48 protein-coding genes, 8 tRNA genes, 2 pseudogenes and 1 riboswitch (1 of these 59 cut by a window edge) are annotated in these 57271 nt (G+C 62.3%); of the genes and pseudogenes, 51 read left to right on the forward strand and 7 right to left on the reverse strand.

Features of this window, described 5'->3' with window-relative positions; genetic code table 11:
• Positions 1 to 249: 249 nt before the first annotated feature.
• The 41 genes and pseudogenes from accD to ACVOLR_RS10245 all read left to right on the forward strand — a co-directional run bounded on the left by accD (position 250) and on the right by ACVOLR_RS10245 (position 41886).
• Positions 250 to 1131, forward strand: a complete 882-nt coding sequence (accD, locus tag ACVOLR_RS10045) for an acetyl-CoA carboxylase, carboxyltransferase subunit beta (protein ID WP_481536302.1) — start codon at positions 250 to 252, stop codon at positions 1129 to 1131.
• On the forward strand, positions 1131 to 2489 hold the full coding sequence (gene glmM, locus ACVOLR_RS10050; RefSeq protein WP_481536303.1) for a phosphoglucosamine mutase: 1359 nt from the start codon (positions 1131 to 1133) through the stop codon (positions 2487 to 2489). Before accD ends, glmM begins: the two co-directional genes overlap by 1 nt.
• Before the next feature lie 73 nt (positions 2490 to 2562).
• Positions 2563 to 3501, forward strand: coding sequence for an isopenicillin N synthase family dioxygenase (locus ACVOLR_RS10055; protein ID WP_481536304.1), 939 nt, complete (start codon positions 2563 to 2565; stop codon positions 3499 to 3501).
• A gap of 158 nt (positions 3502 to 3659) precedes the next feature.
• Entirely contained in the window at positions 3660 to 4415 is a 756-nt protein-coding gene (gene tpiA, locus ACVOLR_RS10060; protein WP_481536305.1) for a triose-phosphate isomerase, read from the forward strand.
• A 29-nt stretch (positions 4416 to 4444) separates the two neighbouring features.
• On the forward strand, positions 4445 to 4891 hold the full coding sequence (secG, locus tag ACVOLR_RS10065; protein WP_481536306.1) for a preprotein translocase subunit SecG: 447 nt from the start codon (positions 4445 to 4447) through the stop codon (positions 4889 to 4891).
• 48 nt (positions 4892 to 4939) lie between these two features.
• Positions 4940 to 5024: transfer RNA gene (locus ACVOLR_RS10070), tRNA-Leu, on the forward strand.
• 112 nt (positions 5025 to 5136) lie between these two features.
• On the forward strand, positions 5137 to 5493 hold the full coding sequence (locus ACVOLR_RS10075) for an NADH-quinone oxidoreductase subunit A (RefSeq protein WP_057626704.1): 357 nt from the start codon (positions 5137 to 5139) through the stop codon (positions 5491 to 5493).
• Entirely contained in the window at positions 5484 to 6038 is a 555-nt protein-coding gene (locus ACVOLR_RS10080; protein WP_017354657.1) for a NuoB/complex I 20 kDa subunit family protein, read from the forward strand. Before ACVOLR_RS10075 ends, ACVOLR_RS10080 begins: the two co-directional genes overlap by 10 nt.
• 32 nt (positions 6039 to 6070) lie before the next feature.
• Positions 6071 to 6823, forward strand: coding sequence for an NADH-quinone oxidoreductase subunit C (locus ACVOLR_RS10085; protein WP_481532217.1), 753 nt, complete (start codon positions 6071 to 6073; stop codon positions 6821 to 6823).
• An 89-nt stretch (positions 6824 to 6912) separates the two neighbouring features.
• Complete coding sequence (locus tag ACVOLR_RS10090) at positions 6913 to 8142, forward strand: NADH-quinone oxidoreductase subunit D (RefSeq protein ID WP_481536345.1); 1230 nt, start codon at positions 6913 to 6915, stop codon at positions 8140 to 8142.
• A 91-nt stretch (positions 8143 to 8233) separates the two neighbouring features.
• Entirely contained in the window at positions 8234 to 8761 is a 528-nt protein-coding gene (nuoE, locus tag ACVOLR_RS10095) for an NADH-quinone oxidoreductase subunit NuoE (RefSeq protein ID WP_282268404.1), read from the forward strand.
• A 3-nt stretch (positions 8762 to 8764) separates the two neighbouring features.
• Positions 8765 to 10102, forward strand: coding sequence for an NADH-quinone oxidoreductase subunit NuoF (gene nuoF, locus ACVOLR_RS10100; RefSeq protein ID WP_481513023.1), 1338 nt, complete (start codon positions 8765 to 8767; stop codon positions 10100 to 10102).
• The gene (gene nuoG, locus ACVOLR_RS10105; RefSeq protein ID WP_481536307.1) at positions 10099 to 12333 is read left to right on the forward strand and encodes an NADH-quinone oxidoreductase subunit NuoG; all 2235 of its coding nucleotides are present in this window, start codon (positions 10099 to 10101) and stop codon (positions 12331 to 12333) included. Before nuoF ends, nuoG begins: the two co-directional genes overlap by 4 nt.
• On the forward strand, positions 12330 to 13424 hold the full coding sequence (nuoH, locus tag ACVOLR_RS10110) for an NADH-quinone oxidoreductase subunit NuoH (protein ID WP_282268407.1): 1095 nt from the start codon (positions 12330 to 12332) through the stop codon (positions 13422 to 13424). Before nuoG ends, nuoH begins: the two co-directional genes overlap by 4 nt.
• Before the next feature lie 3 nt (positions 13425 to 13427).
• Positions 13428 to 13916 carry an NADH-quinone oxidoreductase subunit NuoI gene (gene nuoI / locus ACVOLR_RS10115; protein WP_481513021.1) on the forward strand — a complete coding sequence of 163 codons (489 nt, stop codon included), beginning with the start codon at positions 13428 to 13430 and terminating at the stop codon, positions 13914 to 13916.
• 9 nt (positions 13917 to 13925) lie between these two features.
• The gene (locus ACVOLR_RS10120) at positions 13926 to 14579 is read left to right on the forward strand and encodes an NADH-quinone oxidoreductase subunit J (RefSeq protein WP_481536308.1); all 654 of its coding nucleotides are present in this window, start codon (positions 13926 to 13928) and stop codon (positions 14577 to 14579) included.
• A complete protein-coding gene (gene nuoK, locus ACVOLR_RS10125) occupies positions 14576 to 14881 on the forward strand; it encodes an NADH-quinone oxidoreductase subunit NuoK (protein ID WP_054656949.1) in 306 nt (101 codons plus the stop codon). Before ACVOLR_RS10120 ends, nuoK begins: the two co-directional genes overlap by 4 nt.
• Positions 14882 to 14888: 7 nt before the next feature.
• The gene (gene nuoL, locus ACVOLR_RS10130; protein WP_481536309.1) at positions 14889 to 17003 is read left to right on the forward strand and encodes an NADH-quinone oxidoreductase subunit L; all 2115 of its coding nucleotides are present in this window, start codon (positions 14889 to 14891) and stop codon (positions 17001 to 17003) included.
• Positions 17004 to 17022: 19 nt separating this feature from the next.
• Positions 17023 to 18534 (forward strand): NADH-quinone oxidoreductase subunit M, encoded by a 1512-nt coding sequence (locus tag ACVOLR_RS10135; protein ID WP_481532210.1) that lies wholly within the window; start codon positions 17023 to 17025, stop codon positions 18532 to 18534.
• A 36-nt stretch (positions 18535 to 18570) separates the two neighbouring features.
• Positions 18571 to 20028: an NADH-quinone oxidoreductase subunit NuoN gene (gene nuoN, locus ACVOLR_RS10140; protein WP_481536310.1), complete on the forward strand. Its 1458-nt coding sequence runs from the start codon at positions 18571 to 18573 to the stop codon at positions 20026 to 20028.
• Positions 20029 to 20230: 202 nt separating this feature from the next.
• Positions 20231 to 20307, forward strand: a tRNA-Met gene (locus ACVOLR_RS10145).
• 197 nt (positions 20308 to 20504) lie between these two features.
• Complete coding sequence (rimP, locus tag ACVOLR_RS10150) at positions 20505 to 21092, forward strand: ribosome maturation factor RimP (RefSeq protein ID WP_296246084.1); 588 nt, start codon at positions 20505 to 20507, stop codon at positions 21090 to 21092.
• 4 nt (positions 21093 to 21096) lie between these two features.
• The gene (nusA, locus tag ACVOLR_RS10155; RefSeq protein ID WP_481536311.1) at positions 21097 to 22608 is read left to right on the forward strand and encodes a transcription termination factor NusA; all 1512 of its coding nucleotides are present in this window, start codon (positions 21097 to 21099) and stop codon (positions 22606 to 22608) included.
• Between the two features lie 95 nt (positions 22609 to 22703).
• A complete protein-coding gene (gene infB / locus ACVOLR_RS10160; protein ID WP_481536312.1) occupies positions 22704 to 25346 on the forward strand; it encodes a translation initiation factor IF-2 in 2643 nt (880 codons plus the stop codon).
• Positions 25347 to 25516: 170 nt separating this feature from the next.
• Positions 25517 to 25906 carry a 30S ribosome-binding factor RbfA gene (rbfA, locus tag ACVOLR_RS10165; protein WP_481515250.1) on the forward strand — a complete coding sequence of 130 codons (390 nt, stop codon included), beginning with the start codon at positions 25517 to 25519 and terminating at the stop codon, positions 25904 to 25906.
• Between the two features lie 112 nt (positions 25907 to 26018).
• Positions 26019 to 26930: a tRNA pseudouridine(55) synthase TruB gene (gene truB, locus ACVOLR_RS10170; protein ID WP_481536313.1), complete on the forward strand. Its 912-nt coding sequence runs from the start codon at positions 26019 to 26021 to the stop codon at positions 26928 to 26930.
• 182 nt (positions 26931 to 27112) lie between these two features.
• Complete coding sequence (gene rpsO / locus ACVOLR_RS10175; RefSeq protein WP_481536314.1) at positions 27113 to 27373, forward strand: 30S ribosomal protein S15; 261 nt, start codon at positions 27113 to 27115, stop codon at positions 27371 to 27373.
• A 146-nt stretch (positions 27374 to 27519) separates the two neighbouring features.
• Positions 27520 to 29628, forward strand: coding sequence for a polyribonucleotide nucleotidyltransferase (pnp, locus tag ACVOLR_RS10180; RefSeq protein WP_481536315.1), 2109 nt, complete (start codon positions 27520 to 27522; stop codon positions 29626 to 29628).
• A 417-nt stretch (positions 29629 to 30045) separates the two neighbouring features.
• Positions 30046 to 32570, forward strand: a pseudogene (locus ACVOLR_RS10185) (DNA internalization-related competence protein ComEC/Rec2).
• Positions 32464 to 33126 carry a MotA/TolQ/ExbB proton channel family protein gene (locus ACVOLR_RS10190; RefSeq protein WP_282270584.1) on the forward strand — a complete coding sequence of 221 codons (663 nt, stop codon included), beginning with the start codon at positions 32464 to 32466 and terminating at the stop codon, positions 33124 to 33126. The pseudogene ACVOLR_RS10185 and the gene ACVOLR_RS10190 overlap by 107 nt, the downstream one beginning before the upstream one ends.
• 4 nt (positions 33127 to 33130) lie before the next feature.
• Positions 33131 to 33553 carry an ExbD/TolR family protein gene (locus ACVOLR_RS10195; RefSeq protein WP_481536316.1) on the forward strand — a complete coding sequence of 141 codons (423 nt, stop codon included), beginning with the start codon at positions 33131 to 33133 and terminating at the stop codon, positions 33551 to 33553.
• The gene (msbA, locus tag ACVOLR_RS10200) at positions 33550 to 35295 is read left to right on the forward strand and encodes a lipid A export permease/ATP-binding protein MsbA (protein ID WP_481536317.1); all 1746 of its coding nucleotides are present in this window, start codon (positions 33550 to 33552) and stop codon (positions 35293 to 35295) included. Before ACVOLR_RS10195 ends, msbA begins: the two co-directional genes overlap by 4 nt.
• Positions 35295 to 36317 carry a tetraacyldisaccharide 4'-kinase gene (gene lpxK / locus ACVOLR_RS10205; protein WP_481536318.1) on the forward strand — a complete coding sequence of 341 codons (1023 nt, stop codon included), beginning with the start codon at positions 35295 to 35297 and terminating at the stop codon, positions 36315 to 36317. Before msbA ends, lpxK begins: the two co-directional genes overlap by 1 nt.
• A 36-nt stretch (positions 36318 to 36353) precedes the next feature.
• The gene (kdsB, locus tag ACVOLR_RS10210) at positions 36354 to 37127 is read left to right on the forward strand and encodes a 3-deoxy-manno-octulosonate cytidylyltransferase (RefSeq protein WP_481536319.1); all 774 of its coding nucleotides are present in this window, start codon (positions 36354 to 36356) and stop codon (positions 37125 to 37127) included.
• The gene (locus tag ACVOLR_RS10215; protein WP_481536320.1) at positions 37124 to 37615 is read left to right on the forward strand and encodes a low molecular weight protein-tyrosine-phosphatase; all 492 of its coding nucleotides are present in this window, start codon (positions 37124 to 37126) and stop codon (positions 37613 to 37615) included. The genes kdsB and ACVOLR_RS10215 overlap by 4 nt, the downstream gene beginning before the upstream one ends.
• Positions 37612 to 39027: a hypothetical protein gene (locus ACVOLR_RS10220; protein ID WP_481536321.1), complete on the forward strand. Its 1416-nt coding sequence runs from the start codon at positions 37612 to 37614 to the stop codon at positions 39025 to 39027. The genes ACVOLR_RS10215 and ACVOLR_RS10220 overlap by 4 nt, the downstream gene beginning before the upstream one ends.
• Complete coding sequence (uvrC, locus tag ACVOLR_RS10225; protein ID WP_481536322.1) at positions 39024 to 40871, forward strand: excinuclease ABC subunit UvrC; 1848 nt, start codon at positions 39024 to 39026, stop codon at positions 40869 to 40871. The genes ACVOLR_RS10220 and uvrC overlap by 4 nt, the downstream gene beginning before the upstream one ends.
• A 7-nt stretch (positions 40872 to 40878) precedes the next feature.
• The gene (gene pgsA / locus ACVOLR_RS10230; RefSeq protein ID WP_481532043.1) at positions 40879 to 41493 is read left to right on the forward strand and encodes a CDP-diacylglycerol--glycerol-3-phosphate 3-phosphatidyltransferase; all 615 of its coding nucleotides are present in this window, start codon (positions 40879 to 40881) and stop codon (positions 41491 to 41493) included.
• A gap of 48 nt (positions 41494 to 41541) precedes the next feature.
• Positions 41542 to 41617: transfer RNA gene (locus ACVOLR_RS10235), tRNA-Gly, on the forward strand.
• A gap of 59 nt (positions 41618 to 41676) precedes the next feature.
• A tRNA-Gly gene (locus ACVOLR_RS10240) sits at positions 41677 to 41752 on the forward strand.
• 58 nt (positions 41753 to 41810) lie between these two features.
• A tRNA-Gly gene (locus ACVOLR_RS10245) sits at positions 41811 to 41886 on the forward strand.
• Between the two features lie 133 nt (positions 41887 to 42019).
• Here ACVOLR_RS10245 and pnuC read toward each other — a convergent pair.
• The 3 genes from pnuC to ACVOLR_RS10260 all read right to left on the reverse strand — a co-directional run bounded on the left by pnuC (position 42020) and on the right by ACVOLR_RS10260 (position 46132).
• A complete protein-coding gene (gene pnuC / locus ACVOLR_RS10250) occupies positions 42020 to 42616 on the reverse strand; it encodes a nicotinamide riboside transporter PnuC (protein WP_481536323.1) in 597 nt (198 codons plus the stop codon).
• A complete protein-coding gene (locus ACVOLR_RS10255) occupies positions 42613 to 44787 on the reverse strand; it encodes a TonB-dependent siderophore receptor (protein WP_481536324.1) in 2175 nt (724 codons plus the stop codon). Before ACVOLR_RS10255 ends, pnuC begins: the two co-directional genes overlap by 4 nt.
• A 69-nt stretch (positions 44788 to 44856) precedes the next feature.
• Positions 44857 to 44952, reverse strand: a riboswitch (TPP riboswitch).
• Between the two features lie 43 nt (positions 44953 to 44995).
• On the reverse strand, positions 44996 to 46132 hold the full coding sequence (locus tag ACVOLR_RS10260; RefSeq protein ID WP_481536325.1) for a phosphotransferase enzyme family protein: 1137 nt from the start codon (positions 46130 to 46132) through the stop codon (positions 44996 to 44998).
• 317 nt (positions 46133 to 46449) lie between these two features.
• Between ACVOLR_RS10260 and ACVOLR_RS10265 the strand changes: the two genes are divergently transcribed.
• From ACVOLR_RS10265 to ACVOLR_RS10285, 5 genes are all read left to right on the forward strand, one after another.
• A tRNA-Gly gene (locus ACVOLR_RS10265) sits at positions 46450 to 46525 on the forward strand.
• A 72-nt stretch (positions 46526 to 46597) separates the two neighbouring features.
• Positions 46598 to 46671: transfer RNA gene (locus tag ACVOLR_RS10270), tRNA-Cys, on the forward strand.
• A 215-nt stretch (positions 46672 to 46886) separates the two neighbouring features.
• Positions 46887 to 47354 (forward strand): hypothetical protein, encoded by a 468-nt coding sequence (locus ACVOLR_RS10275; RefSeq protein WP_481536326.1) that lies wholly within the window; start codon positions 46887 to 46889, stop codon positions 47352 to 47354.
• A gap of 46 nt (positions 47355 to 47400) precedes the next feature.
• The gene (locus tag ACVOLR_RS10280) at positions 47401 to 47814 is read left to right on the forward strand and encodes a hypothetical protein (RefSeq protein WP_481536327.1); all 414 of its coding nucleotides are present in this window, start codon (positions 47401 to 47403) and stop codon (positions 47812 to 47814) included.
• Between the two features lie 364 nt (positions 47815 to 48178).
• Positions 48179 to 48853: a PDZ domain-containing protein gene (locus ACVOLR_RS10285; RefSeq protein WP_481536328.1), complete on the forward strand. Its 675-nt coding sequence runs from the start codon at positions 48179 to 48181 to the stop codon at positions 48851 to 48853.
• Between the two features lie 83 nt (positions 48854 to 48936).
• On the opposite strand, the pseudogene ACVOLR_RS10290 reads toward ACVOLR_RS10285, so the two are convergent.
• The 4 genes and pseudogenes from ACVOLR_RS10290 to ACVOLR_RS10305 all read right to left on the reverse strand — a co-directional run.
• Positions 48937 to 49728, reverse strand: a pseudogene (locus ACVOLR_RS10290) (IS3 family transposase); the annotation flags it as partial.
• Between the two features lie 4 nt (positions 49729 to 49732).
• Positions 49733 to 50932: a leucine-rich repeat-containing protein kinase family protein gene (locus tag ACVOLR_RS10295; RefSeq protein ID WP_481536329.1), complete on the reverse strand. Its 1200-nt coding sequence runs from the start codon at positions 50930 to 50932 to the stop codon at positions 49733 to 49735.
• 146 nt (positions 50933 to 51078) lie between these two features.
• Positions 51079 to 52161, reverse strand: coding sequence for a 4Fe-4S dicluster domain-containing protein (locus ACVOLR_RS10300; protein WP_481536330.1), 1083 nt, complete (start codon positions 52159 to 52161; stop codon positions 51079 to 51081).
• Positions 52158 to 52445, reverse strand: coding sequence for a hypothetical protein (locus ACVOLR_RS10305; protein ID WP_481536331.1), 288 nt, complete (start codon positions 52443 to 52445; stop codon positions 52158 to 52160). The genes ACVOLR_RS10300 and ACVOLR_RS10305 overlap by 4 nt, the downstream gene beginning before the upstream one ends.
• A gap of 182 nt (positions 52446 to 52627) precedes the next feature.
• Here ACVOLR_RS10305 and ACVOLR_RS10310 point away from each other — a divergent pair, with 182 nt between their 5' ends.
• From ACVOLR_RS10310 to ACVOLR_RS10330, 5 genes are all read left to right on the forward strand, one after another.
• Positions 52628 to 53011, forward strand: a complete 384-nt coding sequence (locus ACVOLR_RS10310; protein WP_481536332.1) for a group III truncated hemoglobin — start codon at positions 52628 to 52630, stop codon at positions 53009 to 53011.
• 85 nt (positions 53012 to 53096) lie between these two features.
• The gene (gene hemN, locus ACVOLR_RS10315; protein WP_481536333.1) at positions 53097 to 54509 is read left to right on the forward strand and encodes an oxygen-independent coproporphyrinogen III oxidase; all 1413 of its coding nucleotides are present in this window, start codon (positions 53097 to 53099) and stop codon (positions 54507 to 54509) included.
• An 81-nt stretch (positions 54510 to 54590) separates the two neighbouring features.
• Positions 54591 to 54677, forward strand: a tRNA-Leu gene (locus tag ACVOLR_RS10320).
• Between the two features lie 22 nt (positions 54678 to 54699).
• Positions 54700 to 55989 carry a nucleotide sugar dehydrogenase gene (locus tag ACVOLR_RS10325; RefSeq protein WP_481536334.1) on the forward strand — a complete coding sequence of 430 codons (1290 nt, stop codon included), beginning with the start codon at positions 54700 to 54702 and terminating at the stop codon, positions 55987 to 55989.
• Positions 55990 to 56020: 31 nt separating this feature from the next.
• Positions 56021 to 57271 carry the 5' portion of an FMN-binding glutamate synthase family protein gene (locus ACVOLR_RS10330; RefSeq protein ID WP_481536335.1) on the forward strand. It continues 372 nt past the right edge of the window, so only the first 1251 of its 1623 coding nucleotides appear in the window; it begins with the start codon at positions 56021 to 56023; its stop codon lies beyond the right edge, outside the window.

Genomic DNA, 57271 nt, shown 5'->3' on the forward strand with positions numbered 1-57271 from the left:
CCCGCTGCCCCCCGCCCGCCGCGGCGCCCCGCCGCCCCGTCGCCCCCCGCCCCCGCCCCCCCGCGGGCCCCCCGCCCCCCCCCCCCCCCCCGCCCCCGGCCCGGCACTACAGGACCCAGGGCTGCGGCCAAACATACGTACCAGTAGGGATTGCGCCAGATCCGGTGCTGCAACTTGGTCGCAGTGGTGAGCTAGACTGTGGGCCCTGTCGTGGCCGCAAGGCCACCCTGAACGGAATTGTCATCCCGCATGAGTTGGCTCAGCAAGTTGATGCCGTCCGGCATCCGTACCGACAACACGCCCTCCAAAAAACGCAGCGTCCCCGAGGGGCTGTGGGAAAAATGCAGTAGCTGCGGCGCGGCCCTGTACCGCCCGGAGCTGGAAGAAAACCTTGAGGTCTGCCCGAAGTGTGGGCACCACATGGCCATCCGCGCGCGCGCGCGCCTGGCCTCGTTGTTTGATGCTGACAGCACCAGCGAGATCGCTGCCCGCCTTGGGCCGACCGACGTGCTCAAGTTCAAGGACCAGAAGAAATACGTCGAGCGCATCAAGGCCAGCCAGAAGAACACTGGCGAGTACGACGCGCTGATCGCCATGCGTGGCCTGCTGAAGGGTCGCCCGCTGGTGGCCTCTTCGTTCGACTTCGCCTTCATGGGCGGTTCGATGGGTTCGGTGGTCGGCGAGCGTTTCGCGCTGGCGGCGGAAACTGCGCTGGAGCTTGGCTCTCCGTATGTCTGCTTCTCCGCCTCTGGCGGTGCACGCATGCAGGAAGGCCTGTTCTCGCTGATGCAGATGGCCAAGACCTCGGCCGCGCTGGCCAAGCTGCGCGAAGCCGGTCTGCCCTACATCTCTGTGCTGACCCATCCCACCACCGGTGGCGTGTCGGCCTCGTTCGCGATGCTGGGTGATATCAATATTGCCGAGCCGCAGGCGCTGATCGGCTTTGCCGGCCCGCGCGTGATCGAGCAGACCGTGCGCGAAAAACTGCCGGAAGGCTTCCAGCGCTCGGAGTTCCTGCTTGAGCACGGCGCCATCGATCAGATCTGCGACCGTCGCGAAATGCGTGACCGCCTGGCCGACCTGCTGGCCATGTTGGGGCGTCAGCCGCAGCACGAGGAAGTAGCAGCCTGATGGGTACGCGCAAGTATTTTGGTACCGACGGCATCCGCGGCCGGGTCGGCAAGGGTGTCATTTCCGCTGATTTTGTACTGCGGGTTGGTAACGCATTGGGCCGCGTGCTGGTAGCGCGCAGCGGCGGTGCACAGCCGACCGTGGTGATCGGCAAGGACACGCGCATCTCCGGCTATATGTTTGAGTCGGCGTTGGAGGCAGGTCTGGTCGCTGCAGGTGCCAACGTGCAGCTGATTGGGCCGATGCCAACCCCGGCGGTGGCCTTCCTGGCGCAAACGCTGGGTGCCGATGCTGGCATCGTGATCAGTGCCTCGCACAATCCGCACTACGACAACGGCATCAAGTTCTTCTCGGCCGAAGGCGAGAAGCTGGATGATGCCACCGAGCTGGCGCTGGAAGCGGCGATGGATGAGCCGTTCTCGACGGTGGAGTCCGAGCAGCTCGGCAAGGCGGTCCGTGCGCGCGATGCAGTCGGTCGTTACATCGAGTTCTGCAAGGCCAGCGTGCCGCGTAATTTCTATCTGCGCGGGCTCAAGGTCGTGCTCGATTGCGCCCACGGTGCTACCTATCACGTGGCGCCGCTGCTGTTCCGTGAGCTGGGGGCCGAGGTGACCGCGATCGGTGCCGAGCCAAATGGCGTCAATATCAACGACGGCGTGGGCTCGACCCATATCGACAATCTGGCACGTAAGGTGACCGAGGTTGGTGCCGATATCGGTATTGCCTTCGACGGTGATGGTGACCGTGTGCTGATGGTCGACCACACTGGTGCGGCGGTGGACGGCGACGGCTTGCTGTACGTGCTGGCCAAGGCGTGGCAGGCCAATGGCCGCCTGCGTGGCCCGGCGGTTGGCACGCTGATGACCAACTACGGGTTGGAGCAGGCGCTGGAGCGCTTGGGCATCCCGTTCGTCCGCGCCAATGTCGGCGACCGTTATGTACACAAGGCGTTGGTCGAGGGCAATGGCGTGCTGGGTGGTGAAGCCTCCGGTCATATCCTGTGCCTGGATCGGGCCACCACCGGTGATGCCATCGTCAGTGCATTGCAGGTGCTGGAAGTGCTCGGCGATGCTGGCGTGAATCTGCACCAGGCCCTGCAGGGTCTGGTGATGGTGCCGCAGAAGACGATCAATGTGCGTCTGGAAAGTGGTGCGCGCGAAGTCGTGGCCAGTGCGCCGGTACAGGCTGCGCTGGCAACCGCGCAGGCAGCAGTTGCCGGGCGGGGCAGGGCATTCCTGCGGCCGTCGGGTACCGAGCCTGTGGTGCGGGTCACGGTCGAGGCCGATGAGGCCGGGCTGATGACCGCCACCCTTGAGGCGCTGGCCGACGCGGTTCGTTCGGCTACCGCACAGGTTTGAGCTGGATCATGGTGGTGTCGCCGGGACGTCGGTTTCAATGGCCGGCGTCCCGTTCCCTTCTTTGGAGTTTTGTATGAGTTCCCGTATTCCCACCCTCGATATCACCCGTTTCGATACTGACCGTGACGCCTTCGTGGCCGAACTTGGCGCGGCGTATCGTGAGTGGGGTTTTGCGGGTATTCGCAATCACGGCATTCCGCAGGCGGACATCGACGCCGCGTATGACGTGTTCAAGGCGTTCTTCGCGTTGCCGGAAGATGTGAAGAAGCAGTACCACATCGCCGGTAGCGGTGGTGCGCGCGGCTATACCCAGTTCGGTGTGGAAACCGCCAAGGGCTCCTCGCACTTCGATCTGAAGGAGTTCTGGCATATTGGTCGCGAGATCACCGATGACTCCAAGTATCGCGAGGTGATGCAGCCGAACCTGTGGCCGAGCGAAGTGCCGGGCTTCAAGGAGTACGGTTACGGTCTGTACCAGAAGCTTGACCAGTTGGGTTCGCGGGTGCTGTCGGCACTGGCCCTGCATATCGGTCTGCCGGAGAACTACTTCGCCGACAAGACCAATAACGGCAACTCGATCCTGCGCCCGATCCATTACCCGCCGATCACCACCGACGATATCCCCAATGTGCGCGCCGGTGCCCATGGCGACATCAATTTCATCACCTTGCTGGTCGGTGCCAGTGCGGCAGGTCTGGAAGTGCAATCGCATGAGGGTGAGTGGGTTCCGTTCACCTCCGACGCCGACACCATCGTGGTCAATATCGGCGACATGCTGCAGCGCCTGACCAATCATGTGTACCCGTCCACCATTCACCGCGTGGTCAATCCCCCGGGTGAACTGGCGCGCAAGCCGCGTTATTCGGTGCCGTTCTTCCTGCACCCGAACCCGGATTTCCTGATCGACGTGCTGCCTTCGTGCATCACTGCGGAGAATCCGAGCCGCTACCCGGAGGCGATCACCGCCCACGGCTTCCTTGAGCAGCGCCTGCGTGAGATCAAACTGAAGTAAGCCGGCGCTGGTTTCATAGGGTGTCGCATCGACGCCGCCGTGGCCCTTGGCTCGGCGGCGTTTTTGCGTCTTGTCTTCCGTTGTCTGCAGTTTGTCCTGCCAATGTCCGCATATCGGCTATCCTTTGCCGATACTTTTTACCGGGGAGTTATGCCTGAATGCGCCAAAAAATCGTTGCTGGTAACTGGAAGCTGCATGGCAGCCGTCAATTCGCCACCGATCTGGTCGGGCAGGTGGCTGCTGGCCTGCCGCTGGCTGGTGTGAGCCTGGTGATCCTGCCGCCGCTGCCGTATCTGGGTGATCTGGTCGAGGATTTCGAGGGTACGGAGCTGCTGTTCGGCTCGCAGGACGTGAGCAGCAACGAAAAGGGCGCCTACACCGGCGAGGTTTCGGCCAGCATGCTGGTGGACGTTGGCGCCACTCATGGCCTGGTCGGTCACTCCGAGCGCCGCCAGTACCACAACGAAAGCAGTGAGCTGGTGGCGCGCAAGTTTGTTGCCGCGATCCATGCGGGCCTCGTCCCGGTCTTATGTGTTGGTGAGACGCTGGAGCAGCGTGAGGCTGCGCAGACCGAGGCGGTGATTGCCTCGCAGCTGGCGCCGGTGTTGGATCTGGCCGGGGTCCAGGCCTTCGCCAAGGCGGTGGTGGCGTATGAGCCGATCTGGGCAATCGGCACCGGCCGTACTGCCTCGCCGGAGCAGGCGCAGGCTGTGCATGCGTTCATTCGTGGCGTAGTCGCCGAGCGCGATGCTAGAATTGCCGATTCGTTGTCGATCCTTTATGGCGGCAGCGTCAAGCCCGACAACGCAGCAGAGCTGTTTTCACAGCCTGACGTCGATGGCGGGCTGGTAGGTGGCGCTTCGCTGGTGGCGGCTGATTTTCTGGCCATCGCGAGGGCGGCCGCCAGTCGCTAACGGGTAATTGTCCGGGACGGATTTCTAAAATGCTGATGTTGATCCTCAATGTGGTCTATGTGCTGGTGGCGCTCGCGATGATCGCGCTGATCCTGATGCAGCGTGGCTCTGGTGCTGCCGCTGGTTCGGGTTTTGGTGCCGGTGCGTCGGGTACGGTGTTCGGCGCGCGTGGCGCGTCCAACTTCCTGTCCAAGAGCACCAAATGGCTGGCCGTGGTGTTTTTCGGCATCAGCTTGTTCATGGCGTGGTACGCCAGCCACGGCTCGCGTCCGACGGACCAGGGCGTGGGCCTGATGAGTGCGGTTGAAACGGCGGCTCCGGCTGCTGCGCCGGCGGCTCCGGCAGGTGAGTTGCAGGCCGTTCCGGCAGCTCCGGCTGCCGCGGCGGTGGGTGAAGTGCCGCAGGCAACGGCTCCGGCGGAAAATATTCCGGCCAAGAGCGAAGAAAAGCCCGCTGAACCCGCACAGAAAGACTGAAGACGGTTACAATACGCGGCGCACTGCGAAGCAGCTGCGCTGACGTAAGCCCAGGTGGCGGAATTGGTAGACGCACTACCTTGAGGTGGTAGCGACTTAGGTCGTAGGGGTTCGAGTCCCCTCTTGGGCACCATTGTTTTATGCGGGTACACGGGTTGCAGCAGCTTCCCGTCGTGGCAAGTCCCGTTCATCCCCCATGCCTTGGCACCTGCAGGTGTCCCGGGCAGAGGCAAGAGAGAATCGCTGTGCTGGCCGAATATTTGCCGTCTCTGCTGTTTCTGATCGTCGCCACCGGCATCGGCGTCACGCTGATGTTGATCGGTCGGTTCCTCGCTCCGCGTTCGCCGGACACCGAGAAACTCTCCGCCTACGAGTGTGGCTTCGAGGCGTTCGAGAACGCGCGCATGAAGTTCGACGTGCGTTACTACTTGATCGCCATCCAGTTCATCGTCTTTGACCTGGAAATCATCTTTATTGTGCCCTGGACCCAGGTGTTCATGGAGCTCGGCGCGCGTTCGCTGGTCACCATGGGCTTGTTCGTGGGCATGCTGTTCCTCGGCTTTATCTACGTGTGGAAGAAGGGAGCGCTGGAATGGGAGTGATCCAAACTCTCGACGGCCTGATGAACAACCCCGTCCCGGAAGGGCGGGTTGATGACATTCTGCGGCCTGAAGGCGATAACCCCCTGCTCGAGAAGGGCTATGTGACCACCAGCGTTGATGCGCTGTTGAACTGGGCACGTACCGGCTCGATGTGGCCCATGACCTTCGGTCTGGCCTGCTGCGCGGTGGAAATGATGCACGCCGGTGCGGCGCGTCTGGATCTTGATCGCTACGGTGTGGTGTTCCGTCCCTCGCCGCGACAGTCCGACGTGATGATCGTGGCCGGTACGCTGGTCAACAAGATGGCCCCGGCGCTGCGCAAGGTCTACGACCAGATGCCGGACCCGAAGTGGGTCATCTCGATGGGTAGCTGCGCCAACGGCGGCGGTTATTACCATTATTCCTATGCAGTGGTGCGCGGTTGCGATCGTGTGGTGCCGGTGGACGTTTACGTCCCGGGTTGCCCGCCGACCGCCGAAGCGCTGGTGTACGGCATTTTGCAGCTGCAGAAGAAGATCTGGCGAACCCAGACCATCGCACGCTGACCCCTTTTCAAATCAAGAGCACGCCAGCCCCCATGGCCCAGCAAGCACCTTCTCTCATCGATAAACTTCGCGCCCGTTTTGCCGGTGCGCAGGTTGTGGTGGTCGAACCGCGCGGCGAAGTAACGCTGGAAGTGGCTGTTGCCGATTGGCACGCAACCGCTCTGGCGCTGCGTGACGAGTTCGGCTTCGAGCACGCCACTGATCTGTGCGGCGTCGACTACCTTGGCTACGGCAGCGACGAGTGGGACACCTCGGACGTTTCCTCGCACGGCTTCAGCCGCGGCGTGGAAGGCAGTGGCGCAGGCCGTTTCGCCTGGGGTGAATTCCCCAGCCACGAAACCGCCGAAGGTGCCCAGCCGGACGCAATGCCCAAGCAGCGTTTCGCTGTTGTCTGCCAGCTGCGTTCCTACCAGCACAACCAGCTGCTGCGCATCCGTTGCTACGCGCCGAGCGAGTCGCTGCCGGTGGTGGCATCGCTGACCGACATCCATCCGGGCCTGAACTGGTTCGAGCGCGAAGCGTTCGACCTGTACGGCGTGATCTTCGAAGGTCACCCGGACCTGCGTCGCATCTTGACCGACTACGGTTTCGTGGGCCATCCGTTCCGCAAGGATTTCCCGCTGATCGGCAACGTCGAAGTGCGTTACGACGAAGAAAAGAAGCGTGTGGTCTACGAGCCGGTGACTTCGGTCGAGCCGCGCGTAGGCGTGCCGCGTGTTATCCGCGACGATGCTCGTTTCCAGACCGCTGAAGGCGAGCGCGCGCAGACGGAGGCAAGCAAGTGAGTGCGGACGTAAAGAAGGAATTCCACCAGGCCTCGCAGGCCTTTGCGAGCAATCCTGCTGAAGCCAAGCAGGAGATCCGCAACTACACCATGAACTTCGGCCCGCAGCATCCGGCCGCGCATGGTGTGCTGCGCCTGATCCTGGAGATGGACGGCGAGACCATCATGCGCGCCGACCCGCATATCGGTCTGCTGCACCGCGCGACCGAGAAGCTGGCCGAGTCCAAGCCGTTCAACCAGTCGATCGGTTACATGGATCGCCTGGATTACTGCTCGATGATGTGCAACGAGCACGCCTATGTCCGCGCCATCGAAACCCTGGTGGGTATCGAAGTGCCGGAGCGTGCGCAGTACATCCGCACCATGTTCGATGAAGTCACCCGCGTCCTGAACCACTTGATGTGGCTGGGCTCCAACGCGCTCGATCTGGGCGCGATGGCGGTGATGCTGTACGCCTTCCGTGAGCGCGAAGAGCTGATGGACTGCTACGAAGCAGTCTCCGGCGCGCGCATGCACGCGGCGTACTACCGTCCGGGCGGCGTGTACCGCGATCTGCCGGACACCATGCCCAAGTACAAGGAATCGCGTTGGCACAAGGGCAATGCGCTGAAGCGTCTGAACGCTTCGCGCGAGGGCTCGCTGCTCGACTTCCTGGAGAACTTCACCAAGGAGTTCCCGGGTCGCGTTGACGAATACGAAACCCTGCTGACCGACAACCGTATCTGGAAGCAGCGTACCGTTGGCATCGGCGTGATCACCCCGGAGCATGCAATGGCCTGGGGCATGACCGGCGTGATGCTGCGCGGTTCGGGTATTGCCTGGGATCTGCGCAAGAAGCAGCCGTATGCCAAGTACGACGCGGTCGATTTCGACCTGCCGTTGGGCACCAAGGGCGACTGCTACGACCGTTACCTGGTGCGTATCGCCGAGATGCGCGAATCCAATCGCATCATCAAGCAGTGCGTGGCTTGGCTGAAGGCCAACCCGGGCCCGGTGATGGTCAAGAACTTCAAGGTCGCCCCGCCGGCTCGCGCCGAGATGAAGGACGACATGGAAGCGTTGATCCATCACTTCAAGCTGTTCAGTGAAGGCTACTGCGTGCCGGCCGGCGAAACCTATGCGGCGGTTGAAGCGCCCAAGGGCGAGTTCGGCTGCTACCTGGTTTCCGACGGTGCCAACAAGCCGTTCCGCGCCCATCTGCGCGCGCCGGGCTTCGCTCATCTGTCCTCGATCGACTCGGTCGTGCGCGGCCACATGCTGGCCGACGTGGTGGCGATGATCGGCACCTACGACCTCGTGTTCGGCGAGGTTGACCGGTAATGCCGGCGGATCACACATCGTCCGTTGCCTGCGCGGTTCTGCCGCCGCAGGCATCGGTTTTTCAGCTTTTGGTATTCGTTGAGGTCGGCCGATGAAGGCGACGGGTAATTTCGAGGCGGCGCGTAACGTCGACCCGATGGTGGTGCTGAGCGACAAGACGCGCGCTCACATCGATCACTGGCTGTCCAAGTTCCCGCCCGATCGCAAGCGTTCGGCGGTGCTGCAGGGCCTGCATGCCGCACAGGAACAGAACCAGGGCTGGCTGAGCGACGAGCTGATCGCCGGCGTGGCCAAGTACCTGGACCTGCCGTTCGTGTGGGCGTACGAAGTTGCAACCTTCTACTCGATGTTCGAGACCGAGAAGGTTGGCCGCAACAACGTCGCCATCTGCACCAACGTCAGCTGCTGGCTCAATGGCGCCGACGACATCGTCCGCCATTGCGAGAAGAAGCTGGGCATCAAGCACGGTGAATCGACCGCCGACGGCCGCGTCTACCTCAAGAAAGAGGAAGAGTGCCTGGCTGGCTGTGCCGGTGCGCCGATGATGGTCATCAACGGCCATTACCACGAGCGCCTGACGCTGGACCAGGTCGACGCGCTGCTGGACGGGCTGGAGTAAGGCATGGCACACCACGAATCCAAGGGCCCGGTCGGACCGGCGCCGCTTCCGCACAACGTGGTCTACACCACGCTGCATTACGACACCCCGTGGTCGTACGAAAGCTATCTGAAGACCGGTGGTTACGCCGCGCTGCGCAAGATCCTCGAAGAGAAGATCCCGCCGGCCGACGTCATCGAAATGGTCAAGCAGTCCGGCCTGCGTGGCCGCGGCGGTGCGGGCTTCCCGACCGGTTTGAAGTGGTCCTTCATGCCCAAGGGTGATGTGCAGAAGTACATCCTCTGCAACTCGGATGAATCCGAGCCGGGCACCTGCAAGGACCGCGACATCCTGCGTTACAACCCGCATTCGGTCGTGGAAGGCATGGCGATCGCCTGCTACGCCACCGGCTCGACCGCGGCGTACAACTACCTGCGTGGCGAGTTCCACCACGAGCCGTTCGAGCACTTCGAGCAGGCCCTGGCCGATGCGTACAAGCACGGCTGGCTGGGCAAGAATGTGCTGGGCAGTGGTTGCGACATCGATATCTATGGCGCGCTGGGCGCCGGCGCCTACATCTGCGGTGAAGAAACCGCGCTGATGGAATCGCTGGAAGGCAAGAAGGGCCAGCCGCGTTACAAGCCGCCGTTCCCGGCCAACTTCGGCCTGTACGGCAAGCCGACCACGATCAACAACACCGAGACCTATGCCTCGGTGCCGGCGATCATCCGCAATGGCGCGGAGTGGTTCAAGAATCTGAGCCTGACCAACAACGGCGGCCCGAAGTGCTTCTCGGTCTCCGGTTGCGTGGCAGTAGGCGGCAACTTCGAAGTGCCGCTCGGCACCACCTTCGACGACCTGCTGGCAATGGCCGGTGGTCTGCGTCCGGGCCGCACCCTGAAGGGAGCAATCCCGGGTGGCGTGTCGATGCCGGTGCTGACCGCTGCGGAGCTAAAGGGTCTGCCGATGGACTACGACACCATCCGTGCACTGGGCTCCGGCCTGGGTTCGGGTGCCATCGTGGTGCTGGATGACAGCGTCTGCTGCGTCAAGTTCGCCTGCCGCATCAGCCAGTTCTTCCACAAGGAATCCTGTGGCCAGTGCACCCCGTGCCGTGAAGGTACCGGCTGGATGCACCGTGTGCTGGAGCGCATCGTCGCCGGCCAGGCCACGATGGAAGACCTGCATCAGCTGAAGACGGTTGCCGGCCAGATTGAAGGCCACACCATCTGTGCGTTCGGTGAGGCGGCAGCGTGGCCGATTCAAGGCTTCCTGCGCCAGTTCTGGAACGAATTCGAGTACTACATCGTCAACGGTCATTCGATGGTTGACGGCAAGAAGGTGGAGACTGCTGCCGCATGAGCGCGCAACCGGTAAATCCCAACGTACCACCGGATCACGTGACCATCGATATCGATGGTCAGTCCCTGGTCGTGCCCAAGGGTTCGATGATCATCCAGGCCGCCGACAAGGCTGGCATTCCGATTCCGCGCTTCTGCTACCACGAGAAGCTGCCGATCGCCGCAAACTGCCGCATGTGCCTGGTTGACGTTGAAAAGTCGCCCAAGCCGTCGCCGGCCTGCGCAACCCCGGTCATGGATGGCATGAAGATCCAGACCCGCAACGAAAAGGCGCTCAAGTACCAGCGTTCGGTGATGGAGTTCCTGCTCATCAACCACCCGCTGGACTGCCCGATCTGCGATCAGGGCGGCGAGTGCGAACTGCAGGATGTGTCGCTGGGCTACGGCCGTTCGGTCAGCCGCTTCAACGAGCGCAAGCGCGTTGTGGTCGACGAGGACATGGGGCCGCTGGTCGCCACCGAGATGACCCGCTGCATCCAGTGCACCCGTTGCGTGCGCTTCACCGCTGAAGTCGCTGGCACCTACGAGCTGGGTGGCATGTCGCGTGGTGAAAACCTGCAGATCGGTACCTACGACGGCAAGCCGTTGACCACTGAGCTGTCCGGCAACGTCATCGACGTATGCCCGGTCGGCGCGCTGACCAACAAGGTGTTCCAGTTCAAGGCACGCCCGTGGGAACTGACCGCTCGCGAATCGCTGGGTTACCACGACGCGATGGGCTCGAACCTGTTCCTGCACACCCGTCGTGGCGAAGTGCTGCGCGCTGTGCCGCGTGACAACGAGTTGGTCAACGAATGCTGGCTGTCCGATCGCGATCGTTATTCGCATCAGGGCCTGTATGCGGCCGACCGCGCGGTCAAGCCGCTGCAGAAGGTCAATGGTGAGTGGAAGGAAGTGAGCTGGGCCGAAGGTCTGGCCGCTGCCCGCGAAATCTTCGAAGCCAACCGTGGCGACGAGCTCGGCGTGCTGGTGCACCCGGCAACGTCGAACGAGGAGGGCGCATTGCTGGCCCGCCTGGCCGCTGGTCTGGGTTCGAACAATATCGACCACCGCATCAACAACCGCGACTTCTCCGATGCTCCGGTTGCCGAAGCATTCGGCATGTCGCTGGCCGACATCGAACACGCGGATCAGATCGTGGTGCTGGGTAGCAATATCCGTCACGAACTGCCGCTGCTGCACGCCCGTCTGCGCAAGGCGCAGACCACCAACGGCGCCAAGATCCATTCGATCAACCCGGTCGATTTCGACTTCGCGTTCAAGCTGGCTGGCAAGCACATCGTTGCACCGTCGCGCTTCGTCGAGACGCTGGGCAACGCGCAGCTGGTCGACGCGGTGAAGGGCGGCAACAACACCGTCATCATCGTCGGTGCGATTGCGGAGAATCACCCGCAGGCCGCTGCCATCCGTGCCGCTGCCAGCGCGTTTGCCGCTGCTACCGGCGCCAAGCTGTGCCGCATTCCGCAGGGTGCGAACGCCGTGGGCCTGGCCCACGTTGGCGTGCTGCCGGCCGGCAAGGACGTCAATGCAATGCTGGCACAGCCGCGCAAGGCCTATGCCATCTACGGCATCGAGCCGGGTCTGGACTTCGCCGATACCGCTGCTGCCCGCAAGGCGCTGGCCGGTGCCAAGGTTGTGGCCTTCAGCCACTTCGCCTGCACCTCGACCCGCGATGTGGCCGATGTGATCCTGCCGATCGGCGCGCTGCCGGAAATCGACGGTACGCTGACCAATCTGGATGGCCGCAACCAGGTCGCCCGTGCTGGCGGCAAGCTGCAAGGCGAGGCCCGCGAGGGCTGGCGCGTGCTGCGTGCGCTGGGTGGTGACATGCAGTTGGCCGGTTTCGGTTTCACCGATCTGGCAGGTCTGCGTGCGGGTCTGCAGCCGGTCACGGTCAAGGTTGCCGCTTCGGCGCAGCCGCAGCTGGCAGGCGAGGGCTTTGAAGTGGCTTCGACCCCGGCGATCTACCGCACCGATGCCGTCGTGCGTCGTGCGCAGGCGCTGCAGTCGCATCCGCTCAACAATGATCCGCGCATCGTGCTCAATGCCGATGATGCCGCGCGTCTGCAGCTGAGCGAAGGCCAGATGGCCAAGGTCGGTACCGATGCTGGTCGCGCCACGCTGTCGGTTGTGGTCGACGCGCGCGTCGCCGCCGGTACGGTGTGGATTGAATCGGGCCACGGCGCAACCGCGCCGCTGGGTGCCGCTCGGGTAACGGTGGTGGCTGCATGAACGAGTTGCTGTTAAACGCGATCGACCCCTTGTTCCAGTGGTTCATGTCGCTGGGTGACATCGGTATCGTGCTTTGGACGGTGATCAAGATCCTCTTGATCGCCATGCCGGTGATCATTTCGGTTGCCTTCTACGTGTTGTGGGAGCGCAAGCTGATCGGCTGGATGCACGTCCGCCACGGGCCGATGTACGTCGGCCTCGGTGGTCTGCTGCAGGCCTTCGCCGACGTCACCAAGCTGCTGTTCAAGGAAATCATTGCCCCGGCCAGCGCACACAAGGCGATGTACATCATCGCGCCGCTGATCGTGCTGGCACCGTCGTTCGCGGCGTGGGCAGTGGTTCCGTTCGACTACAAGCTGGTGCTGTCCAACGCCAACGTTGGTTTGCTGTACCTGTTGGCGATGACCTCGCTGGGCGTGTACGGCGTGATCCTCGCCGGTTGGGCATCCAACTCCAAGTACGCCTTCCTCGGTGCGATGCGCTCGGCCGCACAGGTGGTCAGCTACGAAATCGCGATGGGCTTCGCGCTGGTTGGCGTGATGATCGCCGCCGGCAGCTTGAACCTGACCGACATCGTGCTCGCACAGAAGGGTAATTCGGGTCTGTTCGACTGGTTCCTGCTGCCGCTGTTCCCGCTGTTCGTCGTGTACTGGGTCTCCGGCGTTGCCGAAACCAACCGCGCTCCGTTCGACGTGGTGGAAGGTGAGTCGGAAATCGTTGCCGGTCACATGGTTGAGTACTCCGGCGGTGCGTTCGCACTGTTCTTCCTGGCCGAGTACGCCAACATGATCCTGGTCAGCTTCCTGATCTCGATCTTCTTCCTCGGTGGCTGGCTGAGCCCGCTCCAGGGTTGGATCACGGCAGACATCTCGCCGTGGATCAACTGGATCTGGACCGGCGGTTGGCCGTGGCTGCTGCTCAAGGTGCTGTTCTTCGCCAGTGCGTATATCTGGTTCCGTGCCAGCTTCCCGCGCTTCCGTTATGACCAGATCATGCGTCTGGGCTGGAAGGTGTTCATCCCGCTGACCATTTTCTGGATCGCGGTGACGGCACTGATGGTGTTCTACGGCGTGATCCAGAAGGGCGTTTGATTCATGAATAAGATCACCCACTATTTCAAAAGCCTGCTGCTCCTGGAGTTGCTCGGCGGTTTGTGGCTGACGCTGAAATACGCGTTCAAGCCCAAGTACACCGTGATGTACCCGATGGAGAAGTTCCCGCAGTCGCCGCGTTTCCGTGGCCTGCACGCCCTGCGCCGTTATCCCAACGGTGAAGAGCGCTGCATCGCCTGCAAATTGTGCGAAGCGGTGTGCCCGGCACTGGCGATCACCATCGACTCGGCCAAGCGCGAAGACGGCACCCGCCGTACCACGCGTTACGAAATCGATCTGTTCAAGTGCATCTTCTGCGGCTTCTGCGAAGAAAGCTGCCCGGTGGACTCGATCGTCGAGACCCACATTCTCGAGTACCACTTCGAGAAGCGTGGCGAGAACATCATCACCAAGCCGCAGCTGCTGGCAATTGGCGACCGGCTTGAAGCCGAAATCGCCGAGCGCCGCGCCGCCGACGCTGCCTTCCGCTGAGGTCTTGAGATGGATTGGGTAAATATTTGTTTCTGGTTCTTCTCCATCATTGCCGGCATTTCCGCGGCAGCGGTGATCAGTGTGCGCAACCCGGTGTACGCCGTGCTGTGCTTGATCCTGACGTTCTTCTCCATTGCCTGCGTATGGCTGCTGGTGGGTGCCGAGTTCCTCGGTGTCACCCTGGTGCTGGTCTACGTTGGCGCGGTGATGGTGTTGTTCCTGTTCGTGGTGATGATGCTGGACATCGACACCACCAACCTGCGTGAAGGCTGGGTGCGTTACCTTCCGGTCGGCCTGCTGGTCGCGGTGGTGATGCTGGTGCAGATGCTGACCCTGATCGGCATCAAGGCACGTACCGCGCCGTTCCCGGCCGACAACGCCGCTGCGGTCGCTGCCGATACCTCGAATGTCACCTGGTTGGCACGCAGCCTGTTCACTGAATACCTGCTGCCGTTCGAGTTCGCTGCTGTGATCCTGACCGTGGCCGTGGTGGCAGCTGTGATGCTGACCCTGCGCCGTCGTGAAGGCCTGAAGACGCAGAACCCGACCGAGCAGACCATGACCAAGGCAAAAGACCGCCTGCGCATGGTCAAGATGGCCGCCGAAAAGCCGGTGGTGCAGGTCGATACGCAACATGACAGTGGCGAGGAGGCCAAGCCATGATTTCTCTGGGCCATATGCTCGCGCTGGGCGCGGTGATGTTCTGCATCAGCGTTGCCGGTATCTTCCTCAACCGGAAGAACATCATCGTGCTGTTGATGTCGATCGAACTGATGCTGTTGTCGGTGAACATCAACTTCATCGCCTTCTCGCGGGAGCTCGGTGATACCGCCGGTCAGCTGTTCGTGTTCTTCATCCTGACCGTGGCCGCAGCCGAAGCTGCAATTGGCCTTGCGATCCTGGTGACCTTGTTCCGTACTCGCCACACCATCAATGTGGGCGAAGTCGATTCGCTGAAGGGCTGATCCGAAGATGGAAATCACTCTCTCCAAGAGTCTGTTGATTGCAGTGGTGCTGGCACCACTGCTCGGCAGCATCATCGCCGGCCTGTTCGGTCGTCAGGTGGGGCGCAAGGGCGCCCAGTACATCACCATTCTGGGCGTGGCTATCAGCTGCGGCCTGTCGGCTTACATCTTCTCCCAGCTGTTGTGGGGCGGGGCGCAGCCGTACAACCAGAACGTCTACACCTTCTTTGAAGTTGGCCAGTACGCGGCCCACGTCGGTTTCATGATCGACCGTTTGACCGCGATGATGATGGTGGTGGTGACCTTCGTGTCGCTGCTGGTCCACATCTACTCGATCGGCTACATGTCCGAAGACGACGGCTACCAGCGTTTCTTCAGTTACATCTCGCTGTTCACCTTCTCGATGCTCACCCTGGTGATGAGCAACAACTTCCTGCAGCTGTTCTTCGGCTGGGAAGCGGTGGGCCTGGTGTCGTACCTGTTGATCGGCTTCTACTTCAAGAAGCCCACGGCCATCTTCGCCAACATGAAGGCGTTCCTGGTCAATCGCGTTGGTGACTTCGGTTTCCTGCTCGGTATCGCCGGCATCCTGTGGGCCTTCGGTTCGCTGGACTACGCCACCGTGTTCGCCAATGCCAGCACCGTGCTGGGCACTGAGACGACCGGTCACGCCATGGTGCAGCTGATCGGCGACAACCAGTGGAGCGTGGCGACCATCATCTGCATCTGCCTGTTCATCGGTGCAATGGGCAAGTCCGCCCAGGTGCCGTTGCATGTGTGGCTGCCGGACTCGATGGAAGGCCCGACCCCGATCTCGGCACTGATCCACGCCGCGACCATGGTCACCGCGGGTATCTTCATGGTCACCCGCATGTCGCCGCTGTTCGAACTGTCGCAGACCGCGTTGGACTTCATCCTGTTCATTGGTGCCACCACCGCGTTCTTCACCGGCCTGATCGGCATCGTGCAGACCGACATCAAGCGCGTGGTTGCCTACTCCACCTTGTCGCAGCTGGGCTACATGACCGTTGCGCTGGGCGTGTCGGCCTACTCGGGCGCCGTGTTCCACCTGATGACCCACGCCTTCTTCAAGGCGCTGCTGTTCCTCGGTGCCGGTTCGGTGATCATGGGCATGCACCATGAGCAGAACATGATGAAGATGGGCGGCCTGCGCAAATACATGCCGACCACCCACATCACGATGTGGATCGGTACGCTGGCGCTGGTCGGTACGCCGTTCTTCTCGGGTTTCTACTCGAAGGACACCATCATCGAAGCTGCAGCGATGCACGCGCACGCTGCCGATGCTGGCTGGGTTGCCCTGTACGGTTACTGGGCGGTGCTGGGCGGCGTGATCGTCACCAGTTTCTACAGCTTCCGCCTGCTGTTCCTGACCTTCTTCGGCAAGGAGCGCTTCCGCGACGCGCATGATGATCATCATGCTGATCACGGCCACGGCCACGATGATCACCACGGTCATGGTCCGCACGTGCCGCATGAGTCGCCGCTGGTGGTGACCATCCCGCTGATCCTGCTTGCCATCCCGTCCATCCTCATCGGCTTCTTCACCATTGGCCCGATGCTGTTTGGTACCGGTTGGGACGGCCATGCCGCCGCTGCCGGCATTCCCGGCCAGACCATGTCGTTCTTCACCGGCATCGTCGATTTCTACGATCCGGCGCGCGATACCATTGCCGAGGTTGGCAAGGAGTTCTGGCACGGTTCGGTGGCCTATGCGGTACACGGCATGCAGATGCCGGCGTTCTGGCTGACGGTTGCAGGTTTCGCGCTGGCCTGGGTGTTCTACATCTGGAAGCCGGAACTGGCAGGACAAGCTCGCAAGACCCTGGCACCGGTGGTTTCGGTGCTGGAAAACAAGTACGGCTTCGACAAGCTCTGGATCGACGGCTTTGCCGGCGGTGGTGTGCAGCTCGGCAAGGCCGCCCGTGCCGTTGATAGCACGGTCGTTGATGGGGTGATGGTCAATGGTTCGGCGCGTCTGGTCGACCTGGCTGCCAACCTGTTGCGCCGCACCCAATCCGGTTTCCTCTACCACTACGCGTTCGCGATGATCATCGGCCTGATTGCCCTGTTGGGCGTGCTGATGCATTTCTGGCGTTGACCTGTACGGAATAGAAGACGTGTCGAACTGGCCTCTACTTAGTATTCTCATCTGGCTGCCGATCATCGGCGGTGCATTGATTCTCGCCTTGCGTAACGCCCAGGCTGCCCGTTGGGCATCCCTGGCGGTGGCATTGCTCACTTTCCTGCTCAGCCTCGGCTTGCTCAGCGGTTACGACCGCGGCGCTGCCGATGTGATGCAGTTCGTCGAACAGCATCCGTGGATCCCGGCGTTCGACATCGGCTACAACCTGGCCGTTGACGGTATCGCCATCGCCCTGATCCTGCTGACCACGCTGATCGGCGCGTTGGCACTGATCGGTGCCTGGGGCGTGGTCGACAAGCGCGTCAATCAGTACGTGGCTGCCTTCCTGATTCTGGAAGGCGTGACGGTCGGTATTTTTGCCGCCACCGACGCGATGCTGTTCTACGTGTTCTTCGAAGCCATGCTGATCCCGATGTTCCTGATCATCGGCGTCTGGGGCGGTCCGCGCCGTATCTACGCGGCAATGAAGTTCTTCCTGTACACCTTCCTCGGCTCGGTGCTGATGCTGGTGGCACTGATCTATCTGTACCTGAAGGGCGGCAGCTTCCAGCTGGTTGACCTGTATCAGCTGCAGCTGTCGGGCAAGGAGCAGACGTGGATATTCTTCGCGTTCCTGATCGCTTTCGCGGTCAAGGTGCCGATGTTCCCGGTACACACCTGGCTGCCGGACGCGCACGTTGAAGCGCCGACCGCTGGTTCGGTGATCCTGGCGGCGATCGCACTGAAGATTGGTGGCTACGGCTTCCTGCGCTTCAACCTGCCGATCGTCCCCGATGCCAGCCACGAGTGGGCATGGCTGGTGATCGCGCTGTCGCTGGTGGCGGTGATCTACGTCGGCCTGGTGGCCATGGTGCAGGACGACATGAAGAAGCTGATCGCTTATTCGTCGGTCGCGCACATGGGTTTCGTGACCCTGGGTACCTTCACCGCGCTGTGGCTGGTGCGTGACGCCGGCAACGCCGACGCCGCCCGTCTGGGCCTGCAGGGCGCCATGGTGCAGATGATTTCGCACGGCTTTGTGTCCGGCGCGATGTTCTCCTGCGTGGGCGTACTGTATGACCGCATGCACAGCCGTCGCATCGCCGATTACGGCGGCGTGGTCAATGTGATGCCGTGGTTTGCTGCCTTTGCATTGCTGTTTTTCATGGCCAACTCCGGCCTGCCGGGCACCAGCGGCTTCGTTGGTGAGTTCATGATCGTGCTGGCTGCATTCCAGTGGAACCCGCTGGTTGCCCTGGGCGCTGCGACCACGCTGATCATCAGTGCGGCGTATTCGCTGTGGCTGTACAAGCGCGTGTTCTTCGGTGAAGTGGGCAACGCCCACGTCGCCGAGCTGAAGGACATGAATGGTCGTGAGTGGCTGGTAATGACCGTGTTTGCGGTCGGTACGCTGGTGCTGGGCTTCTATCCCAAGCCGCTGACCGATCTGATGGAGCCGTCCATCGCCCATCTGGCGATGCAGATCGCTTCTAGCAAGCTGCTGTAAGCGGCTCGTCGAGAGTATTGATTCCAGGATTTGATGATGACCACGCCGACGCCCCTGCCGTTGACCATGACCGACCTGCTGCCGTTGCTGCCCGAACTGGTAGTGATTGGTGGTGCCTTTGCCCTGCTGATCCTTGATCTGTTCATCAGCACCAAGCACAAGGTCTGGACCCACTTCATTTCGGTGGCGATCCTCGCTGTCGCCTTCATCATGCTGTTGAACGGCGTGGGCGGGCAGGGCGAGGTTTTCCACGGGATGTTCATCCGTGACAACGCTGCTGACGTCATGAAGACCGTCGTAGTGCTGGTCAGCGGCCTGAGCCTGATCTACGGCTGGAGCTACCTGCGCGAGCGCAATCTGTACCAGGGCGAGATCCCGGTGCTGATCCTGTTCGCCACCGCCGGCATGATGATCCTGGTGTCGGCCGGCAGCCTGCTGATGGTCTACCTGGGCCTGGAACTGCTGGCGCTGTGCTCTTACGCGCTGGTTGCCAGCAACCGTGAGAACAAGCTCGCGGCCGAAGCCGGCATGAAGTACATCGTGCTGGGTTCGCTGGCCTCGGGCCTGCTGCTGTACGGCATGTCGCTGGTCTATGGCGCCACCGGCTCGCTGCACCTGGACGTGATCCATGCCTCCATCGCCCATTCCGATGAGCGCCTGCTGCTGTTGACCGGTGCGGTGTTCATGGTTGCCGGCGTTGCCTTCAAGCTGGGCGCCGCACCGTTCCATATGTGGTTGCCCGACGTTTACCAGGGTGCGCCGGCGCCGATCGCGCTGTTCATCAGCTCGGCACCGAAGCTGGCTGCGTTCGGCATGGCCTACCGCCTGCTGGAAATGGGCGTTGGTCCGCTGTCGACCGAGCTGCAGTACGTGCTGGCCGGCCTGGCCGCACTTTCGCTGGTCATTGGTAACCTGATGGCCATCGCCCAGACCAATCTGAAGCGCATGCTGGCTTACTCGACCGTGTCGCACATCGGCTTCCTGCTGATGGGCATCGCCGGTGGTGGCGAGCAGGGTTATTCGGCGGCGCTGTTCTACGCCATTGCCTACGCCATCATGTCCACCGCGGCATTCGGTGCGATCATCGCCATGTCGCGTGCCGGTTTTGAGGCCGAGAACATTGAAGACTTCAAGGGTCTGAACGCACGCAGCCCGTGGATGGCAGGCCTGGTCCTGTGCATCATGGCCTCGCTGGCCGGTATCCCGCCGTTCCTCGGCTTCTGGACCAAGCTGTCGGTGCTGAGCGCCGCCATCAATGGTGGCCTGCTGTGGCTGGCCATGGTCGGTGTGCTGTGCGCGGTGATTGGTTGCTTCTACTATCTGCGCGTCATCAAGGTCATGTACTTCGATGAGCCGGTGGGCGAGCCGCTGCCGCGTAACAATGACCGTATCCTGGGCATCGTGTTGGGCGTGAATTCCGTGCTGTTGCTGGTGCTGCCGCTGGGTCTGGGCCCGATCATGGAGTGGATGCGCAATTCTTTTGCACATTTGTAATAAAAAGCGTTACAAATCTGCGCGAAGTGTGTATTATTCATCTCCTGAGTTGACGACCTCGCCGCCTAGCGGAAAGGTCGGAACCACCTGATAAGTGGTTCAACCGGAAGGGTTTTTCCGGGTTTCTCTAGCGGCTAGAGAGAAACGCGAAGTAAATAAGTCTTGCATTATCGGCTTGGTTACTTCATAATTCCGCTTCTGATGCGGGGTGGAGCAGTCTGGCAGCTCGTCGGGCTCATAACCCGAAGGTCGCAGGTTCAAATCCTGCCCCCGCTACCAGCTTCGGTCTTTACAACACGGTGTGTTGATAAGGCAAAAGTTGGGCTCGCAAGAACGGCTGCTTCCGTTCTTGCAACCGGGATCCGGTCATCGGATCCAAACGGACAAAGGGCCCACGTGGGCCCTTTGCTGTTTCTGGAAATCAGAAACCCCGGTTGGGTAACAACCGTTCTCTAACTTACGAATCAAGGCTGGCTGTGAGCGACAAGGCTACTGAAATCGCGAATCTGCTGGGCCCCACCGTGCAGGCGTTGGGGCTCGAGTTGCTTGGCGCCGAATATCTGCCGGCCCCGGGCGGCGCAACGTTGCGCCTGTATATCGACGTGCCGCTGGCTGAACAGCCTGAGCGCATGGTCAACGTTGAAGACTGCGAGCGGGTGAGCCGTGAGGTTTCCGCGCAGCTGGACGTTGAGGACCCGATCAGCGGCAATTACACGCTGGAAGTGTCTTCGCCGGGTGTGGATCGTCCGTTGTTCTCGCTGGAGCAGTTCGAGCGCGCTATTGGTGAATCCGCCAAGGTCGGCCTGAAGCTGCCGCAGGAAAATCGCCGTCGCCTGCAGGGCGAAATCGTCGCGGTTGACCTGGAGCAGGGCACGGTGACCTTTGTGGTCGACAACAAGCCGTTCGTGGCTTCGTTCGACAACATCGACAAGGCACGCATCATTCCGGACTGGGCCGCTTTGGGCCTTGCACCGACCAAACCGACGGGTCCAGCCCCCAAGCAGGGCAAGACCAAGAATAATTCCAATAACGAAACGGCGGCCAAAAAGCCGCGCGCGGAGTGAGCCGATGAGCAAGGAACTTTTGCTGGTAGTTGACGCAGTCGCCAACGAGAAGGGCGTGCCGCGTGAAGTTATTTTTGACGCGATCGAGGCCGCACTGGCTTCTGCCGCGAAGAAGCGTTACGCCGAAGAAGAAGTGCTGGCGCGCGTTTCGATCAATCACAAGGACGGCACCTACGAAACTTTCCGTCGCTGGGAAGTGGTCGCTGATGACGTCGTGATGGAGTCGCCGGACCGCCAGATCCGTTTGATGGATGCGGTGGACGAAGCCGACGGCGTTGAAGTCGGTGATTACATCGAAGAACAGATTGAAAACCCCGATTTCGGCCGTATCGCAGCGCAGGCTGCCAAGCAGGTCATCGTCCAGCGTGTGCGCGAAGCCGAGCGCCAGCAGGTGGTGGATGCGTGGAAAGACCGCGTTGGCGAACTGGTCACCGGTGTGGTCAAGCGCGCTGAGCGCGGCAACATCTACGTTGATCTGGGCGGCAATGCCGAAGCCTTCATTCCGAAGGACAAGGGCATTCCGCGTGACACGCTGCGTGCCGGCGACCGCGTACGCGGTTACCTGGCCGAAGTGCGTTCGGAACCGCGTGGCCCGCAGCTGTTCATCAGCCGCGCTGCCCCGGAATTCATGATCGAGCTGTTCAAGCTGGAAGTGCCGGAAGTTGGCCAGGGCCTGGTTGAGATCAAGGCCTGTGCACGTGACCCGGGCGACCGCGCCAAGATCGCCGTGCTGGCCCACGACACCCGTACCGACCCGATCGGCGCCTGCATCGGCATGCGCGGTTCGCGCGTGCAGGCAGTGTCCAACGAACTCAATGGCGAGCGCGTGGATATCGTGTTGTGGAACGACAACCCGGCCAACTTCGTCATCAATGCGATGGCACCGGCTGAAGTCCAGTCGATCATCGTTGACGAAGAAAAGCATTCGATGGACCTGGCCGTGGCGGAAGATCGCCTGGCCCAGGCAATCGGCAAGGGCGGCCAGAACGTGCGTCTGGCCAGCCGCCTGACCGGTTGGCAGCTGAATGTGATGACCCAGGACCAGGTGACCGCCAAGTCGGAAGCCGAACAGGGCGTCGCCCGTCAGCTGTTCATGGACAAGCTGGAAGTGGACGAAGAAATCGCCGGCATCCTGGTGTCCGAAGGTTTTGGTACGGTAGAAGAAATCGCCTACGTGCCGGTTGGTGAGTTGCTGGCAGTGGAAGGCTTCGACGAAGATATCGTTGAAGAACTCCGCGCCCGCGCCCGCGATGCGCTGCTCAATGAAGCGCTGGCGGTGGAAGAGGGTGCTGACGGCGATGTGCCGGCAGCAGATCTGCTGGCACTGAAGGGCATGGATGAGGCTACGGCGTACGCGCTGGCTGGCCACGGCGTGCGCACAAGTGAGGATCTGTCGGATCTGGCTGCCGACGAGGTTCTGGAGTTCGGCATCGAGGGCATGGATCTGGAGCGCGCCGCGGCGTTGGTCCTGGCAGCCCGCGCCGAGGAGATCGCCCGCCTGGAGCGCGGCGAATGAGCCAGCGATGAACAGTGCCCTGAGCCGCTCAGGGCGTAGACTCCGCGCTGCCTTCGTTCGTGACGAGGGGGCGCAAACAAGATCATAGGATCCGAATGTCGCAGCAAACCACCATCCGCAAGCTCGCCGAACTGGTCAATACGCCGGTCGAGAAACTGCTTGAACAGTTGTCCCAGGCCGGGATGAAGTTCAGTGGTCCCGACCAGGTCGTCACCAGTACCGAGAAAGTGAAGCTGCTTGGCTTCCTCCGTCGTTCGCACGGCAAGGAAGAGCAGCCGGTCGAAGACGCCGAAGCCGCAGCCAAGAAAATCACCCTGAATCGCCGCAAGCATCAGGAAGTGACCGTCAACGCTGGCCGCAGCAAGACCACCGTCAATGTGGAAGTGCGCCAGAAGCGCACGTATGCAAAGCCGGAAGGTGGCAAGCCTGCGATGACGCCGTCCGAAGAGCGCGCCGATATCCTGCGCAAGCTCGAAGAATCGCGTCAGCGCAATCTCGACGAGCAGCGCATGCTGGCCGAGAAGGATCGCGCCCGCGACGAAGGCATCGCAGCCAAGAAGGCCGCTGAAGAAGCCGAGGCTGCTCGCCTTGAAGCCGAGAAGGTTGCTGCTGAAGAGGCTGCCAAGGCCGCTGCTGCAAAGCCGGCACCGACACCCGCACCGGCAGCACCGGCACCGCGCGCAGCGCGTCCGGCCGCCGCCGCTGCACCAGCCCGTGCACCGGCCCGCGATGACCGAGGCAACAACGCCAATGCAAATGCCAATGCAAAGCCGGGCAAGCGCAATGAGGGCGGTGGTGATGGCAACCGTTTTGGTGGCCAGCTGCACCTGTCGGCGTCTGATCGTGCCCGTCGCGGTAACGGCAACAACAATAATTCGCGCGGTCGTCCGGGTGCACGTGCACCGCAGGGTCGCCGTGGCAATGAGGCATCGCGTAGCGGTGGCGGTAGCCACGCCTTCGAACGTCCGACCGCACCGGTGGTGCGTGAAGTCGCCGTCGGCGACACCATCACCGTAGCCGATCTGGCGCAGAAGCTCGCGCTCAAGGGCGGCGAGGTGGTCAAGGCGCTGTTCAAGATGGGCGTGATGGCTACCATCACCCAGACCATCGACCATGACACCGCTGCGCTGGTTGTCGAAGAGCTCGGCCACACCGTCGTGCGCGCCAACGCCAACGATGCCGAAGATGCACTGCTGGCAATCACTGGTGCCGATGAGCGCGTGGCTGTGCCGCGTGCACCGGTCGTGACCATCATGGGCCACGTCGATCACGGCAAGACCTCGCTGCTGGATTACATGCGCCGCACCAAGGTTGCCAACGGCGAAGCCGGTGGTATCACCCAGCACATCGGTGCTTACCATGTGACCACGCCGAAGGGCGTGATCAGCTTCCTCGATACCCCGGGCCACGCAGCATTCACCTCGATGCGTGCACGTGGTGCGCAGCTGACCGATATCGTAGTGGTGGTTGTCGCCGCCGACGATGGCGTGATGCCGCAGACCAAGGAAGCCATCCAGCACGCTCGCGCCGCCAACGCGCCGATCGTGGTGGCAATCAACAAGATCGACAAGGCCTCGGCCGACCCGATGCGCGTCAAGAACGAACTGCTTGCTGAGCAGGTCGTGGCCGAAGATTTCGGTGGTGACGTGCAGATGGTGGAAATCTCGGCCAAGACCGGTCTGGGTATCGACGACCTGCTGGACGCGATTTCGCTGCAGGCCGAAGTGCTGGAGCTGAAGGCCGTGGCCGATGGCCGCGCCAACGGTGTGGTCATCGAATCCTCGCTGGACAAGGGCCGTGGCCCGATCGCGACGGTGCTGGTGCAACAGGGTCTGCTGAAGAAGGGCGACTACCTGGTGTGTGGTATCCAGTACGGCCGCGTGCGCGCACTGTTTGACGAAACCGGCGCCCAGGTCTCCGAGGCTGGTCCGTCGATTCCGGTGCAGGTGCTGGGTCTGTCGGGTGTGCCGGAAGCCGGTGATGACTTCGTCGTGGTTGAAGACGAGCGTCTGGCCAAGGACGTCGCGCAGACGCGTGAAACCAAGCGCCGCGAGTCGCGCCTGGTCGCCACTGCCGGCAGCCGCATGGAAGACATCATGTCGCAGCTGGGCAAGGGCGAAGGCCAGCAGGTGCTGAACCTGTTGATCAAGGCCGACGTGCAGGGTTCGGTGCAGGCACTGAGCCAGGCACTGGTCGCGCTGTCCAACGACGACATCCGCATCAACGTGATCCACTCCGGCGTGGGCGGCATCACCGAGTCCGACGCCAACTCGGCTGTGGCTTCCAAGGCCACCGTCATCGGCTTCAACGTGCGTGCGGATGCTTCGGCCCGTCGCATCATTGAATCCAACGGCGTTGATCTGCGTTACTTCTCGATCATCTATGACGTGATCGATCAGGTGAAGCAGGTAGCTTCCGGTCTGCTCGGCGTGGAAATCCGCGAAGAGATCATCGGTATCGCCCAGGTCCGCGACGTGTTCCGCAGCTCCAAGTTCGGCGCGGTTGCAGGCTGCATGATCATCGAAGGCGTGGTGAAGCGGAACAAGCCGATCCGCGTGCTGCGCGACAGCGTGGTGGTGTTCGAAGGCGAGCTGGAATCGCTGCGTCGCTTCAAGGAAAACGTCGAAGAAGTTCGCAACGGTACCGAGTGCGGTATCGGCGTGAAGGCTTACAACGACGTCAAGCCGGGCGACCAGATCGAGTGCTTCGAGCGTATCGAAGTGCCGCGCACGCTGTAACGGCTGCGATCGAGGTGCCGGGAGTCGGGACGCGCTGAGGCGGGTCCTGATGAGCGGGGCCTCCAGCGGCCGGGGTGGGGAATCGTGAGTTGTAGCCGTGAATGCGGTTGCAGCGAGCGGTTCCCTTCCGGTTTCATTGAAATTCACTCTTTATTGCTGATACTTGCCTGATGCCTAAGACTTTCCATCGTACCGACCGTGTTTCCGCCCAGATCCGCCGTGATCTGGGCACGCTGGTGCATGCCGCCGTGCGTGAATTCGGCCTGCCTTCGGTCAGTGTGTCGGACGTGGAAGTCACTCGTGACATGGCCCACGCCAAGATCTTCGTGACCGCGCTGATGCCGGAACGTGCGGATGAGGCGATGAAGGGGCTGCGCGAACTGACGGTTGAGCTGCGCATGTCGCTGGCCAAGGCAATGAAGCTGCGGCATGTGCCGGAGCTGCATTTCCACTACGACGATTCCGTCGACCGTGGCGAGCGCATCGACAATCTGCTGCGCGACCTGGTGCCGCCGGCGGAGCCTGAGTCCGACGCCGACAAAGGCACCGATAAAGAGTAATCGCAGCAGCCCGTAAGGGCTGTTGTCATGTCTGGCCTGCGCGTTGGCGCAGACGGCTTTTTCGTTTTCCGCCAGGTGTGCCGCGTGCGCACCGGCCCGCCTATGGTGTTGCATGCGTCCCCGAATCCAATTCCGCCGCCTGGACGGCATCGTTCTGCTCGACAAGCCGGCAGGCATGAGCTCCAACACCGCGCTGCAGGTTGCGCGTCGCCTGTTCCGTGCTGAAAAGGGCGGTCACACCGGCAGCCTTGATCCGCTGGCCACCGGCTTGCTGCCACTGTGCTTCGGCGAGGCGACCAAGATCGCCGGCCTGTTGCTGGGCTCGGCCAAGGCCTACGACGCCGAGATCCGGCTGGGCAGCACCACTGATACCGATGATGCCGACGGTACCGTGTTGCGCGAGCGGCCCGTACCCGAATTCAGCGATGTGCAGCTGCAGGCGGCCTTGGCCACCCTGACCGGCACGATCCTGCAGCGTGCGCCGATTTACTCGGCGCTGAAGCAGGGCGGCGAGCCGCTGTACGCCAAGGCCCGCCGTGGTGAGGCCATCGAGGCACCCGAGCGTGAAGTGCAGGTGCAGGCAATCGACGTGCTGGCCCGTGAAGGCGAGCGCCTGTCGCTGCGCGTGACCTGTGGCTCGGGCACCTATATCCGCAGCATCGCCCGCGACTTGGGCGAGTTGCTGGGCTGTGGCGCACATGTCACCGCGCTGCGCCGGCTATGGGTGGAGCCGTTCATGGCGCCGAAGATGATTGGCCTGGATGCGCTGCGCACGGTGGCCGAATCCGGTGACGAAATCGCGTTGCTGGACTGGCTGCTGCCGATCGAGCAGGGCTTGAGCCAGTTCGCACGGGTCGAGCTGGATGCTGCCCAGGCGGCCCGGTTCTGCCTCGGTCAGCGCCTGCGCAATCCTGTCTGGCCGGTAGGGCTGGTGGTGGTTTACGGTGAAAGTGGCCAGCCACTGGGTCTGGGCCAGGTCGAAGAAGGTGGGCGGTTGGGGCCGCAGCGCCGCTTCAATCTCTGAACGGGCAGGGACGAACAGTACCTTTAAGAGCACTCCCGCCTTGTCCCGGATGGTTGTGACCGTTACAATTTTGCGGCCCTAGAAAGGGCAACTGCCTGCTTTGGTAGGCAGCCTATTAATCGGCGAGCTGTGCGGTGCGTCATGAGACGTTCCTGCCGGCCCCGCATCTGAAGAGAAAACCCATGTCGATCGACACCCAGAAAGTAATTGAAGAAAACAAGCGCGCCGCTGCTGACACCGGCTCACCGGAAGTCCAGGTCGCCCTGCTGACCGCTCGCATTGAACTGCTGACCGGCCACTTCAAGGAGCACAAGAAGGATCACCACAGCCGCCGTGGTCTGCTGCAGATGGTCAACCGCCGCCGTAGCCTGCTCGACTACCTGAAGAAGAAGGATGTCGCACGTTACAAAGCATTGATCGAAAAGCTCGGCCTGCGCCGCTAATCGAAATCCGCCGCGGCGCAGCGATGCGCCGCGGCTTTGTTTTAAGCGCTTCAAAATCGTAGTAGACCGGCCGGAACCGCCCGGCCAGCCGTTGCCGGCATGGGCTGGCAACGGACCAATCGAAGAAAGCATTTCAAGGATCCCCCGTGGCAAAAATCACCAAAACCTTCCAGTACGGCAAACACACCGTCACGCTTGAAACCGGCGAAGTCGCCCGTCAGGCCGGCGGCGCAGTCATCGTCAAGATGGACGACACCGTGTTGCTGGTCACTGCCGTCGCCGCCAAGAGCGCGCGCGAAGGCCAGGACTTCTTCCCGCTGACCGTTGATTACCAGGAAAAGTTCTACGCCGGTGGCCGTATCCCGGGTGGCTTCTTCAAGCGTGAAGGCCGTGCGACCGAAAAAGAGACGCTGATTTCGCGCCTGATCGATCGCCCGATCCGTCCGCTGTTCCCGGAAGACTACAAGAACGAAGTGCAGATCATCGCCACGGTGATGTCGCTGAACCCGGACATCGACGGCGACATCGCCGCGCTGATCGGTGCTTCGGCTGCACTGTCGCTGGCCGGTACCCCGTTCAAGGGCCCGATTGCCGCCGCCAAGGTGGGTTACAAGGATGGCGAGTACATCCTCAACCCGACCGTGTCGGAGCTGAAGGAATCGCAGCTGGAGCTGGTGGTCGCTGGTACCGCCAATGCCGTGCTGATGGTGGAATCCGAAGCCGCGCTGCTGTCCGAAGAAGTGATGCTGGGCGCCGTGACCTTTGGCCACCGCGAGATGCAGAAGGTCATCAACGCGATCAATGAACTGACCGTTGAAGCCGGCACCAAGCCGAGCGACTGGGTTGCCCCGGCCAAGAACACTGCGCTGATCAGCGCCCTGCAGGAAGCCGTCGGCGGCAAGCTCGGCGAAGCCTTCCAGGTGCGTGACAAGCTGCAGCGTCGTGACGCCATCTCGGCGATCAAGAAGGACGTGGTTGAAACCCTGGCTGGCCGCGTTGCCGCTGAAGGTTGGAACTCGGCCGAGCTGTCGAAGGAATTCGGCGAGTTGGAATACAGCACCATGCGTAACTCGGTGCTGGACACCAAGGTCCGCATCGACGGCCGTGCGCTGGACACCGTCCGCCCGATCGCGGTGAAGACCAGCGTGCTGCCGCGTACCCACGGCTCGGCGCTGTTCACCCGTGGTGAGACCCAGGCCATTGTGACCATCACGCTGGGCACCGCACGCGACGGTCAGATCATCGACGCCGTTGCTGGTGAGTACAAAGAAAACTTCCTGTTCCATTACAACTTCCCGCCCTACTCGGTCGGTGAGTGCGGTCGTTTCGGTGCGCCGAAGCGTCGTGAAATCGGCCACGGCCGCCTGGCCAAGCGCGGCGTGCTGGCTGTGATGCCGTCGCTGGAAGCCTTCCCGTACACCATCCGTGTTGTGTCGGAAATCACTGAATCCAACGGCTCCTCGTCGATGGCTTCGGTCTGCGGCTCCTCGCTGGCCCTGATGGACGCCGGCGTGCCGGTCAAGTCGCCGGTTGCTGGTATCGCCATGGGTCTGGTCAAGGAAGGCGAGCGTTTCGTCGTCCTGTCCGACATCCTGGGTGATGAAGATCACCTGGGCGACATGGATTTCAAGGTTGCCGGTACTTCCGACGGTATCTCTGCCCTGCAGATGGATATCAAGATCGAAGGCATCACCGAAGAAATCATGAAGCAGGCACTGCAGCAGGCCAAGGCTGGCCGTCTGCACATCCTCGGTGAAATGGCTCACGGCCTGACCACCCCGCGTGCCGAGCTGTCGGACTACGCGCCGCGTCTGCTGACCATCAAGATCCACCCGGACAAGATCCGCGAAGTGATCGGCAAGGGTGGTTCCACCATCCAGGCCATCACCAAGGAAACCGGCACCCAGATCGACATCCAGGACGATGGCACCATCACCATCGCTTCGGTGAACAATGCCGCTGCACAGGCCGCCAAGGCCCGCATCGAGCAGATCACCTCGGACGTCGAGCCGGGCCGCATTTACGAAGGCAAGGTCGCGAAGATCATGGACTTCGGTGCATTCGTCACCATCCTGCCGGGCAAGGACGGTCTGGTCCACGTGTCGCAGATCTCCAGCGACCGCGTCGAGAAGGTTGGCGACGTGTTGAAGGAAGGCGATCTGGTCAAGGTCAAGGTGCTGGAAGTCGACAAGCAGGGCCGTATCCGCCTGTCGATGAAGGCCGTTGAAGAAGGCGAGGGCACCCCGGCCGAATAAGGCTGCGGTGTTGTATCGCTGAGAGAAAAGCGGGCCTTGTGCCCGCTTTTCTTTTGCCCGGAAAACAGCAGCCGATCAGTCGCGTAGTGCCGAGCCATGCTCGGCAGGGGCCTTTCCCAACAATCCATCGGTCTTGTGGGTGCGGCGTAAGCCGGGTAGCTGATAGTCGACCAGATTGCGCGTATGGCCGAAGTTTCATTGCTGCCAGCTTCGCGGCTGACGCCGCTCCCACAAGAGATTCCTGCAAGTCGTAGTGCCGGGCCATGCTCGGCAAGGGCTTTGCCGGTAACGCACAGCGGACCCATGCTCCGCTCTACAGACTTCACCCGACAACCCTGATCTGCCATCACCCGGTTCTGCCGATGGAATGCGAGCGCCCATCTGCCAGCATTTCTGAAGATGTAGGCAGGGGTGGATATGGCGGACCAATCGGGCGCTGGCATCGCGGTTCAGCGGCGGGGAAATGCCGCCCTCGTCGGAAAAGCCGTCACCATCTGTTTCCTGACCGGCATCTGTACGGCCATTCTGGCGCCCGGCTTACCTCCCGTCAGCCTGCGTTGGATGGCTCTGTTGGCCGGCGCACTGTTATGGCTGGCAACTCCGCGCTGGCGCTGGCTGGGCGCGATATTGGCCGGCTTGGGCTGGACCTGCCTGCATGCAGGCTGGGGCTTGGATCAGCAGCTGGCAGCACACAGGGAAGCGCAGGAAATCACGCTGACAGGCCTTGTAAGCAGCCTTCCGCAGCACGAGATCCGCCGCAGCCGCTTTCAACTGCGTGTGGACGCCAACACTGATGTCCCCGCAGACCTGCGCGGGCGCACCCTGCAGGTCGCCTGGTACGACGATTTCGGCGCGACAGTGCCGGGTCCGCGCCTACAGGTGCATGCGGGCGAACGTTGGCAATTGAATCTGCGTCTGCGTGCTCCACGCGGGCTGGTCAATCCTGGTGGCTTTGACGCGGAGCGACATGCTCTGGCGCAAGGTATCGCTGCCAGCGGAGTTGTGCGCAAGTCGCCCGCGCCGCAGCTGCTATCGACGGCTGCTGGCCTTGGCGCGTGGCGTGAGCGCATGGCGGCAAGAATCGCGGTGCAAGTGCCGGCCGCATCCTCGCGCTATGTTCAGGCCCTGGCGCTAGGCGATACACGCGGTCTCGGCGAAGGCGACTGGCAGGTGCTGCGCGCAACCGGCCTGACCCATCTGATAGCCATCTCGGGTTTTCATGTGGGCATGGTCGCGCTGTGCGCGGGGTGGCTGGTGGCAGGTCTATGGCGGTTGCTGCCTTGGTTTGGGCGTTACTGCCCGCGCCCGCAGGCCGTCGCTATAGGTGCGTTGCTTGGGGCAACGACGTATGCGGCAGTGGCTGGGTTCGGCTTGCCAACGGTGCGCACCGTGTTGATGGTTGCGGTGGTGGTGCTGGCGCGGCTCGGTCGCAGGCCGGTCGATGTGGCTGGTGCTCTGGCATTGGCAGCGTTGGCAGTGTTGTGGCTGGCGCCGTTGTCGGTGCTGACTGCCGGGTTCTGGCTCAGCTTCGCCGGGGTGGCGTGGCTGCTGTGGTGTCTGCCGGAGCGCGCACATTGGCTGCGCAGTTTCCTGTCCGCGCAGCGGGTGGCGACGCTTGGGCTATTGCCATTGACCGTGCTGCTGTTCGGCCAGGCCTCGGCGATCGGGCCGCTGGCCAATCTGCTGGCGATTCCGTGGTGGAGCCTGGTGGTGGTGCCGTTAGCGTTGCTGGGTACGGCGCTGGAGGCGATGAGCAGTGGTGCGGGCAGCTTGGCATGGCGTGCCTCGGCATGGTGCTTTGACCAGAGCTGGCCGTTGTTCCAAGCGTTGGGTAGCGGCCGCTATTCATTGTGGTGGTTGCCCGAGCCCGGGTGGTTCGCCTTGCCCTTGGCATTGCTGGGCGCGGTGTGGCTGTTGCTGCCGGCTGGTGTCCCGGGCAAGTGCCTGGCAGTTCTGCTGTGGTTGCCGTTATGCCTGCCATGGCGCGACAAGCCCGAGTCTGGCGAGTTCGAGCTGCTCACGCTGGATGTGGGGCAGGGTTTGGCAGTGCTGCTGCGCACTCGTCAGCACGCACTGCTGTTCGACACCGGGCCGGCGGTAGCTGACGGCTTTGATGCCGGCGAGCGGGTGGTGGTGCCCGCATTGCGTGCCTTGGGCGTGCCGCGTCTGGACCGGGTGGTGGTCAGTCATGGCGATCATGATCATGCCGGCGGACTGGCTGCGGTGCAGGACGCTCTGCCTCCTGCACAGGTGTTGATGCCGCCAGGGCTGGCCTTGGGCGCAGGCGGCGAATCTACCTGCGAGGCAGGTCAGGCGTGGCAATGGGACGGGGTGCTGTTTGAGTTTCTACACCCCACGCCGGGTTTTCCCTATCTGGGCAATGAGTCCAGTTGCGTGCTGCGTGTCCAAGGCACTTATGGAGCGGCCTTGTTGACCGGCGACATCGGCGAGGTGATCGAGCAGCGCCTGCTCAAGCACATCCCGGCAAAGCTGCGTGCTGATGTTGTGCTGGTTGGTCACCATGGCAGCGGAGGGTCGTCCAGCCATCGTTTTGTCGCGGCAACCGATGCGCGGCTGGCGCTGATCTCCAGTGGCCATGGCAATCGCTTCGGCCACCCGCGGTTTGACGTGGTGGCGCGTTGGCAGCGTTCCGGGGCCGAGGTGCTGACCACGGCCGGGAGCGGGGCGCTGCAGGTCTGGCTGGGCAGGGAGGGTTTACAGTTGCGTGAGCGCAGAATCTGGCGTTCACGGCTATGGGACGCCGCTGAGCGGGTGCGGGCGGCTGCTATCCTATCTGACATCAAATACGCGGCCACGGCGCCGGAGGGTTGAAACGTGTGGGAATTGGTCAAAGCCGGCGGATGGCCGATGGTGCCGTTGCTGTTGTTGGGCGTGCTGGCGTTGGCGATCGTCCTGGAGCGTTTCTGGAGCCTGCGCCGTAACGAGGTGCTGCCACCGGGTCTGGGCCAGGAGGTCCGCAACTGGGCTGCGCGCGGCAAGCTGGATGCCTCGCATATTGATTCCCTGCGCGCCAACTCGCCGTTGGGTGCATTGCTGGCGGCCGCGCTTGAGGCGCGCAATCGTCCGCGTGACCAGATCCGTGAGCGTATCGAAGACACTGGCCGCCATCTGGTGCACCGGATGGGCCGTTTCCTCAATGCCCTAGGCACCATCGCCTCGGCTGGCCCGTTGCTGGGTTTGTTGGGTACGGTGGTCGGCATGATCCAGATGTTTCTGGGCATTCTCGATCACGGTGTCGGCGACGTCGGTCAGCTCGCTGGCGGTATCGGCAAGGCGCTGGTGTGTACCGCAACCGGCATGATGGTGGCGATCCCGGCCTTGATGTTCCATCGTTACTTCCGTGGCCTGATCGATGGCTATGTGATCGAGATGGAGCAGGAAGCCAGTGCGTTGCTGGATGCACTTGATGGCCGGCCGGCGGTGATGGCTGCCAGCAAGGCCGCCGCGCCGCGTCCAGCGGCAACCGAGAAGGCCTGAGCCCATGCGGATTGGTAGCAATAGCACTCAGGATGAGCCGCATATCGATCTGGTGCCATTGATCGATGTGATCCTGGTGCTGATCATCTTCTTTGTGGTCACCACCACCTTTGATGCGCGCTCGACGTTGCAGGTGCAGTTGCCCACGGCCAGCGACCAGAAGACCAGCTCGCCGCAGAGCTCGCTGAGCGTGTTGGTCAATGCCGACGGTCGTTACTTCGTCAACGATCAGGAAGTGCTGCGCACCGACATCGAATCGCTGAAGCAGATCATCGCGCAGTTGGCCGGTACCGATCGCGAGCAGACAGTATTGCTGCGCGCTGATGCACGCACGCCCTATCAGGCTGTGGTCACAGCGCAGGATGCCTTGGGTCAACTCGGCTTTCGCCGGATTGCGATCGCAACCGCACCGGAGGCCAAGCAATGAGTGATAACGAATCGGCCTGGAAGATATACAAGCGCTTGTTGAGCTTCGCCAAGCCCTATCGGCCGCTGTTATTGATGGCAGGCCTGGGCATGTTGATCGAGGCCGGTGCAGGCAGTGGCTTCCTGATCCTGATGAGCCCGATCACCAACAGTCTGGTTAACCCGAAGGACATCAATCAGTGGATGCCGTTGGCCGTCATTGGCTTGTTCCTGCTGCGTGGTGTGGCCGGTTATCTGACCGACATGGGCATGGGCAAGGCTGCACGCAGCATCGCCCGTGATTTCCGGGTGCTGGTGTTGGGCAAGTACCTGCGGCTGCCGGGGCAGCGTTTTGACTCTGAGCCAGTACCATCGATGTTGGTACGGCTGGGCTCGGACAGCGACCAGGTGGCACAGGCTGCGATTGATGCGATGAAGGTGGTGCTGCAGCAATCACTGCAGGCACTGGGTTCGCTGGCAGTGATGCTGTACTACAGCTGGCAGGTGACGCTAGCGATCTTCGTGCTGGCACCGCCACTGGCCTGGGTGATGAACATCGTGGCCAAGCGCTACCGGCGTATCAGTCACCGCATCCAGGAGAGCGGTGCGGATCTGTTGCAGTCAGCCGACCAGGCGCTGTCCAGCCATCAGGAAGTGAAGATCTACGGTGCGCAGCCGGCCGAGTTGGATCGCTATACCGGGTTGGCAAATACCAATCTGCGGTTGGCGATGAAGGTTGAGGCTACGCGCAGCATTTCTTCCAGCATGGTGCAGTTGATCGGTGCAGTCGGTCTGGCTGCGCTGCTGCTTATCGCTGGTCACGAAGCAGCTGCCGGGCGGCTGACAGTGGGTGATTTCGTCGGTCTGTTGATGGCGATGCTGGCGATCATTCCCGCACTGAAGCAGCTGACCAACGTGCAGAACATGACCCAGCGCGGCATTGCCTCGGCACAGCGTCTGTTCGTCGTGCTGGATGCCGAAGATGAAGTCGACAGCGGCAATGTTCCGCTGCAACGCGCCAAGGGCCTGTTGGAGTTCCGTCATGTCACTGCCCGTTATGTGGGGCAGACCAAGCCGGCGCTGGAAGACGTCAGCTTCATCGCCAAGCCTGGCACGGTAACCGCCATCGTTGGACGTTCCGGCAGTGGCAAGTCGACCCTGATCAAGTTGATCCCGCGCTTCTATGAAATTGAAGCCGGTCAGATCCTGCTCGACGGTCACCCGTTGCAGGATTACAAGCTGGCCGATCTTCGTCGGCAGATTGCCTTGGTTGGCCAGCAGGTCACTTTGTTCAACGGCAGCATCGCTCAGAACGTCGCCTATGGTGAGTTGCAGGAGCGCGACGCCGAGGCGCTGCAGCGGGCGATCGAAGGCGCAAATGCCAGTGAGTTCGTCGAGCAGCTGCCGCAGGGCGTGGATGCGCCGGTTGGGGCAAAGGGCGGTCGCCTGTCCGGTGGCCAGCGTCAGCGCCTGGCGATTGCGCGCGCAATGCTCAAGGACGCGCCGATCCTGATCCTGGATGAAGCCACCGCTGCGTTGGACAACGAATCCGAGCGGCTGGTGCAGGACGCGCTGCAGAAGTTGATGCCAGACCGCACCACGCTGGTCATTGCCCATCGCCTGTCTACCATCGAGCACGCCGACCAGGTGTTGGTGATGGACCAGGGGCGCATTGTTGAGCGCGGTACCCATGCCGAATTGCTGGCAATGGGCGGTTTGTATGAACACCTGCATAGCATGCAGTTCCGCGATAGGCAGGAATGATGGCCAAGCAAGGACCGCAAACGCCGGCCTACTGGTATGGCGATGCGCCGGTGCCACTGCTGGCGCGACTGGTTGCACCGTTGTATGGCGCGGTAACCGGTCTGCGCCGCAGCCTGTACCGACGCGGCTGGCTGCGCGCCCGGCAGGTGGCGCTGCCGGTGATCGTGGTCGGAAATATCACTGCCGGCGGTACCGGCAAGACCCCGCTGACCATCGAACTGGTCAACCGCCTGCGTGAAGCGGGTTGGAAGCCCGGTGTTGCCAGTCGCGGTTACGGTCGCGATGAGGCCGATACGGCGCGTTGGGTCACCGCTGATATGGACGTGCGCCTGGGCGGCGATGAGCCGGTGCTGATTGCCTGGAAGACCGGTGTGCCGGTGCGGGTGGACAAGGACCGGGTCGCGGCGGCCAAGGCTTTGCTTGATGCCGGCTGCGACGTGGTGGTCTGCGATGACGGCCTGCAGCATTACCGCTTGGCGCGCGATATCGAAATCGAAGTGGTGGACGCTGTGCGCCGCTATGGCAACGGTCGGCTGCTGCCGGCCGGGCCATTGCGCGAGCCGGTCTCGCGCGCCGCGTATTGCGACTTCCGTGTGGTAAATCTAGGACAGACCAGCGATGCATCCACCCAGGCGGAAGACGCTGGTTTTGGCGAGTGGGCGATGCGACTGTCGATCGATTCGGCGCGGCCGCTGAAGGGCGGTCGCGACAAGCCCTTGAAGGCATTTGCGGGGCTGCGCGTACACGCGGTGGCCGGCATCGCCAATCCGCAGCGGTTTTTCCAGATGCTGCGCAGCCGCGATATCGGCGTGGTGCCGCATGCCTTTGCCGACCATCATCGCTATACGGCGGAAGATCTTTCCTTCGGCAGCGAGTTGCCGGTATTGATGACCGAAAAAGACGCAGTCAAATGCCAGGGCTTCGCCACGGCGTGGCACTACGCGGTGCCGTTGCAGGCCGAGTTGCCGGCGGCATTCTGGGTGGCCTTACTGGACCGCTTGGGTAAGCTTTCCCGCGGCTGAGACAGGCCGTTGTTGCGCATGCTGGAAGGAGTTGAGATGAGCGTTGTTCCCGAATTCGTGGTGGCCATTCCGGCCCGTTATGCCTCCACCCGTTTGCCGGGCAAACCCTTGGCGCTTATCGCCGGGGAGCCGATGGTGCTGCACGTGGCGCGCCGTGCGCTTGCCGCTGGTGCCCGCGAAGTATGGGTGGCAACCGACGATGCACGTATCGCGCAGGCGGTAGCGGGGCTGCCCGGTATCCATGTGGCGATGACCGACCCCACGCATGCCTCCGGTACCGATCGCCTGGCCGAATGCGCGCGCCGGGCCGGTTGGGCTGACGATGTGATCGTGGTGAACCTGCAGGGCGACGAGCCGTTCGCTCCGGCCGCAGGCATCCAAGCGGTCGCTACGATTCTTGCCGACAGCGGTGCACCGATGTCGACGCTGGCAACGCTGGTCGAGGATGCCCCGACCTTGTTTGATCCCAATGTGGTCAAGCTGGTACGGACTGCGCAGGGTGATGCCCTGTACTTCAGCCGCGCGCCGATTCCGTGGCACCGCGATGGCTTCGCTACCAGTCGCGATGTGCTGCCGGCGGGGCAGTGGCTGCGGCATATCGGTATCTACGGCTACCGCGCCGGTTTCCTGCAGCAGTTTGCGGCCATGCCGCCCGGCAATCTGGAGCGGATTGAATCGCTTGAGCAGCTGCGGGTGCTGGAGGCTGGTTTCCGCATTGCGGTGGGCTTGTCACCGGCGCCGTTTCCACCGGGAATCGACACCCCGGAAGACCTGCACCGCGCCGAGGCGCAGATGAAGGCGGCGCAATGAAGCTGCTGGTGGTCTGCCTGGGCAATATCTGCCGCTCGCCGATGGGCGAAGGGGCTTTGCGTGCGCGGATCGCCGAGGCAGGGCTGGGTAGTTGGGTTCAGGTCGATTCGGCTGGCACTTCGGGCCATTGGCATGCCGGGCGCGGCCCGGATCCACGTGCCGTTGCCTGCGCCCGCCAGCACGGCGTGGACATCTCCGCTCAACGTGCCCGTCAGTTGCTGGCCGAGGATTTCGAGGAATACGACCTGATCCTGTGCGCGGATGGCGACAATCTGCGTGATGCCCGGGAGCTGGCGCCGACCGGTTTTGAAGCGCGAGCGGTGTTGTGGCTGCGGTGGGCGGGCATTGACGGGGCCGATGTGGTGCCGGACCCCTATTACGGTGACATGGCAGATTTCGAGCACAGCTGGGCACTGCTCGATACTGCGGCCCAGGCCACAGTGCGCCGCCTGTCGCGGCGCGATGACTCCGGCATAATCCCAGCATGAACGAAACCCGCGTAACCGAACTGCCCACGTCTGGCATCTGGCTGAACGCAGCGCCTGCGACCCTGCAGGACATGCGCGGCCGCCCGCTGGTACTGGCCTTCGTAAACGGCGCCTCGGTGTGGTGCATGCAACGGCTGGCCGAGGTCATGCGCTGGCAGGCACGCAACCCTGGCAAGGTACAGCTGCTGGTGGTGCAGGTGCCGCGCTTCGAGTTCGAGCGCGAGCCGCAACATGCGCTGAAATTGCTGCGTCGGCAGGGCATCAGCGCGCCCGTCGTGCTGGACGCGCAGTGGGATGCCTGGCGCCGGTTTGACGTGCAGTCCTGGCCAACCCTGCTGATGCTCGATGCCTATGGGCAGGAACAGGAGCGCTTGGTCGGCGCGACCGGTGATCTGGAGCGGGCCTTGAACAGTCTGGGTGAAGGCGTGGTGCGTCCGCTGGACGACGACGCCTACGGCGTCCGCGAGATCAACGCCGAGCCGCGCCTGCCGCTGCTGTTCCCGGCCGGTCTGGTAGCTACGGCAGATCGCCTGTATGTGGCCGACACCGGTCATCACCGGATTCTTGAGTGCAACCATGATGGCCGTGTGCTGCGCCAGTTCGGTCTGGGCAGCGCCGATCTGATCAATGGCGGTACCGGCGAGGCAGCCTTCAATCGTCCGCAGGGCTTGGCGCTGGTGCGCGAGATCCTGTATGTGGCCGATACCGGCAACCATGCCTTGCGCAGCATCAATCTGATCAGCGGGCAGGTGGACACTTTGTGTGGCAACGGCCGTGCCGGTGATCCGCGTGCCGGCGTGCTTGCCCAGCCCTGGGACAGCCCGCTCAATCACCCGGCAGCGGTGGCGGTGGCGGACAACCAGGTCCATATCGCGATGGCCGGTGACAATCACATCTGGAGCTATGACCTGGGCACGCGCGAGCTGCGCTGGCGTGCCGGTGCCGGCGCTGTGGAAGTGCGCGATGGCAGTGGCCATCTGGCCGCATTCGCGCAGCCCTGCAGTCTGGTTGCGGTCCAGCAGACGCTGTATGTCTGCGATGCGCTGGGCTCGGCGATCCGTTCGGTACAGCTGCGTGGCGACCTGGTGCAGACGCTGGTCGGGCAGGGGCCGTGGGAGTCGGGCAATGTTGATGGCCCGCGCCTGCGTGCACGTCTGCAGTACCCGTTGGCCCTGGCAATGGGGCCGGATTCACCGCTGTTGTGGATTGCCGATGCCGGCAATGGTTCGCTGCGCACCCTGCGTCTGGGTGGTGGTGACCTGTCTACGGTCAATCTGCCGCGTCGTCTGCATGGTCCGGCCGCGTTGGCAGTGGCTGCAGGCGCGATCTGGATTGCCGAAGCCGACGCACACGCCGTGCTGCGTTTTGATCCACTCAGCGGCGAACTGAGTGAAGTGCCGATTGAAGGATGACCGACGTAGTTGCCAATGAATTCGATGGCAAGGCCTTCGCTGCGGCACTGAGCACCGCACCAGGTGTGTACCGGATGTACGCTGCCGATGACACCTTGCTGTACGTGGGCAAGGCCGGCGCGCTGCGCAAGCGCGTAGGCAGCTATTTCAACGGCTCGCCGAAGAGCCGGCGCATCATGATGATGCTGTCGCAGGTGGCGCGGATGGATGTCACCGTTACTCGCACCGAGGCTGAAGCGCTGCTGCTGGAAAACCAGCTGATCAAGTCGCTGAACCCGCGCTACAACGTCTCGCTGCGTGACGACAAAACCTACCCGCAGGTGTTGCTGACCCGTGAGCAATGGCCGCGGATTGCCTTGCATCGCGGTCCACGTGCATTGCCCGGGCGTTACTACGGACCGTATCCCGGCGTTGGCGCGGTACGCGAAACGCTGAACCTGATGCACAAGCTGTTCAAGCTGCGCAGCTGCGAAGACAGCGTATTTCGCAACCGCTCGCGGCCCTGCCTGCAGTACCAGATCGGCCGTTGCAGCGCGCCCTGCGTGGAGCTGGTGCCACAGGCCGAATACGACGAATCGGTGCGGCGCGCGGCGATGTTCCTGGAAGGCAAAAGCGATCAGCTTGCCGAGGAGTTGATGCAAGCGATGCAGCAGGCCAGCGATGCACTGGAGTTCGAGCGTGCCGCGCGGCTGCGTGATCTGGTGGCGTCACTGCGCAGCATGCAGAACCGGCAATACGTGGATGGGCGTGCTGCCGACCTGGACGTGCTGGCCTGCGCAACCCAGGGCGCCAGCGCCTGCGTGATGCTGCTGGCGTTCCGCGATGGCCGCAACCTGGGTACGCGCGCGTTCTTCCCGCGTACCAATGGCGAAGACAGTGCCGAGGAAGTGTTGGCAGCGTTTGTCTCGCAGTATTACGTCGAACATGAGCCGCCGGCTGAAGTGTTGTTGGATCGGCAGATTCCGGATGCGGAGATGATCGAAGCCGCGCTCAGTGCCTCGGCCGAGCGCAAGGTGGCGCTGAAGTGGAACGTGCGCGGTGAACGCGCCGGCTACGTGGAACTGGCCAGCCGCAATGCGCAGATCACCCTTGTCGCCGAGATGGACAGCGCTGGTGCGCAGCAGGCGCGCAGCGAAGCGGTACGGCAGATGCTGGGTCTGGCCGAGCCGGTCAAGCGCGTGGAGTGCTTCGATATCAGTCACACCATGGGTGAGGCCACGGTGGCCTCGTGCGTGGTGTTTGATGCTGCCGGCCCGGTGCGCGCGCAGTACCGGCGCTACAACATCAGTGGCATCGAGCCGGGCGACGATTACGCAGCCATGCGTCAGGCCATCGACCGCCGCTTCCGCCGTGCGGTGGAAGAGGGCGGGGTGTTGCCGGATGTATTGCTGATCGACGGTGGCGCCGGACAGTTGGCGCAGGCACAGGCGGCGCTGGCTGACCTCGGCGTGGAAGGGGTGATGCTGGTAGGAGTGGCCAAAGGCGTGGAGCGCCGCGCCGGCCACGAAGCGCTGGTGCTGCCTGATGGTCGCGAGCTGCGCCCCGGCGCGGCGTCACCGGCCCTGCAGTTCATCCAGCAGGTGCGTGACGAGGCCCATCGCTTTGCCATTACCGGCCATCGCGGGCGTCGCCAGAAGGCGCGCATGACCAGCAAACTCGAAGATATTCCCGGTATCGGCCCGCGCCGGCGCGCCAGCCTGCTCAAGCATTTCGGCGGGATTGCCGGTTTGAAGGCGGCAGGTGAGGCTGAAATCGCCCGCGTGGAAGGCATCAATGATGCCCTCGCTGCGCGTATCTACGCTAACCTTCATGGTCTGTCGGTACCCGATCCGGCGGCGGAGTAAGTTTGTAATGAAATTGACCATCCCCACCTGGCTGACATTGCTGCGGATCATGATGATCCCGGTGCTGGTGCTGGTGTTCTACTTGCCCTATGCCTGGACCAACTTCGCCTCGGCGGCGATTTTCGGCCTGGCGGCGATCACCGATTGGCTGGACGGCTGGGTGGCGCGCAAGTACGAGCAGCATTCGGCGTTCGGGGCATTCCTGGACCCGGTGGCGGACAAGTTGATGGTGGCGGTGGCCTTGTTCCTGATCGTGCAGGGGCATCCGACGCCGTGGATGGCGTTCTGGGCGGCGGTGATCGTGGGCCGTGAAATCGCAGTATCGGCGTTGCGCGAGTGGATGGCCGAGATCGGCCAGCGCGCCAAGGTGCGGGTGGCGATGATCGGCAAGGTCAAGACCACCGCGCAGATGGTGGCGTTGCTGTGCCTGTTGTACTCGGTGTCGCCCAATACCTCGTACAAAACCATCTGGATGGGTGAACCGGTTTTCCATATTGGTGACTGGATGTTGGCCATCGCGGCTTTGCTGACTCTGGTGTCTGCGCTGCAGTACCTGCGTGCGGCTTGGCCGAGCCTGCGTGAAGATGAAAAAGCTGCGCGCAATGGTGCGGTTAAAAAGTGAACAGGCTGTTGACACTGTGGCCAATGCATGTAGAATTTCGCCTCCCAAGCGGGAATAGCTCAGTTGGTAGAGCGCAACCTTGCCAAGGTTGAGGTCGCGAGTTCGAGTCTCGTTTCCCGCTCCAGTTTCAAACATCTTTCCACGCGGTTTATGGGTAGATGAGTAAATAGATGTAGCAAGCCTGCGGGAATAGCTCAGTTGGTAGAGCGCAACCTTGCCAAGGTTGAGGTCGCGAGTTCGAGTCTCGTTTCCCGCTCCAGTCTTGCGATACATCTTCGAATGCTGGTTGCTTGTTTTTCAGGCGCCGCATTCAATCCGCGGGAATAGCTCAGTTGGTAGAGCGCAACCTTGCCAAGGTTGAGGTCGCGAGTTCGAGTCTCGTTTCCCGCTCCAGATAATGACCTGCAGATTCCATGTGAAATCTGCAGGTGAGAAAAGGCCCCTGACGGGGCCTTTTTTATTGTCTGCAATTTGCCTTCAGCCAGCTGTTGCCGGCAACGGCAGCAGTGGCGATGCGAAGGATCGCTCAGCGCGCGCCGTGCGGGAGCGGTTCGGTGGTTGGGGAGTTGGCAGCCGCACTCCATGCACGCAGCCCGATCACGGCAAGACCGAGGAAGAATACGTACAGCGCCGCAGTCACGTGCAGTGACTTGAACATATAGGCGCCCACGTAGACCACATCGACCACGATCCACAGCCACCAGGTGGCGGTGTGGCGGCGTGCCTGCCACCACTGTGCGACCAGGCTCAATCCGGTCAGCATCGCGTCCAGCCACGGCAGCGATGCGTCGGTGAAGCTGTGCATGCCGGCACCAAGGGCGATGCCGCCGAGCAGGCCGATGCCCAGATCACGCAGCATCTTGCTGCGTGACAGGGGCACGATGCGCACGCTGCCTTCGTCGGCGGCGTGGCGGCGCCAGTTGACCCAGCCGTAAACCAGGAAAACGGCGAAGGCGAGCTGCAGCAGCGTGTCCGAGTACAACTTGGCTTCGGCGAACACCAGTGCGTACAGCGCCACCGACAACAGGCCGACCGGCCAGGCGACCATCCGCCGTTGTGCCATCAGCCAGACGCCGAGGATGCTGCATAGCGCGGCCGACCATTCGAGCGTTGCGCCGCTCACAGTGCGATGCTCACCGATACGCGTGCCTGCCGCGGTGCGCCCGGGAACAGGTAGTAATCGCCCATGCTGCTGCCGGTATCGCGCCAGTAGAAGCGATTGAAGAGATTGTCCACCGACAGGTTCCAGTTCACTGCGTGGCCTTGCAATTGATGCTGGAAGCCCAGGCCGGCATCGAACACGTTGTAACTCGGTGCGCGAACTGCACCATCAGCACGCGCGGTATTGGCCGAGGCGTAGCGCCAGCCGCCGGTCAGGTCCAGCCCTTCAACGAAGGGCAGCGCATAGCTCAGATGCACGCTGGTGCGCAGCTTGGGCACGTTGACCAGTTGGTGACCTTCGTAACTCGGCGTGCCGGTGTCGCGCGCACGCGCCCGCAATACGCTGGCGCTGGCGGTGATCTGCAGTGCATCGGTGAGCTGGCCGTTTGCGGTCAGCTCCAAGCCGACGTGGGCCTGCTTGCCTTGCTCGACGAAGGTGTAGCCGACATCACTGCCGTCGGGCTTTGCGTACTGGTACGGCTGGGTGGTGCGGAACAGTGCAGCGCCCAGGGTCAGTTGCTCGCTGCTGGCGTACTTCACGCCGACTTCGAGCTGGCGCGATTGCACTGCCGGCAGGAAGGTATCGGCATTGGCAGTCCAGAACGGTGCTTCCTGGCCGAGCGAGATGCCTTCGACATAGCTGGCGTAGGCATTGATGCTGTCGCTGGCCTTCCACATCACCGCGGTCTGCGGCAGGAAGCGCGATAGACGGCTGCGACGTTCTGGGTTGCCACGCTTGTCGTAGGCGCGCTCGTCCAGGCGCACGTAGCGGCCGCCGGCCAGCCACTGCCAGTCTTCATTGAGCTGGATGCGATCCAGTGCGAATACCGCGGTCTGGCGGCTGTCCAGGCGACGTGCGGACGCGCCCGGCATCAGCGGCGAGGGCTCGAATACCGGCAGCTGCTTGTCATGGATGTTGACCGTGCCTACGTACTCGTTGACGTTGCGGCGCTTGTCGACGGTGCGACGGAACCGGTCAGCACCGATGGTCAGCTGATGCCCGATGCTGCCGGTGTCGAAGCTGCCGCGCAGCTCGGCGCGCAGTTCCTGGTTGCGACGGGTGTCGTCCGGGCTGCGGTAGTCGTAGATGTCGTAATCGCCGTTAGGCGCGAAGTAATTGCCGGGCACGCTGCCATCGGCGCATTGCGCGGCGTAGTAGCAGCCATAGGCGAAGGCGACGTTGTCGTCGATCACCGTGCGGCTGTGGCTGACGGCAATGCGCGATTGCCAATTGGCGTTGAAATCGTAGGTGTGCAGTGCGGTGATGTTGGTGCTGGCGATGCCTACCGGCTTCTGCCACGGCTGATAGCCGAGCAACTGCTCACGGTCCACGCCGGTCGGCAGTTCACGTCCGCCCAGCAGCTGGTAGCCGGAGGCCGAGCGCTGCGCGCTGGTCTGGTAGTTGGCGTCGACTTCGAGCTTGCCGCGCTCGCCGATCAGCCAGTCGGTCGCCAGTGAATAGAAATTGCGGCGGCCATCGGCATGTTCGATATAGGAAGCGCTGTCGTCCCACGCTGCGTTGAAGCGCAGGCCGATGCGCGGGGTCAGCCAATGGCCGACGTCGATGGCGGCGTAGCGCGAGCCTTCGTTGTCGGTGCCCAGGGTGACGGTGCGTACTTCGGCCGGCCGCTTGCCGACGTAGTTGATGATGCCGCCCGGCGCCATTACGCCGGCCGCCAGACCTGCTTCACCCTTGAGCACTTCAACGGCTTGCAGATTTTCCAGCGCCAGCCGCTGTTCACCGGCAATCGACATGCCGTTGAAGCGGTAGCCGGTGGCGGTGTCCAGCGCGAAGCCGCGGATGGCGACGTTCTGGTAATAGCCGACCGGGGCGTAGGCGTCGCCCAATGAGGCGTCATTGCTGGCCAGCTCGGACAGCGAACGCACCTGTTGGTGGTCAAGGAAGTCGCGGTCCAGCACGTTCATCGATGCCGGCGTGCTTTTCCAGTCGCCGCTGCCAAAGCTGTTGGCGCGGGAATTGTCTGCTTCCGGCTGACGGGCCTGTACGCGTACGGCGGCCAGTTCGGTCGGGGAGTGTTCGGCAGCAGCATCAAGGCCGGTGTCGCTGGCGTACAGCGGCAGGGCGGCGCTCAGGGCGAGAGACAACAGCGTGGGGCGCAGGCAGCGGTTCATTCGATTCGTCTTCAGGCAACAAGGGAGACGAAGCGAAGGCGCGCATGCGCAGCGCCAATGACGGCGCGACGGCTGCTGCTCAAAGCTCCCTACGCCGGTGCAAACCGGATCAGGTTCCAAGGGACTCTCTCAGCCTGGCAAATCCAGGCACCCCCGCTTCAGGGCGCCATTTCACTACAAATGCGAATGATTTGCGAGTCGGGCCGCTTCAGGCAGCGGCGTGCAGCGACTGCAGCAAGGCCTGGCCGGGGGCGCTGGCGAACCATTCGGGGTGGCCCAGCATGAACGGCCGCCAGGCCACATCGGCATTCGCGGTGGAGCCGGTGATGCCTTCGAAATATTCGACTTCAGACAGTGCAAAGTCGAAATGCACCATTGGCAGCAGGTCGGCCAGCAGGTGTACCCGCTCAGCCGACAAGGGCGCTACCTCGCGGTAGCCTTCGAGCAAGGCCAATGCGATCTCGACACGTACCGCCTCGGCGCCGCGTTCCAGTTCCAGCCAGGCGATGGCATTGCGCTCGATCGCCGTGGCCAGGTCGAACAGGGCGCTGGTGGGGGAGGCCAGGCCGAAGTCGAGCACGCTGCTGACTTCCATCGCATTCTCACCATGGCCCCACAGCAGGTTGGAGACATGCCAGTCGTTGTGTGCCCAGAGCCGAGGTTCGGCCTGTAGGCGTGCTGCCAGGCCGATGTGCCAAGACATGACGCTGTGCTGCAGTTGTTGCTCCCAAGGAATGCGCGACAAGTAGCAGGCCAGACCGGGTCGGTTGCAGAGATCGGCTTTGAGGGCCGCGATCGGGTCTTCCGCACGGATCAGCTCATCACGTGCGACCAGTAGGTGGGTGCTGCGCTGGGGCGCGTCATAGCTGGAGGAGGCGCGGTGCAGGGTGGCCAGCATGCGGCCGGCAGCGCGCGCGCGTTCGACTTCGGTCAGCAGCGTCCACGATGGGGCATCCCGGTACAGGTCCTGTCCATCGGCCACGGCGTGCAGCTCGTAGGTCCAGTCGCCATGTTCGATGGCGGTCTGGTCATCGTGGCCATGCAGGAGCTGGGTAACCGGCACCCCTGCCTTGGCGAGGTGGGTGATGAAGTGATGCTCTTCCTGCAGGCAAGCAGCGCTACGGACCAGTCGATGGTGCCGTTTGACGAAAACCTTGCTGTGCGAGCCCTGAACAATAGCTGCGGCCGACATCGGTCGCGGACTGTGCCAAAGCAGGGTGCTGCCAGCGTCCAGCTGCGGGTAGTAATGGCACAACCAGGCAAGCTCGGTCGCATTGATGGCGGGCCAGTCGGCGGCCACCTCATCATTGTTCAGGCCTTGCACACGGTGTGATTGCTGGGTCATCGGAACAGGCTAGGACAGGTGATACGAGGGAGGCGCGATGGTACGCCAGCCCCGCCAAGGCTGCTGAATGTAGTGCCGAGCCATGCTCGGCAGGGGCCTTCCCGGTGTAGTGCCGAGCCATGCTCGGCAAGGGGGCCTTCCCGGTGTAGTGCCGAGCCATGCTCGGCAAGGGCCTTCCCGGTAAAGCCCCAGCCAAGCATGGCTCGGTTCTACAGGGGTTGCAGATCCAGCGCAGACAGTCAAACAACCCATGTGAAAGGAATTGTTAAAAAGCGCTGGCGTGCCCCTGCCGAAGTCTGTATCATTCGCCCCACACCGCGGGAATAGCTCAGTTGGTAGAGCGCAACCTTGCCAAGGTTGAGGTCGCGAGTTCGAGTCTCGTTTCCCGCTCCAAATCGGAAAGGGCCCCCGCAGCGGGGTCTTTTCATGTCGAGGCGGTGTAGTGCTTCGGCGGTGCAATTGTTTGGCCTGGTAGCAGAGTGGTTATGCAGCGGATTGCAAATCCGCGTACGCCGGTTCGATTCCGACCCAGGCCTCCAAGTAGTAAGCAAAAAGCCCTGAGAAATCAGGGCTTTTTTGTTTTTCGTAATTTCTGGGCCTTTCGCGAAATATCCGCATTCCGGGGCGAGATGTCCCGTTTGCGACTCGTTTTCGCGTGGCAAACTCACGTCAGCATACCTAAAGTGCCTGTACGCGAGTTTGCTGGAAGGTCATGGCGACAAAACGAAAGCGGGGGGACTCCTAGCACTACATCGTGGGCGGGGTAGGGCTGCTTCCCAAGCCGATCTACCTCAGTTTTGGGGTGGAGAAGGAGGGGGATGAGTACGTTGCAAGGTTGGAAGCGTTGCTCGATCGGGGAGTGGTGCCGGAGGAGTTCGTAGCGCCAAAGACCGATCCCAAGCGCCTCCGCGGTCGCGTGTCGGAGTGCTGCAGTAAACAGGCCATCTCCGTCGATGATGCCAAGCTGCTGCCGGTTGTGTTGTCGCGACTTCTGATAGAAATGGCCATGGCCGACCTCACGTTCTGTTGGGTAACCGAATGGGTCGCCTCGATGAAGCGTGCCCACACTCTGTCGCCATCAACATTTCGGCACCAGGTCGGTGTCCAGTCCCGCGCGCTGGACTGGCTCGCGGCCCAAGGCGAGCTCCCGACAAACCCATTGCGTTTGCTTCCCCGGGGCTACTCGGCCTACACGGCCGATGGCGCCGCTGTACGGGCCTGATCCGAGCCGCGCGGACATAGTTCGCGTGTTTCACGGGATAACCTGATTGGCACTGGAGGAGCGCAATCGCCGGTCGCGCAGTTTTATCGACGCCCGGACTCTTTGGGGGATCACCGACTGCATCGCGCAGTTCGAGCGGGATCCAGGCGAGCAGACTCGTCGCAATCTGGGCGCGTTGAAGGCGCGCGCTGCCCTGGCCCGCGAGCAGCTATTTCCGGAGAGGCTGGAAGAGCGCATGCCGCAGATTGCTGCCGTAGCGATGGGCTACATGAAAGATGAGCGCTTGAGCAATCGCGAGCGAGCCGCGGCCATGGGGGTCAGCGAGTCTGCGTATCGCCAAGGTTGGTCAGGTGTTGTCGATTGGCTGCTGACCCGGATTGTAGAGGCGGAGCAAGATGCGGCGCGGGTGTTCAGCCGGTCGTTGCGTGAGGAAGGGTCGGCAGGTTTAGTTTTGATCTAAAGAGCGCAGGCCTGCAGACCTGCCCCGGCGTGCGGGAGGGGGGGAATGGGTGGCACAGTTCGCTATTGGTTCGGGACCCATTAGTATGAGCGGCCAGATCATTGTCACTTGTCCAGGGGGGGAAGAGGTGATTAAGTTAAGGTTGATGGCGCTTTGCGTCTTAGGGACTACTCCGGCTGCTGGATTCGCAAATGACCTATTTGCGGTTACTCCGTCGGGGAGTACCGAAATGTTCTTCTCAGGAAAGGCCGCGGAAGTAGCCGGGAAGATATCCGGGCGTTGCATGGATTTGCGATGGACAGTCGTATCATCCAACGAAACAACGGTTGTCTGCGACTCACCCTTGAGCACCGGGCAGTCAATTATGGGCCAACTGCTACTGGGCAACAGCTACTCGACGCCGCCCAAGCGATTCTTTCGTTTCAACATTAGCGAGAACGCCGGGATTTCGAGGGTGCAGGCTGCCGGATGGATGGAGACGCAAATGGCGTTCGGTCAGATCCAGCGGGTCGATTTTTCGGGGGCCGATTTCCACAACGGCATCATGGGCTTCATGGGGGCCGCCGGCGGGAAATTCCCGGTGGGGACAACGTTTCCGAATCATGTAGTCATGGGGGTTGACGTCGAAGCCACGCAACAAGGCCGCTACGGAGCTATGCGAATCACTGGGGTACGGCCAGACTCAGCCGCGATGCGAGCCGGGATCGTTGTCGGAGATGTAGTGACTCGAGTCGCAGGCCGCAGGTTCAAAAATGACGACGAATACCTGGCTGCCACAGAGAAGGCGGCCAGTTCCGCAACATATCCCGTCGAGCTTACGAGGAATGGAGCGACAATAAGCCTCACGTTGGATCGTGAGTTTCGCCCGGCTTATGTGGAAGAGGTGCTTGCAGAGGCAGAGCCCCGGAACACTCCATCAACAAGTACACCGTCGTCGTCAGTGGCGGATGAGTTAGCTAAACTACTGAAGCTGAAAGAGCAGGGAGTGCTGACGCAGGAAGAGTTTGATTCTCAGAAGGTAAAGCTTCTAACGCAATGACCTCTTCTTGGCGAATGCGCAGGTGATGCCTGTGCATTTTTGCCTTGCAGTCCTACTGGCGGCCTCCCAAATCTTGAGCCGATCTAGGGTAGAAAAATCGGCGTGTTTGGGGCTGTCCGAAATGCGTCGCCGAACTGCGCTGGCGCGGCATTTCCCAGGGACGAATGCGGACGGAAATGATTGTAGTCGGTTCTCCAGCTTTCGATCTTCTGGCGGGCGTCGTCAAGGGGCAGGAACCAGTGCACGTTCAGACATTCGTCGCGGAATGAACCATTGAAAGATTCGACGAAGGCGTTAACGGTCGGCTTGCCAGGGCGCGAAAAATCGATCGTAACGCCGTGATCGTATGCCTATTTGTCCAGAGCGATGCTGATGAATTCAGGCCCATTATTCGCCTGAACCCGGCGCGGTGAAACGCGTTCCTGCCGCAGGTGTTCCAGCGTTTCGACAACATCTTCGCTGCGTAGGCTCTGCCCCATGACAATGGCCAGGCATTCGCGGCTGAAGTTGTCGACCACGGTCAGCGATCGAAAACGGCGTCCATCGAACAGCGCATCGCTAACGAAATCCATGCTCCAGCTCTGGTTGGGAGCGGTGAGTACGGGTCGATCCAATCGATCCGCAGCGGCCCTGCGCCGCCGCGGTCGCTTTGAGCGCAGATTCAGCCCTGCCAGCTTGTACAGCCGATGCACGCGCTTGCTATTGATCGGCCAGCCTTCACGACGCAGCAGGATGTGGATGCGCTGGTAGCCGTAACGCACCCGCGTCTGGGCTATCTCCATGATGCGCCGCGTCAATGGCGCCCCCAGAATTTTGCGCACTGGTTTGTACGTCAACCCGGAAAGGGCCTGGCGCATCACGCCACATGCCCGCCGGCTGTCAGTTGCCGATGCGCGCCGCGATTTCATTTTCAAGGTGCGCAAATGCACGCCACTCGATTGCCTGCAGCTGTGTGCGTTGGGCAGGTGGCAGCGCGCCAATCAGCATCGCTGCGCCGAAGTCGCTCAGTACTGCCTCGCCGGTGGCAGGGTTCCACAGGATGTTATGGGCATACAGGTCGCCATGCAGCACGCCCTGCGCATGCAGGTGGGTGAGCGCCGCGCGGACGCAGCCCAGCAGGCGTTCGGCGATGGCGGGCGAAAAGCGCGCATCCGCTGCATAGACATCGCGCGTGCAGCTGGCAAGGCTGGGCGGGCCGGCAAGGTTGACGTATTGTGAGGAAAGCAAGGGCATCGCCACTGCCAATCGCCCTTGAGGGTGCCCTTCAACTACAGCCAGTGGCGTGAGCAGGTTCGGGTGCCCGGCTGCGACCAGCCCTGCAGCCAGCTCTGACTGCGGCGTCCCATCGCTGGTAAATGCCGCCTTGAATACTTTGACGGCAATCGTTTCGTTGCTGTGTTTGCGTGTGGCGCGATGGATGTGCCCACTCGCCCCTTCACCCAGCAGCTCGCCAATCTCCAAGTCGTCGTGGTGGATGGCATGGTGATGCGCATCCGCCAATGCGGTGTGTTCGGCATCCGCAGTCAGCGGATTGCCGGCCAATGCCGGCCAGGCCAGATTCGGCAAGGTAAGCAATGTCGCTGGAATTTCACTGAAGTGATTGCTGGCAATCCGCAGCAGCTCCAGTGCCTTGCAGTCACTGAGGTCGGGCAGGGCAGTGAGCTGGTTGCAGGAAAGCATCAGCTTCTGCAGTCGTGGCCGCTGGCCAAGCGCCGCTGGCAACTCACGAAGCCGGTTGTCGGTCAGGATCAACCAGCGCAGCCGTGCAGGCAGGCTGTGTGCGGATACCTGCGTAATCGCGCAGGCCTTGAAGCCGACCATCTCGAGCTGCTCGCACTCGCCAAGTGCAACAGGCAATTGCGTAAACGGGTTGTTGGAGCAGAACAGGATGCGCAGCTTGTGCAGCTGCCGCAGGTCATCAGGCAGCGAGGTGAGTTGGTTGCCGGAGAGATCCAACACTTCCAGCGTCTCGGCCAACGTGAACAGCGCCTGCGGGAATTCGGTCAGGCCGAGATTGACCAGTCGAACAGATTGGGCACCGCTGAGTGCGCCGCTTTTCAGATCTTCAAGGGTATGCATGCATGGCTAGTGTAGCGACACCCGGTACGAGACTTTTGTAGGAGCGGCGTAAGCCGCGAAGTAGGCTGATCATCAGATGGCACGGATGCCGAGGGTTCAAACAAGGTCAGCTTCGCGGCTCACGCCGCTCCTACGGGCATGCCTTGCTAGATGCTCGCGGCCGTGAACATCGCCAAGCCGATGCACAGCAGCATCAGGCCGGCGAACGCCAATGGTTTGATCCGCAATCTGGATGCGCTGGCATCGCCTTCTTCGCAAGCTGGGCGCGCGCGATGGATCAGATCCAACGGGTAGTGCTTGCTGGCCATCGCATCGTCACAGGCATCCATGCAGTTGCCGCATTCGATGCAGCTGCTGGAGCGGCCATTGCGGATATCAAGCCCGATCGGGCAGGCCGCAACGCAGGCGCCGCAGTCGGTACAGTCGCCCAGATGGACCGGGCTGAATTTGGGCATGGCGCCGGCAATGGCCGGGTGGGCGGCGCGGAATACATAGTCGGCCGCGGTGGTTGCATCGAGCAGCCCGCGTGATCGGTGCAGCACGCTGGCGTTGTCCTGGCCGCGCTGGCCACGCGGCTCACCGCGCGGCGCGTTGTATTGGATGCAGGGCATACGTGCATCGGCAATCAGCGGTTGCACGCGGCTGTAAGGGCAGAGATAGCTGCAGACTTGCTCGTGCAGATACACCACGTTTGCCCAGGTGGCCAGGCCGTAGAAACTGATCCAGAAGAATTCCCAGCCGCTGAGCGTGAGTGTGAGTGCGCCGTGCGCCAGCTCTGCGATAGGCGTGAAGTAGCCCACAAGGCTGATGCCAGTCCATAGCGAGATTGCCGCCCACAACGCGTGCCGCAGCGGTGTTCCCAGTGGCTTCGCCCTGCCTTTGAAATCGGTCAGGCGGGTCAATCTGCGGAACAGGCGGGTCAACACCGTCTGCGGGCAGGCATAGGTGCACCACAGGCGCCCGTAGAGGCTGGTGGCTAGGCAAAGCAGGGCCAATGCGGCCAGGGCAAGCCAGAGCAATGGTATTGACTGCTCCGGTTGCATCGAGATGCCGGTGACCTGGAACTGGCGTGCATCGATGTCGAGCAGCAACCAGGGCTTGCCGCCCCAGTGCAGCCACGGCAGGCCATAGAATGCCGCCAACATCGCCAGGCTGATGAGCTGGCGGAACCTGTCGCGTCTGCGCGCGTTGCCGGCGCTGGCTTCGCCGATGCTGCGCACTGGCTTCATTCGAAAACTTCCTCCTGCTCGCGTGCGGGGCGCAATAGCAGCGCTGTCACTGCGCACGCGCACAAGGTGCCAGCCCAGAACATGAAGAAGCCAAGCGAGTAGCCCACTTCACGGCTGATTACGTGCTGCGGGAAGCTGATCTGCTGCAGTTCCGGCGGGTCGATGAATGCAAAAAAAACCGCCGACATCACCGCCGCGGTAAAAAAGCTGGGCCACACCACGGCGCCCAGACGTTGGATCATTGGCAGCGGGCGGCGGATGCTGGAGTCGGCAGAAGCGGTCATTGTGGATTCCTGGGGGCCTCTTGGCGAAGGAATAGAATCGGGTTGGCAGCGCTACGGTTCAGCGCCAGCTGGTAACCCAGTGTGCAAGGCTAGGGGCTGCGCGCACGCGCGTCGTTGATCCTGATCAAGAACAGGATGTGGCCGGGCATGGTTGATTTGGGTCAGATAACAGGAGGTGTGTTGTGCGGGCTGGACCGGATGTATGCACTGAGGAAGAGGTTGAGCTGCTGGTTCGGCGCTTCTACGCGCGGGTGCGCGAGGATGCGGTGCTCGGGCCGATATTCGAGGCGCGGGTACACGATTGGGAGGCGCATCTGCTGCAGCTGATTGATTTCTGGTCGGCCCTGCTGCGCGGAACCTCGCGCTTCAGTGGTGCGCCCATGCCCAAGCATCTGGCCATCCCCGGGCTGGAATGGCCGATGTTCGAGCGCTGGCTGGCGTTGTTCGCACAGACCACGGCGGAGCTGGGAAACCCAGCGATGCAGTCCCTGGCCGATGAGGCGGCGGGGCGGGTCGCCGCCTCGATCTGGCGGCGCTACCAGTCCCCTTCGTTCCCGATACTCTGAACGGCAGGGTGGCTGGTCCTGTTCATGAATGGGCAAATTGATCTAACTCAAGGCGAGGGCGCTTGGGCAGGGGCAAGCTGGCAGCATGAACATGCCACTGCCGACCTCAAACGCCCTGGGCTGGACCTTCGATGCGGATCTGCTGCGTCGGCATGACCGGCCGGGGCCGCGCTATACGTCCTATCCAACCGCACCGCATTTTCATGATGGTTACGGTCAGGCGCAGTTCTGCGCGGCGGTAGCGCGTAGCAACGCGGCCGGGCGGCCGATGTCGCTATATGTGCATGTGCCGTATTGCAGCAGCCCGTGTTTCTACTGTGGCTGCAACCGCGTGATCAGCCGCGATCGCAGCAAGGGCGAGCATTATGTCGACCAGCTGCTGGTGGAAGCGGATTGGTTGGCGCCGCTGTTTGCACGTGAGCGCGAAGTGGTGCAGCTGCATCTGGGCGGCGGCACCCCCAACTTCCTGGCCCCCGATCAGCTGCGTCGATTGATTGGTGGACTCGAGAAACTGTTCAATTTCAGCCAGAGCAGTGCACGCGATTTCTCTATCGAGCTGGACCCGCGCTCGGTCAGTGTCGACGACATCGGTGTGCTGGCAGAGCTGGGCTTCAATCGCGCAAGCCTCGGCATCCAGGACTTCGACCCGCAGGTGCAGCAGGCGATCAATCGCGTGCAGGAAGTGGATGAGACGATGGCCATCATCCAGGCCTGTCGCGACTACGGCATGCGTTCGGTCAACGTGGATCTGATCTATGGTCTGCCGTTGCAGACACTTGCCGGTTTTGGCCGCACGCTCGATACGGTGATCCAAGCGCGCCCGGATCGTCTGGCGATTTACGGCTACGCGCATCTACCGCATATGTTCAAAGCACAGCGCCAGATCCAGGACCGCGATCTGCCCGACCCGGAGCAGAAGCTTGCGTTGCTGGGGCTGGCCGTCGAACGGCTGTCGGCGGCCGGTTACCAGTACATCGGCATGGATCATTTCGCGTTGCCGGAAGAAGACCTGTCGCGCGCACAGCGTGCAGGCAGCCTGCATCGCAATTTCATGGGCTATACCACCCATGCCGACAGCGACCTGCTGGGGCTGGGGGTCAGTGCGATCAGTCATATCGACAGCAGCTACAGCCAGAATCCGCGCGATCTCAAGGACTGGGAGGCAAAGATTGCCGAGGGTGGCGTGCCGGTATGGCGCGGGTTGGAGCTGGATGGGGACGACATGCTGCGCGCGGAGTTGATCCAGCAGTTGATGTGCCACGGCAGCGTGGATGGCCGTGCGCTGGCGCGGCGGCATGATGTCGATTTCGACATCTATTTTGCCGAGGAGCTGATTGCACTGCGCCACCTGCAGGATGACGGCTTGGCCAGTTACTGCGATGGTGTGGTCGCGGCCACCGAGCAGGGCAGGCCCTTGCTGCGCCTGATAGCGATGTGCTTTGACCGCTATCTGAAGGCGGCGCAGCAGCCAGCGCGCTACTCGCGGGCGATCGGCTGAGGCCATGCTGGCGGCGGGTTCAGCGCCGCCGCCAATCTTCGTGATTCACAATTGGATCGCAATCAGGCACGCTATGACGATGCCCGGATGGCGAAACTGGTAGACGCATCGGACTTAAAATCCGCCGGCCGCAAGGCCTTGCCGGTTCGATTCCGGCTCCGGGCACCAGTTCGCAACCTCAGGGGATGGCATGAGCGCCGAGATCACCGCCGCGGCATCGCCGCAGATCGCCATTATTGGGTTGGGCTATGTTGGCCTGCCATTGGCCGTCGAGTTCGGCAAGACGCTCGATACCCTGGGTTATGACATCGATACCGCCCGCGTCGCAGAGTTGCAGGCAGGGCACGACCATACGCTGGAACTGGACGACGCCGAGCTGAGTGCGGCGTTACATGCGCGCTACACCGCGGACAAGACCGAGCTGGCCGGGCGCAATGTTTTCATCGTCACCGTGCCGACGCCGATCGATGCCTACGAGCAGCCGGACCTTGCTCCTTTGCGCGGCGCCAGTGCGTTGATTGCGGCTGTGCTCAAGCGCGGGGATCTAGTTATCTACGAATCCACCGTGTATCCGGGTACCACCGAAGAGGTATGCGTGCCGCTGCTGGAGCAAGGCTCCGGGCTGCGCTTCAACCAGGATTTTTACTGCGGCTACAGTCCGGAGCGGATCAATCCGGGTGACCGTCAACGGCGATTGCCGGATATCAAGAAAATCACCTCAGGCTCCACGCCCGAGGCCGCCGCAGTGGTTGATGCCTTGTACCGGCGCATCATCACCGCTGGCACCTGGCCGGCGTCGTCGCTACGCGTGGCCGAGGCGGCTAAAGTGGTGGAGAACATCCAGCGCGACGTGAACATTGCCTTGGTCAACGAACTGGCGCTGATCTTCGACAAGCTGGGCATCGACACGTTGGATGTGCTGGAAGCGGCGGGCACCAAGTGGAATTTCCTGCCGTTCCGGCCTGGCATGGTCGGCGGGCACTGCATTGGCGTTGACCCCTACTACCTGCTGCATAAATCCGAGAGCGTGGGTTACCACCCGGATCTGATCCACACCGCGCGGCAGGTCAATAACCGTGTGGTGGCGCATGTGGTCACCCGTGTACGTGGCTTGCTCGAAGAAAAGAACAAGCCGTTGCAGAGCGCGCGCGTGCTGGTGCTGGGGGTTACCTTCAAGGAGGATTGCCCTGACCTGCGCAACAGCCGTGGGCTGGATCTGGTGCAGATGCTGGCGGCCGCGGGTGCGCAGGTGGATGCGTTTGATCCTTGGGCCGATCCGCGCAATGCGCATGACATGGGCGGTGTAGAGCTTGTGAAGGCGCCCCAGCAAGGTGTCTACGATGCGGTGGTGTTGGCGGTGGCCCATCAACAGTTCCGTGCCTTTGATGCGGCGCAGATCCGTGCCTTGGGTGTGCCGGACATGGTGGTCTACGATGTGAAATCGGCCTGGCCGAGGCAAGTAGTGGACGACCGGTTGTAGAATCCGCCATCCGTGTAGGTTGAGGACGGTAATGCATCGTTATCTGGTTTATGTGCTGGCACTGATCCTGCTGCCAGTATCACTGGCGCTGGCTAGTCACTGGCCTGCTTGGTACTGGGGCGTTGGCCTGTTCGGCCTGATGGCGGTGCTCGGCACCTGGGATGTGTTGCAGCGGCGCAGTGTTCTGCGCCGCAACTATCCGGTGCTGGCGCATTTCCGCTACGGCTTCGAATCCATTGGCCCGGAAATCCGTCAGTATTTCGTGCAGAGCGATCTGGAAGACGTTCCGTTCTCGCGGCAGCAGCGCCAGCTGATCTATCAGCGTTCGCGCAATGAGATGGATGTGGTGCCGTTCGGCACACTGCGCAGTGCGTATGCGGTTGACTACGAATGGATCAATCACTCGCTGGCGCCTACCAGCATTGCGCACCACGATTTCCGTGTGGTGATCGGGCCAGAGTGCGCCAAGCCTTATTCGGCCAGTGTGTTCAATATCTCGGCGATGAGCTTTGGTTCCTTGTCGGCCAATGCGATCCGCGCGCTGAACAAGGGCGCCAAACTTGGTGGCTTCTGCCACGACACCGGTGAAGGTTCCGTCTCGCCGTATCACCGTGAGAACGGTGGTGATCTGGTCTGGGAAATCGGCTCGGGCTACTTCGGTTGCCGCGATGAAAACGGCCGTTTCAGTGAAGAGCGCTTTGTCGAGAACGCGAGCTCCGATCAGGTCAAGATGATCGAGATCAAGCTGTCGCAGGGGGCAAAACCCGGCCATGGCGGTGTGTTGCCGGCGGCCAAGGTCAGTGCTGAAATTTCCGCGACGCGTGGCGTGCCGATGGGGGTGGATTGCGTATCTCCGTCCAAGCATTCGGCATTCTCCACACCGATCGAACTGCTGCAGTTTGTTGCGCGCCTACGCGAGCTGTCCGGTGGCAAGCCGGTTGGTTTCAAGCTGGCCATCGGCCATCCATGGGAATGGTTCGGCATCGCCAAGGCGATGCTGGAAACCGGGATGCTGCCGGACTACATCGTGGTCGATGGTGCCGAAGGTGGCACCGGTGCAGCGCCGGCCGAATTCATCGATCACGTTGGTGTGCCGATGAACGAAGCGCTGATTCTGGTGCACAACACCTTGGTCGGGCTTGGCCTGCGTGATCGCATTCGATTGGGTGCGGCCGGCAAGGTGACCACGGCCTTCGACATTGCCCGCACCATTGCCTTGGGTGCTGACTGGTGCAATGCCGGGCGCGGTTATATGTTCGCGCTGGGCTGCATCCAGTCGTTG

It is taken from the genome of Stenotrophomonas sp. STEN030, from assembly GCF_056759995.1.

Excerpts from the sequence above, each read along its gene's own strand:
- rpsO (WP_481536314.1), top strand. The coding sequence starts at position 27,113 with ATGTCGATCGACACCCAGAAAGTAATTGAAGAAAACAAGCGCGCCGCT.
- nuoE (WP_282268404.1), top strand. The coding sequence starts at position 8,234 with ATGAAGGCGACGGGTAATTTCGAGGCGGCGCGTAACGTCGACCCGATG.
- ACVOLR_RS10305 (WP_481536331.1), bottom strand. The coding sequence starts at position 52,445 with ATGACCGCTTCTGCCGACTCCAGCATCCGCCGCCCGCTGCCAATGATC.
- truB (WP_481536313.1), top strand. The coding sequence starts at position 26,019 with ATGCGTCCCCGAATCCAATTCCGCCGCCTGGACGGCATCGTTCTGCTC.
- ACVOLR_RS10295 (WP_481536329.1), bottom strand. The coding sequence starts at position 50,932 with ATGCATACCCTTGAAGATCTGAAAAGCGGCGCACTCAGCGGTGCCCAA.
- nuoL (WP_481536309.1), top strand. The coding sequence starts at position 14,889 with ATGGAAATCACTCTCTCCAAGAGTCTGTTGATTGCAGTGGTGCTGGCA.
- nuoF (WP_481513023.1), top strand. The coding sequence starts at position 8,765 with ATGGCACACCACGAATCCAAGGGCCCGGTCGGACCGGCGCCGCTTCCG.
- ACVOLR_RS10255 (WP_481536324.1), bottom strand. The coding sequence starts at position 44,787 with ATGAACCGCTGCCTGCGCCCCACGCTGTTGTCTCTCGCCCTGAGCGCC.
- ACVOLR_RS10300 (WP_481536330.1), bottom strand. The coding sequence starts at position 52,161 with ATGAAGCCAGTGCGCAGCATCGGCGAAGCCAGCGCCGGCAACGCGCGC.
- ACVOLR_RS10220 (WP_481536321.1), top strand. The coding sequence starts at position 37,612 with ATGAACGAAACCCGCGTAACCGAACTGCCCACGTCTGGCATCTGGCTG.
- ACVOLR_RS10260 (WP_481536325.1), bottom strand. The coding sequence starts at position 46,132 with ATGACCCAGCAATCACACCGTGTGCAAGGCCTGAACAATGATGAGGTG.
- infB (WP_481536312.1), top strand. The coding sequence starts at position 22,704 with ATGTCGCAGCAAACCACCATCCGCAAGCTCGCCGAACTGGTCAATACG.
- ACVOLR_RS10325 (WP_481536334.1), top strand. The coding sequence starts at position 54,700 with ATGAGCGCCGAGATCACCGCCGCGGCATCGCCGCAGATCGCCATTATT.
- ACVOLR_RS10080 (WP_017354657.1), top strand. The coding sequence starts at position 5,484 with ATGGGAGTGATCCAAACTCTCGACGGCCTGATGAACAACCCCGTCCCG.
- glmM (WP_481536303.1), top strand. The coding sequence starts at position 1,131 with ATGGGTACGCGCAAGTATTTTGGTACCGACGGCATCCGCGGCCGGGTC.
- ACVOLR_RS10215 (WP_481536320.1), top strand. The coding sequence starts at position 37,124 with ATGAAGCTGCTGGTGGTCTGCCTGGGCAATATCTGCCGCTCGCCGATG.
- ACVOLR_RS10285 (WP_481536328.1), top strand. The coding sequence starts at position 48,179 with ATGGGCCAACTGCTACTGGGCAACAGCTACTCGACGCCGCCCAAGCGA.
- lpxK (WP_481536318.1), top strand. The coding sequence starts at position 35,295 with ATGGCCAAGCAAGGACCGCAAACGCCGGCCTACTGGTATGGCGATGCG.
- rbfA (WP_481515250.1), top strand. The coding sequence starts at position 25,517 with ATGCCTAAGACTTTCCATCGTACCGACCGTGTTTCCGCCCAGATCCGC.
- ACVOLR_RS10055 (WP_481536304.1), top strand. The coding sequence starts at position 2,563 with ATGAGTTCCCGTATTCCCACCCTCGATATCACCCGTTTCGATACTGAC.
- nuoI (WP_481513021.1), top strand. The coding sequence starts at position 13,428 with ATGAATAAGATCACCCACTATTTCAAAAGCCTGCTGCTCCTGGAGTTG.
- tpiA (WP_481536305.1), top strand. The coding sequence starts at position 3,660 with ATGCGCCAAAAAATCGTTGCTGGTAACTGGAAGCTGCATGGCAGCCGT.
- hemN (WP_481536333.1), top strand. The coding sequence starts at position 53,097 with ATGAACATGCCACTGCCGACCTCAAACGCCCTGGGCTGGACCTTCGAT.
- ACVOLR_RS10090 (WP_481536345.1), top strand. The coding sequence starts at position 6,913 with ATGAACTTCGGCCCGCAGCATCCGGCCGCGCATGGTGTGCTGCGCCTG.
- uvrC (WP_481536322.1), top strand. The coding sequence starts at position 39,024 with ATGACCGACGTAGTTGCCAATGAATTCGATGGCAAGGCCTTCGCTGCG.
- nuoK (WP_054656949.1), top strand. The coding sequence starts at position 14,576 with ATGATTTCTCTGGGCCATATGCTCGCGCTGGGCGCGGTGATGTTCTGC.
- ACVOLR_RS10085 (WP_481532217.1), top strand. The coding sequence starts at position 6,071 with ATGGCCCAGCAAGCACCTTCTCTCATCGATAAACTTCGCGCCCGTTTT.
- msbA (WP_481536317.1), top strand. The coding sequence starts at position 33,550 with ATGAGTGATAACGAATCGGCCTGGAAGATATACAAGCGCTTGTTGAGC.
- nuoH (WP_282268407.1), top strand. The coding sequence starts at position 12,330 with ATGAACGAGTTGCTGTTAAACGCGATCGACCCCTTGTTCCAGTGGTTC.
- nuoN (WP_481536310.1), top strand. The coding sequence starts at position 18,571 with ATGACCACGCCGACGCCCCTGCCGTTGACCATGACCGACCTGCTGCCG.
- ACVOLR_RS10120 (WP_481536308.1), top strand. The coding sequence starts at position 13,926 with ATGGATTGGGTAAATATTTGTTTCTGGTTCTTCTCCATCATTGCCGGC.
- nusA (WP_481536311.1), top strand. The coding sequence starts at position 21,097 with ATGAGCAAGGAACTTTTGCTGGTAGTTGACGCAGTCGCCAACGAGAAG.
- kdsB (WP_481536319.1), top strand. The coding sequence starts at position 36,354 with ATGAGCGTTGTTCCCGAATTCGTGGTGGCCATTCCGGCCCGTTATGCC.
- pgsA (WP_481532043.1), top strand. The coding sequence starts at position 40,879 with ATGAAATTGACCATCCCCACCTGGCTGACATTGCTGCGGATCATGATG.
- ACVOLR_RS10195 (WP_481536316.1), top strand. The coding sequence starts at position 33,131 with ATGCGGATTGGTAGCAATAGCACTCAGGATGAGCCGCATATCGATCTG.
- secG (WP_481536306.1), top strand. The coding sequence starts at position 4,445 with ATGCTGATGTTGATCCTCAATGTGGTCTATGTGCTGGTGGCGCTCGCG.
- nuoG (WP_481536307.1), top strand. The coding sequence starts at position 10,099 with ATGAGCGCGCAACCGGTAAATCCCAACGTACCACCGGATCACGTGACC.
- accD (WP_481536302.1), top strand. The coding sequence starts at position 250 with ATGAGTTGGCTCAGCAAGTTGATGCCGTCCGGCATCCGTACCGACAAC.